Below are 44,605 nucleotides of genomic sequence, written 5' to 3' on the forward strand. Positions count from 1 at the left end.
AACCATTTTTTTGTTTTTTGGTTTGTGTTGTTCAGGGTTGCTTTTCGTTTGTGGTTGTTTGGGGCGGCCGCCTCCGGAAGGCAGGAGGCGGCAGCCCCGGGACTGAGGTCAGCGGACGCTGTTGCGGCGGCGGCGCAGCGCGAAACCGCCACCGGCGAGCGCCAACGCTCCCGCCGCCAGCGGCGCCGCGAACATCGGCACCACCACGGTCGTCACCGTGTTCGAGTTGTCGTTGTCCGGGTTCGGATCCTCCTCGTTGCCCCGCACCTTCGCGGTGTTGAACAGGGTCTCCACGCTGCCGTCGGCCGTGCCGGAGACCGTGATCGTCGTGCTGTCACCCACACCGAGCGAGCCGCCGGTGCAGGTCAGCACCATGTTCGCCACTCCGCAGCCGGGCGAACTCGTCGTCACGTTCGTCAGGCCCGCGGGAATCGAATCCGTCACGGTGTAGCCGGTCGACGTGCCCGGGCCGTTGTTCAGGACCGTGAGCGTGTAGGTGACGGTCTCACCGTTGTTCACCTGCGCCGGACCGTCCTTGATGATCCCCAGGTCCGTCGGCTGCGCGACGCACGAGGTCGCGTCGTTGCCGCCGGAGGCCGGGCCCGCCTGCGTGGAGATGATCTGGAAGGCCGGGCTCGCCGAGGCGGGGTTGGTCACCTGCAGCCGGTAGAGCGTGCCGTTGTTCTCGTACATGCCGAGGTCGCCGTTGCCGTAGGCGAACGCGCCGCCGAAGGTCCCGGCGGGCAGACCGGCGTTGAAGTTCTCGACCGCGCCGGTGTTCGGGTTGACCCGCGTGACGGTGCCGTTGGTCGCGACACCCCACAGGTAGCCGTCGGCGAACACGAAGTCGGCGTACGAGGTGCTGCCGTTGAGGTCGATGCGCTTGACCACGCTGTTCGTCACGGGGTTGACGACCCAGATGTACGGCGCGGTCCCCATCGTGACGTAGAAGTTGCCCTGGTCGTCGAACGTACCGACGTTGTAGCCGGTGATCGTCACCCCGTTGACGACGGTGCCGGGCGCGGGCAGCCCGGCCGGTGGGCCGAAACCGGTCGCGGTGCCGTCGGAGTTGATCCGCCACAGCCCGCCGTTGGTGCCCCGGATGCCGTAGAGGTAGTTGTCGACCGTGTTGTAACCGATCGCGTTGTAGTTGTCGATCGCCGGAGCCCCGATCGGGCTGAAGGTGATGTTGCCTTCGCCGAAGGTGCCGCCGTAGAGCTGTCCCTGCGTGTTGTTGTTCACCGCCTGCGCCAGGAAAACCTGGCCGGTGCAGACGAACGGCGCGGCCGACGCCGTGCCCGCGCCGGTGAACACCAACCCGCCCGCCATCGCGGACGCGGCCAGGGTCAGCATCCCCGCGCGCTTCAACTGTTGAACGACCACTGATCTTCCTTCCGGTGTGCGGAACGGTCATCCGGAAGGACAGGACGTCCTGGCGCGAACATGTCGCGTTCCCCCGCGAAGGGGAGGTCCGCCGGGGTGTCCTTTGTGGCTGTCGCCGCTCCTGCCGCTCGGGGCAAGGGGCGCCCGTTCGTCAGGTTCCCCGCGCGGGCTCCTGTCTGCCGTCGAGTGCGGCCGCGGTCATGGCGACGTGCCGGGCCAGTAGCTCGGCCGCGGTGTCGGCGTCGCGGGCCAGCGCCGCCTCCTCGAGCCGGCGGTGTTCGTCGGTGCCGTCCCGATCGGGATTGCGCTGCGTCGACCAGCGCCGGGCCAGTTCGCTCGCCGTCCACATCCGGTCGAACGTCTCCAGCAGGACCGGGTTGCCGCAACCTTCCAGCAGCGTGCGGTGGAAGACCCGGTGAGCCTCCGACCACTCGCTGCTGTAGTACTCGCCCTCCTCCGGCGCCCACACCGGGGTGCGGGCCAGGCGGTGGTGGGCGGCTCGCACACGGGCCTCCCAGTCGAGGTCTCCGCGTTCGATGGACATGCGCAGCACGGACGGCTCGACGATCTGGCGGGCTTCCGCGATCTGCTGCCAGCGGCGGTCCGAGAAGGTCACGACCGCGAAGCCGCGGTTGGGCAGCCGCTCGGCGAGCCCGTCGCCGACCAATTGCACGAGCGCCTCCCGCACGACCGCCAGGCTTACGCCCTGTTGCTGGGCGAGTTCCTGTGGTTTGAGGGCGGCCCCGGGGCCGTGCTCGCCGCGCATGATCGCGTCCCGAAGGTGGGCGTAGACCTGCTCGGAGAGCATCTGCTTCCCCGGTGCCCGGGATGTGGGTGCCATGCCCTAAGCATAGACGATCTAGCTGATAATCGATTATTCGTGCTATCATCGATCTCGTGCGGCGAAGTGCGCCGCCAACACGGTCTGAGAGGAATGACGCGATGAGCGCCAACGACCCGTTCGCCCGCCTCCCGGAGGTGGCCTCCTTCACGCTCACCAGCACCACCGTCGCCGACGGTGCCGCCTGGTCGCGCGAGCAGTACTCCGGCCTCTTCGGAGTGCCGGACGGGAAGGACGTGTCCCCGCAGTTGTCCTGGCGCGGGGCCCCGGAGGGCACCAAGAGCTACGCCGTCACCGTCTACGACCCCGACGCTCCCACCGGTTCGGGCTTCTGGCACTGGGCGGTCGCCGACATTCCCGCCGCGGTCACCGAGCTGCCCGAGGGTGCCGGCGACGACTCCGGTTCGAGCCTGCCCGCGGGCGCTTTCCAGCTGCGCAACGACGCCGGTCTGGCCCGCTTCATCGGCGCCGCGCCGCCCGCCGGGCACGGGCCGCACCGCTACTTCGTCGTGGTGCACGCCCTCGACGTGGAGTCCGTGGGCGTCGCGGCCGACGCCACGCCCGCCGTCCTCGGCTTCACCATGTCCGGGCACACCCTCGGCCGCGCGGTCCTGATCGCCACCGCCGAAATCCCCGCTTGACGGGCAGCATGTCCGGACGGATCGGCACCACGGAGATGTACCTGCGCGTCATCCTGGAGCTCGAGGAGGAAGGCGTGGTCCCCAGGCGAGCGCGCCTCGCCGAGCGCCTGCACCGGAGTGGCCCCGCCGTGAGCCAGACCGTCGCTCGCATGGAGCGCGACGGCCTGCTCCACGTCGCCGCCGACCGGCGCCTCGAGCTGACGGCGGAGGGCAGGCGGATTGCCACACGTGTGCTGCGCAGGCACCGGCTCGCGGAGTGCCTGCTGGTCGAGGTGATCGGGCTGGAGTGGGAGCACGTCCATGCCGAAGCGGCGCGCTGGGAGCACGTGATGAGCGAGGCCGTCGAACGCCGCTTCCTGGAGCTGCTGCGTCATCCGACGGCGTCGCCCTACGGCAACCCCATCCCGGGCCTGGAGGAACTCGGCGGAACGAGTGGCAATGTCGACGAGACCACGCTCAGCCTCAGCGCGCTGGAGCCAGGACCGAGCGGTGCCAGCGCGCTCGTGCACCGCATCGGGGAGCGGATCCAAGCGGACACCCGGCTCCTGAACAGTTTGCGGCGCGCCGGGGTGCGGCCCGGCGCGGTCGTGAGCGTGAGGTCGTCACCCCACGGGGTGTTCGTCGGCACCGGCGGGGAGACCGCCGAACTCCGCCCGCAGACCGCGTCGCACGTCTACGTGGTCAAGCGGTGACCTGGCTCGTCGGGCCGGCAACGGGGCCGGCTCCGATGAGGTGGCCTGATTGGTTCGGGCCCAGCGCCGCGAACGAAGGGAGGTGGAGACATGAGGTGGCCGGATCATGGCAGGCCGCTTCCCGATGACGAACTCGCGACATCGGCGCGTGGGTCGCGTTCTCCCTCGCCCTCGGCTTCGAGACCCACCTGCACCGGGTCGCACTGCTCGACGCCGGGATACGCGGGATCACGCTCCCGGAGACGATTCCCACCGATCCGGATCGGGCGTGGAAAACCTGGCAGTTCGCGTGCCACACCGTGCCCGATCTGCCCGAGGTGCTGCTCGCCGGCCGCGAACGGGACTACATCGGCTGGTTCCTGACCGCGAAGGCCTTGTCTCCCGAAACGTTCGACGACGCCGAGCTCGACCACGACGCCGCGGCCGTCGCCGCCGACAGTGGCCTGCGCGCTTCGGCCGCCTCCCTCAGCCCTGGGCCGAGGACACCACCGGAATCGTCGTGACCGGCGCCGGGCACTTCATCCCCGACGAGCAACCCGACGCCGTCGCCGACGCGCTGGCCGGCTTCCTCGCCGATGCCCGCTGACGCCCGCCGTGGATTCGTGCGCGAGGGCCGGGCGAGCGCGGCCCTCGCGCACCGGGATCAGCCGACGACGGCCGGTTCCGGGGCCGGCGGCTTCGGGGCGTCGGCCAGGTGCTCGACCAGCGGCTTGGTCGGCGGGGTGCCGTAGGTGAAGTACGTTTCCCACGGCAGCTTCGCGCCGCCGATGGCCAGGCCCGTGTCGATGTCGGACATCAGCCATGTCTTGGTCTCCGAGTCCGGCTCCAGGTGCAGGTAACCGGGCTCGCCGAACAGTTCGATCCGGTTGCCGCCGGGCTCGAACACGTACAGGAACGCGCCCTGGGTGATGCCGTGCCGGTCCGGGCCCGCCTCGATGGTGATGTCGTACTCGCGGAACATCTCCGCGGCGTCGATGTTGTGCTGCTGGATGCCGTAGTAGAAGGCGGCGTGGTGCAGCCGGCCGTGGGCGCCCAGGTTGTCGCGCATGATGGCGACCTCGTGGCCGAGGACGTTGGTGCTCAGCCAGGCGCCGAACTCGACGTCGCCCTCGACCACCCGTTCCCGGGTGCGGAAGCCCAGGTACCGCTCCAGCGACTGCTTGACCGGGGTGACGTCGCTGGCCAGCAGGTTGAGGTGGTCGATCCGCTTGATCGGGATGCCCTTGAGCGGCTTCTTCGACGCGCGGGTGAGGATCTTGCTCCGCAGCTCCGGCGGGGCCTGGTACTTCTCGGCCTCCCACACCACCTGCAGGTCGTGCCCGTCGGGCGAGGTGAACTGCAGCGTCTTGCCGTAGCCGAGGTCGCCGTCGAGCCACCGATGGTCGAGGTTGCCGTCCTTGATCGCCCGGTAGCGGCGCTCCAGCGCCTCCGGTGAGGACGCTCGCAACGCGGCGTGATTCATCCGCGGCTCCGGGCCTTCGGTGACTTTCAGGCTCCACTGGTAGGGGTCCTCGTAGCCGCGCAGGTAGACCGACTGGCCCTCGCGGTGGGTCTCGTACATCCCCAGCAGCTCGGTGAAGAACCACAGCGTCCCGTCGGGGTCCGGGGTCACCAGTTCGACGCGGGCCAGGTGCGCGATCTCGTGCCGGATGTCGTGCTCACTCACTCGAATTCTCCTTCGCCACGGTGCGTTGGGGCCGATGGTGAACCGGTGGCCGGGCCCGCGGCACCACTGGTTCGCCCATCCTGGACGGCTTTCCGGCGCGGCGGCGCGCTGTTCGGATATCCGGGATCGCCGTTGTCGGGGGCCCGCCGCCACGGGAATGTCACCGCCGGACGAAGTTGCACTGGAAGGGCGGAGCGCACATGGCGCCACGAGTGGAAGCGGCGATCGTCGGCTCGGGGAACATCGGTACGGACTTGCTCTACAAGCTCCGCCGGTCCGAGCTGATCGAGCCGCGGTACATGGTCGGCATCGATCCCGGCAGCGAGGGCCTGAAACGGGCACGAGACATGGGGCTGGAGGTGTCCGCCGACGGCGTGGACTGGCTGTTGTCCCGGCCGGAGGCGCCGGCGCTGGTGTTCGAAGCGACGTCGGCGAAGGTGCACGCCGCCGCCGCGCCGCGCTACGCCGAGGCGGGCATCACGGCGATCGACCTGACCCCGGCGTCGGTCGGGCCGTACGTCGTGCCCGCGGTGAACCTGGACGAGCACCTCGGCGCGCCCAACGTCAACATGGTCAGCTGCGCGGGGCAGGCCACCATCCCGATCCTCTACGCCGTCGACCAGGCCGCGGACGTGTCCTACGGCGAGATCGTCGCGGCCATCGCCAGTGCGAGCGCGGGCCCGGGCACGCGGCAGAACCTGAGCGAGTTCAGCGAGAAGACCGGCCGGGCGCTGGCCGCGGTCGCCGGTGCCGACTCGGCCAAGGCGATCTCGGTCATCAACCCGGCCGAACCGCCGATGATCATGCGCGACACCGTTTACGCCCGCGTCCGGGAGCCGGACGCGGCGCGCATCGAGCAGGCGGTGCGGGACATGGTCGCCAAGGTGCAGGAGTACGTGCCCGGCTACCGCCTCCGCCTCGTCGAGGTCGACGGCGACCTGGTGACGGTCATGCTCGACGTCGAAGGCGCGGGCGACTTCCTGCCGACGTATGCGGGAAACCTCGACATCATCACCGCCGCGGCTGTCCAGGTGGGCGAAGCCGTGGCGCGCAAGGCAGCCCGGGAAGGAGCGGCGGCATGACCGGCGGGCAGCGGATCCACCTCGTCGACACGAGCCTGCGGGACGGGATGAGCAGCGTCTCGCACAAGTTCACCACCGACCAGGTGGCGGCGGTGGCCCGTGGCCTGGACGCGGCCGGTGTCCGGACCATCGAGGTGGCGCACGGCATCGGGCTCGGCGCGTCGTCCATCCAGTACGGCTTCGCCGCCGCCAGCGACCCGGACTACGTGCGCGCCGCCGTGGAGGCCGTCGCCGACGCCGACATCGCGGTCCTCTACGTGCCCGGCATCGCCACGCTCACCGAACTGGACCGGGCGCACGAGGCCGGCGCCGGCACCGTGCGCGTGGCGGTCCACTGCACCGAAGCCGACTGCGCCGAGCAGCCGATCGTGCACGCCCGCGAGCGCGGCATGCGGGTCATGAGCTTCCTGATGATGAGCCACAAACTCCCGCCGGCGCAGCTCGCCGAGCAGGCCGCCAAGCTGGACTCCTACGGCGCGCAGGTGGTCTACGTCGTCGACTCCGCCGGTGCGCTCGTGCCGCGCGGGGCGGGGGAGCGGGTCAAGGCGTTGCGTGAGGCGATCTCGGCGGACATCGGCTTCCACGCGCACAACAACCTGGGCGTTGGGATCGGCAACGCGCTCGCCGCGGTCGAGAACGGCGCGCTGTACATCGACGGGTCGCTGCGCGGTCTGGGCGCCAGCGCGGGCAACGCGCAGACCGAGGTGCTGGCCGCGGCGCTCGAACGCGCCGGCTACGACACCGGGGTCGACCTGTTCCCCCTCGTCGACACCGCCGAGCGGGTCATGGCGCCCATGATGACGCAACCGCAGATCATCGACGAGACCGCGCTGATCCTCGGCTACGCCGGGGTGTACTCGACCTTCTTCCACCCCACGAAGCGGGCGGCGAAGAAGTACGGCGTGCCCGAGCGGGACATCCTGATGGAGCTGGGCCGCCGGGGCGTGATCGGCGGCCAGGAGGACATGATCATCGATGTCGCCGCCCAGCTGGCGGGCCGTTCCGAGGTGGTGGGGGCATGACGGCGCACGAGGTCCGCCACCTCATCGGTCCGGAGTGGACCGGCGGCGACGGGGGGACGTTCGAGACCCGGGACCCGCACGACGGCAGCCTGCTGGGCACCGTCGCGCGCGGCTCGGCCAAGGACGGCGTGCGCGCGATCGAAGCCGCGCGGCAGGCGTTCGACACCGGACCCTGGCCGCGGATGTCGCCGAAGGAACGCGCGAAGATCCTGCACGCCGTCGCCGACGCGGTCGAGGCGCACGTCGGTGAGCTGGCCGAGCTCGAATGCCGCGACGCGGGCAAGAACATCGGCCACCTCACCCACGCCGAGATCCCGCGGGTGGCGCACAACTTCCGCTTCTTCGCCGACTACGCGGCGCTGGCGGCCAACGACGCCTACCCCGACGGCGACCTGCTGTCCTACGTGCTCTACCCGCCCGCGGGTGTGGTCACCGCGATCAGCCCGTGGAACGCGCCGCTCATGCTGGCCACCTGGAAGATCGCGCCCGCGCTCGCCTTCGGCAACACCGCGGTCCTCAAGCCCGCGCCGCAGACCCCGCTCACCGCGCACCGCTTCGGCGAGCTGGCGCTGGAGGCCGGGCTGCCCCCGGGGGTGCTCAACATCGTGCACGGTTTCGGCGGGGACGAGGTCGCCGGCCCGCTGACCACCGATCCCCGCGTGGACCGGATCACCTTCACCGGCTCCAGCGCGACCGGGGCGAAGATCCTCGCCGCGGCGGCGCCGAACCTGACCCCGGTGTCCGCTGAACTCGGCGGCAAGTCGGCGAACATCGTCTTCGACGACGCCGACCTGTCCGTCGCGGTGCCCGAGTCGGTCAAGGCGATCTTCGCCGGCAACGGGCAGGTCTGTCTGGCCGGCTCGCGGCTGTTCGTGCAGCGCGGGATCCACGACGAGTTCCTGGCCGCCTTCACCGCGGCCGCGCGGAAACTCACGATCGGCGACCCGAAGAACCCGGCCAACATCATGGGCCCGCTGATCGAACAGCGGCACCTGGACAAGGTGCACGGCTATGTCGAACTCGCCCAGCGCGAAGGCGGATCCGTGGTCACCGGGGGCGAACGGGCGCGCGGCACCGGGCTGGACGACGGCTTCTACTACCGCCCGACGATCATCACCGGCCTGACCAACGACACTCGCACCGCGCAGGAGGAGATCTTCGGCCCGGTGCAGACCGTCATCCCGTTCGACACCGAGGAGGAAGCGCTCACGCTGGCCAACACGAGCCCGTACGGCCTGGCGGGCGTGCTGTTCACCACGAACCTCGACCGCGCGCACCGCATGGTGCGGCGGTGGAAGGCGGGGATGGTGTGGGTCAACTGCTTCTACGAGCGTGACCTGCGGCTGCCGTTCGGGGGCGAGGGGATCAGCGGCCTGGGCCGGGAAGGCGGCCAGTACTCGCGCGAGTTCTTCACCGAGCCGCGCGCGGTGACGTTGCGCATCCGGGGTGGGGCGTGACAACCGGGCAGGCGGTGGTCGTCGGGGCGACGGGGACGCTCGGAGCGGCGATCGTGAACCGGTTCACCGGCCGGGGCGTCCCGGTCGTCGCCGTGGCGCGCGACTCCGCGGCGCTCGGCCAGCTCGCCTCCGGTGCGTCCCTGATCACCGCGTGCGCGGCGGACATCGCCGACGACTCGGCGATCGAGCGGATCGGTGCGGCGCTGACCGGGCCGGTGCGCATCGCGGTGTTCGCCCCGGGCCTCGGCGCGCACGGATCGGTGGACTCGATCCGGCCGCGAGCACTGGCCGAGGCGGCCGAGATCAAGCTCGGTGGGCTCGTCCGGCTGCTCCGCGCGGTGCGCGACCGGCTCACGAGTGGCTCACGGTTCGTGGCGTTCGCCGGTTCGCTGGGCGCGGAACCGAAACCGCACACCGCGGTGCAGGGCGCGGTCAACGCCGGCGTGTTCAACCTGATGCGCCAGATCGCCGACCGCTACGGTCCGCTCGGCGTGACCACGCACGTGATCGCCCCGGGACCGGTGGACAGCCCGCGCCTGCGTGCGCTGGTCACCTCCGCCGCGCGGGAACGGGGCACGTCGTTCGAGGAGGTTTGGCAGCAGTACCAGCGGGAGCCCTCCCGCGGCGCCCTGCCCACGGTCGCCGAGGTCGCGTGGGCGGTCGAGCTGCTGCTCGACCCCGAGGCCGCGGTGCTGCACGGCGGGGTGCTCACGCTCGACGGCGGCGTTCGCCGGGGACTTCTGTAGGAGGGACGCGGCTGATGCCGGTCGTTCAATTCCACCTCGAAGACGGCTCGCTCGACGACGAGCGGGCGGCCGACCTGCTCCGGCGGGCGAGCAGGCTATACGCGGAGGTGCTCGGCTCGCCGGTCGAGCGGGTGCGGGCCTTCGTGGTCCCACACCGTCCACAGTGGTGCGCGGTGGGCGGCGAGGTGCTGTCCGAGGGCGGTTCCGGGCTCGCGTACTTCACCGCGATCGTGCTGACCGGACGGCCCGCGGACCAGCAGGCGCGGTTGCTGGCCGGGTTCACCGACCTGCTGGTCGGTGTGGCCGGAGTACCGCGGGAGCAGGTGCGTGGCCGGATCGAGCAGGTGCGGCCGCAGGACTGGGGCATCGGCGGTGTGCCGGCCGCCCAGGTGCGAGCGGACGAGATCGCCGCACGGGCGCGGTAGGCGGAGCATCGCATGTTGCAGACCATCCAGAAGATCGGGCCGGTGCTCGACCTGTTCACCCCGGAGCGGCCCGAGTGGGGCGTGGCCGAGGTCGCCGAAAAGCTCGGCCTGCCCAGGTCGAGCACCCACGCGATCCTCGCCAGCCTCGCCGGCACCGGACTGCTGGCGCCCACCGCCCGCGGCAGGTACCGGATCGGGTGGCGGATCGCCGAGCTCTCCGAAACGCTGCGCGCCTCGCTCGATGTGCGTGCTCAGGCGGCGCCGGTGTTGCAGGACCTGGTCGGCACCTTCGGCGAAACCGTGCACCTCGCGGTGATGGAACGCGACAAGGTGCTCTACGTCGACAAGATCGTCGGCAACCACATGGTGAACGTGCTCGGCGCCCGCGTCGGCGCCCAGCTGGACGCCCACTGCACCGCCGTGGGCAAGGTACTGCTCGCCCAGCGTGACCCGGCCGACCTCGACCGGTGGCTCGCGCAGGCGGAGCTGCGCCGGCTCACCCCGGCGACCATCACCGATCCCGCCATGCTGCGCAACGAACTCCACCAGGTGCGCGTGGCCGGCTGCGCGTTCGACGTCGGCGAAGCCGTCGCGGAAGTCCACTGCGTGGCCGCGCCGGTCACCGACGACCGCGGAGTCGTGGTGGCCGCGGTGAGCATGACGGTGCCCGCCAGCCGGTTCCTGCCCCGCAAGGCCGAACTCAAGCGCGCGGTCGTGGCCGCCGGGGGCCGGATCTCGGCCCGGATCGCCGCCGCGACCGGCGCCGCGCCCAGACCCGCCCGCCGACGAAAGGGAACACGCTGATGGACGACAACCAGGTCGCCGGGGCCGCGGAGCGGCTGCTGGCGGCCTACGACACCGGGAAACCGGTCCGTCCGGTGATCGAGGACCACCCGGACGCGACGATCCAGGACGCCTACCGGATCCAGCAGCACCAGGTGCGGGTGTGGACCGCGCGCGGCGAGACCGTCCGCGGCCACAAGGTGGGACTGGCCTCCCGGGCGATCCAACGGCAGATGGGCGTGGACCAGCCCGACTTCGGCCACCTGACCGCGGGCATGTTCCACCTGGAGCACGACCCGATCCCGGCCGCGACGTTCCTCCAGCCGCGGATCGAGCCGGAGATCGCCTTCGTCCTGGGCAGGCGGCTGGAGGGGCCGGGCGTCACCGTCGCCGACGCGGTCCGCGCGGTGGACTGCGTGCTGCCCGCGCTGGAGATCGTCGACTCGCGCATCCAGGACTGGCGCATCTCCATCGTCGACACCATCGCCGACAACGCCTCCTCCGGTGGGGTGGTCCTGGGCAGCACCCCCTCGCGCCTGTCCGATGTGGACCTGCGCATGGCAGGCTGCGTGCTGTACCGCAACGGGCAGGTCGCCGCGACCGGCGCGGGCGGAGCGGTGCTCGGCTCGCCGCTGAAGGCGCTGGTGTGGCTGGCCAACACCGTCGGCCCGCTGGGCACCGCGCTCGAACCCGGTCATGTCGTGCTGCCCGGGTCGATGACCAGGGCGATCCCGATGGACGCCGGGGACACGGTGGTGACCAGCATCGCCGGCGTCGGCACTGTCACCGCCGTCCTGTCCACCGAGGAGGAAGCGTGAGCACCAGCATGGACGTGCGGACCGCCGCGGAGGTGCTCCTCGGCGCGGAAAGCGCCGCGACCGCCCGTGGTCCGATCACCGAGCAGTGGCCCGGTCTCGACCTGCGCACCGCCTACGCGATCCAGGACGAGGCGCTGCGGCTGCGGCGGCAGCGCGGCGAAACGCTGATCGGGGTGAAGCTCGGCCTCACCTCCCGCGCGAAGCAGCAGCGGATGGGTATCGACTCGCCGTCGCTGGCCTGGCTCACCGACGCGATGGTGCTGCCCGCGGGCGATCCGGTGCCGCGGGAGAGGATGATCCACCCGCGCGCCGAACCCGAGATCGTGTTCGTCCTGGGGCGCCGGCTCGCCGGGCCGGGCGTGACGGCGGCGACGGCGCTGGCCGCGGTGGAGCGGGTGCACGCCGGGATCGAACTCATCGACAGCCGCTACGCCGACTTCAAGTTCACGATGCCCGACGTCGTCGCGGACAACGGGTCGTCCGGGCTGTTCGTCACCGGCGGTGTCGGCCGTGCTCCGCGGGAGGTGGACCTCATCCACGAAGCCGTGCTGCTCGAAGTCGACGGGGACATCACCGACACGGCTACCGGCGCCGCCGTCCAGGGGCATCCCGCGGAGGCGCTGGCGCTGGCGGCGAACACGCTCGCCGAACGCGGCCTGGCGCTGGAAGCGGGGTGGATCGTGCTGACCGGCGGCATGACCGACGCGGTCCCGGTCCGCGCCGGCGCCCGGGTGGCCGCCCACTTCACCACCCTCGGCTCGATCACCGTGTCGGGAGGCTGACCATGCCGTTCATCGACGTCACCATCGGCGAAGGCCGCAGTCCGGAGACGGTGCGCGCGCTGATCGCCGCGCTGCACGACGCGGCCCACCACGCCCTCGGCGTGCCCGGGGAGAGCATCCGCATCTGCGTGCGGGAAACACCGTTGACCCACTACGCCGCGGGCGGGCGCACCATCGCCGAACGCCGCGCGGCCGAACAACCATCAGGGAACTGAAGTGACGACACTCGAAGACCCGAAGACCGCAACGGCCGGGCCGGAACGGATCGCCGACCGCCTCCACCACGACCTGCTGGCACCGGAGGAAACCCGGGAGGTCCGGCGCCGCGTCAGGGACGTCGCGCAGCGCGTTGTGGCACCCGTCGCGGCGCACATCGCCAACGGGGACGAGCGGACCGACGGGTTCCCCCGTGAGGTGTTCGACGCGCTGGCGGCCGAAGGCCTGTACCGGATCCCGTTCTCCCGCGACGTCGGCGGCGACGGCCTGGCGCACCCGGCGCTGGCGACCGCGGTCGCCGTCGAGGAGCTGGCCTACTACTCCAACAGCGTCGCCGCGATCTTCGACGTGCAGTGCATCCTCGCCGGCAACGCCCTCAACCAGGGCAGCGCCGAGCAGCGGCAGCGGTGGCTGAAACCGTTGGTGGCGGGGGAATTCGTGGGCGCCTTCGCCACCAGCGAGCCGGCCGCATCCAGCGACCTGTCGCCGCAGGCCGTCGCCACCGTGGCGACCCCGGCGGCAGGCGGCTGGGTGCTCAACGGTCGCAAACGCTGGATCACCAACTCCGTCGTGGCCGGGGTGATCGTGGTGCTGGCCCGCACCGGCGAACGGCTCTCGACGTTCGTCGTGCCGGCCTCGGCGGCGGGGGTGTCCATCGGGACGCCCGACCGCAAGCTCGGCAACAAGGGACAGATCACCGCTGACGTGATCCTCGACGACGTGCGCCTGGGTCCGGAACACCTGCTGGGGGAGGAAGGCGGCGGTCTCAAGGTCGCCCTGCAGACCCTCACCTACGGGCGCATCGGCATCGCCGCGGCGGGCGTGGGCATGGCGCAGGCCGCCTTCGACCACACCGCTGCCCACCTGGCCCGGCGGCACGCGTTCGGCGGCCCGCTGGCGGGCAAGCAGCACTGGCAGTTCCTGATGGCCGACCGGCTCACCGCGCTGACCGCGGCCAGGGACCTCTACGTCAAAGCGGCACTGCGGATGGACTCCGGCGTCCCGTTCCCGGAGCCGGAGGCCGCGATGGCGAAGGACTTCGGGACCCGCCTGTCGGTGGACATGGCCCGCGATGCCGTGCAGGCCTTCGGGGGCTTGGGGTTCACCTACCAGCGCGGCGCGGACGACGCCGCCGGGCCGGTCGAGGCGATCTACCGCGACTCCAAGATCGGCGAGATCTACGAAGGCGCCAACGAGGTCCAGAAATGGGTGATCGCACGGCAGATCTTCGGGCGCGACCTCACCGGATAGCGTGACCACACAAGGGCGGAGGCCCGGTCCCCGCACGGGGCCGGGCCTCCGCCGTTGCTGCCCCCGAGTCGTGATGCCCGGACAGCGGGACGATCCGGCGGGCCGTCGTCCGGGATGCCGGGATGTGCGTTGAGTCCCGCCGGGGCGGGCCCGATCCTCGTGACACAGCCCACGCAGACGAGGAGGTCTTGCAGGATGACCAGCACGGAGTCCACTCCCAGCACCACCGGGAAGTGCCCGGTGTCGCACATCGGGGAGTCGTTCGATCCGCTCGCCGCGAACGAGATGTACGAGTTCTACGCGAAGGCCCGCAAGGAGGAGCCGGTCTTCTACAGCCCGCAGCTGGACATGTGGGTGGTCACCCGGTACGACGACATCCTGCAGATCATGCAGGACACCGAGACGTTCTCGGCCGCCAACGTCCTCGAGCTCTACCAGGTCCCGTGCGAGGCGGCGCTGAACATCGTGGGCTCCTCCGGCGTGAAGATCGCCCCCAGCCTCGTCGACGAGGACCCGCCGGTCCACACCCGGCACCGCCAGGCGTTGCGGCGCCCCTTCACCCCGGAGCGGGTCAAAACCCTGGAGCCGATGATCCGCGAGTTCGTCGCCGACAAGATCGACGGTTTCATCAAGCGCGGCGAGGCCGACCTCATCGACGACTTCATGTACGAGGTCCCCGCCCTGGTGCTGTTCCGCATGATGGGCATCCCCGACTCGGACGTGCCCATCACCAAGCAGTTCATCAAGCGGCTGGCCGTGTTCGGGTTCGGGTTCCCCGACGAGGAGGAGCAGGTCGAGCAGGCCCAGAACCTGGCCGACTACTGGGGCTACATCAAGGGGCACATCGAACGGCTCCTCGCCGACCCGGGCGACGACGTGATGAGCCAGTTCATCGCCCAGCTGCAGCTGCCCAAGAACTCCGACCTGTGGGACCAGGACTACGTCCAGACCATCATGATGCAGCTGACCTTCGCCGGTCAGGAGACCACGGTCAACGCCTCCGGCGGCATGTACCGGGCGCTGCTGGAGAACCGCGACCAGTGGGAACTGCTGTGCGCCGACCCCAGCCTGGTGCCCAATGCCGTCGAGGAGAGCCTGCGTTTCTACACACCGGTGCCGCAGTGGAAGCGCATCACCACCAAGGCCACCACGCTGGGCGGCGTCGACCTGCCGGCCGGGCAGCGGCTGCTCATCGCCCTCGGTTCGGGCAACCACGACGACGCCGCGTTCGACGACGGTGACCGCTTCGACATCCGGCGGGACAACGCCAACAAGCACATGGCGTTCGGCTGGGGCCGGCACCGCTGCCTCGGCGAGGGCGTGGCCCGGCTGGAGATGCGCATCGCACTCGAGGAGACCGTGCGGCGCCTGCCCCACATGCAGCTCGTGCCGGGCCAGAGCTGGGAGTTCTCGCCCAACATCGGGCACCGCGGCCCGGAGCACGTGCACGTGACGTGGGACCCGGCCGCCAACCCGGTGCCGGCGGACCGCCCCTGAACCGATCGCCTCTGACCGACCGCCGGCGGGTGCCCCGTCACCCGCCGGCTCCCTCCAGCTGCACCCGAAGGACTCACAGCCATGACCTTTGTGATCACCGAGCGCTGCGTCGGCATCAAGGACACGTCCTGTGTGGAGAGCTGCCCGGTCGACGCCATCAAGCCCACGCTCGACGACGAGGAGTTCGACGACGTCGACCACCTGTTCATCGACCCGGCCACGTGCATCGACTGCGGCGCCTGCGTCCCGGCCTGCCCGAGCGACGCGATCTTCGCCGAAGCGGACGTGCCCGACCAGTGGAAGCACTACATCGCGAAGAACGCCGGCTACTTCGTCAAGGCCGGCTGAGGAGGACGTGGTGAACGCGACCCTGCTCCAGCAGATCGTCGAAGAGCACGCGGCGGCCGTCGTCGCCGGGCACGTGGAGAAGTTCACGCGCGACCTCGATCCGTCGCTGCACGAGCGGATCCCGGCGGTGGCGGCGCTGCTCCCGCAGCCGCTGCGGAGCTTCGAGATCGTCGGGCTGTCCAGCACCGGGGACACCGGAACCAGCCAGACCCGGTACGTGGGCGGCAGCGGTTCGGTGACCATCCGGGCGAGCTGGCAGCGCCGCGGCGACCGGTTCGTCGTCGTCGACGCGGCCCCCGTCGGATGAGGAGTGACATGCGCCCGCTCTACGTCGCCGTCGTCGGCTCGGGCCCGTCCGGGTTCTACGCCGCGGCCGCCCTGCTGAAACAGCGGGAGCCGGCGATCCACGTCGACGTGCTCGAACGGCTGCCCACCCCGTGGGGGCTCGTGCGGTTCGGCGTCGCACCGGACCACCCGAAGATCAAGTCGGTGAGCGCGGTGTTCGACAAGACCGCCGCCCACGAACGATTCCGGTTCTTCGGCAACATCGAACTCGGCCGCGACGTCGAGGCCGCCGAACTCGCGGCGCGCTACGACGCGGTGGTTTACGCGCTCGGGGCGCCCGCCGACAAACGCCTCGGTGTGCCCGGCGAACACCTCGCGGGCAGCGTCGCCGCCGGCGACCTCGTCGGCTGGTACAACGGCCACCCCGACCACACCGGCGTTCCGGTGGCCGAGTACTTGACGGCCCGGCGGGCGGTGGTGATCGGCAACGGCAACGTCGCACTCGACATCGCCCGCATGCTGGCCATGCCTGCACAGGAGCTGCGGGCCACCGACATCGCCGACCACGCCATCCCCGTGCTGGAACGCAGCTCGATCACCGAGGTCGTCGTGGTCGGCAGGCGTGGCCCGCTGCAGGCCGCGTTCACCCCGGCCGAGCTGCGGGAGCTGGGCGCGCTCGACGGGGTGGACGTACGGGTGGATCCCGCCGACCTGGAAGCCGTCAGCGATGCCGACGCCGAGGCCGCCGGGAGCACCGTCGCCCTGAACATCGCGGCGTTGCGCGAATTCGCCCGGCGGGAGCCGGCGCCGTCCGCCCGGCGCACGATCACACTGCGGTTCTGCAGCTCTCCGGTCGAGCTGCGCGGCGACGACCGGGTGCGCTCGATCGTCCTGGAACGCAACGCCCTCCACACCGGCGAGGACGGCCGCGTCCTCGCCGAGCCCACCGGCGACCGGGAGGAGCTCGCCGCCGGGCTCGTGATCCGCGCCGTGGGCTACCGCGGCATTCCCTGCCCGGGGCTGCCGTTCGACGAACGCCGCGGTGTCATCCCCCACGTCGACGGCCGCATCGAAGGCCGCCGCCACGAGTACGTCAGCGGCTGGATCAAGCGCGGTCCCTCCGGGATCATCGGCACGAACAAGAAGTGCGCCGGCGACACGGTGAAAACACTGCTGGCCGACCTCGCCTCAGCCGAGTTGCCCGCGCGGGATCCGGACCACCACCGGCACCTGGCCGAGTGGATCCGATCCCGCCGCCCCGGCCTGGTCACCTACGACCAGTGGCAGGTCGTCGACGCCCACGAGCGCGCCCTCGGCGAACCCGCCGGCCGCCCGCGGGTGAAGTTGTGCTCCATTCCCGAACTGCTCCGCGTCGCCCACAGCCGGGCCGGACAACCCACCACAGGAAGGAAAACCACATGAAGGTCACCGTCGACAAGGGCCGGTGCGAGGCGCACGGACAGTGCGTGATGGCCGCCGAGGGCGTGTTCGCGCTCGGGGACGACGACGAAGTCGTGACGGTCCTCGACGAGACTCCGGGGGAGGACCGCCGAGCCGAGGTCGAGCATGCCGCGGCCCTGTGCCCGGTGGCCGCGATCAAGGCCGGGGACTGACGGTGGACCGGATCGTCGTCGTCGGCGCGGGACTGGCGGGCCTGCGTGCCGCGGAAACGCTGCGGCGCAAGGGCTTCGGCGGCGAACTCACCGTCATCGGCGACGAACCGCACCGCCCGTACAACCGTCCGCCACTGTCCAAAGAGGTCCTCAGCGGTGCGCAGGACCCGGATTCCTGCCTGCTCCCGTCCGACGGGATCGAGGCGACCTGGCTGCTCGGGCACGCCGCCACCGGCCTCGACCTCGACCGCCGCGTGGTCGGGATCGGCGATGACGAGGTCCCCTTCGACGGCCTCGTCATCGCCTCCGGGTGCGCCGCCCGCCCGTGGCCCGGAGCCGAGGGGATCGCCGGGGTGCACACGCTGCGCGGACTCGACGACGTCGCCGCGATCCGGGCCGCGCTCGCGGGCCGGCCCCGCACCGTCATCATCGGCGCCGGCTTCATCGGCTGCGAGGTCGCGGCGTCGCTGACCGGTCTCGGTGCCGACGTGACCGTGGTGGACCAGGCGAGCCGGCCGATGGTGCCGCTGGGACCGGTGCTCGGGGCGCGGGCCGAAGCACTGCACCGGCGGCACGGCGTGGGGTTCCGCCTCGGCGCCGGGGTCGCCTCGGTGAAGGCCGGGTCGGTCACCCTGTCCACCGCGGAAGTCCTCGCGGCCGATCTGGTGCTGGTCGCGATCGGGGCGGTGCCGAACGTGGGCTGGCTGGCCGGGTCCGGGCTGAAGCTTGCCGGCGGTGTCGAGTGCGACCGGTATTGCTTCGCGATCGGCCAGGAGAACATCGTGGCCGCCGGGGACGTCGCCTCCTGGCAGGCCGGCCGGGGCCTGACCCGCATCGAGCACTGGACGAACGCCGCCGAGATGGGCATCGCCGCGGCGGCGAACCTCCTCGCCCCGCCGGAGGAGCGCGTGGCCTACGACCCGGTGCCGACAATGTGGTCCGACCAGTTCGGGCACCGGTTCCAGGTGGCCGGCCACCTGGCCGACGCGGAGGAATTCCACACCGTCGTCGACGAGGGTGACGTGCTGGTCCTCGAAGGCGTCGCCGCCGGAAGGCTGGTCTGCGCGGCGGCGATCAACGGCGGATCCCGCATCGCCAAGTACCGGCGCAAGCTGACGGTCAGGTGACCGCGAGGTCCGCGGTGGACAGGCTTCGCCCGATCTTGCACGCGGCCGCGGACACCGACTTCCGCAATTCGTCGCCGCGCGGGCGGAAGCGGGTGGCCGGCACTGTCACGGAGACGGCGGCCACCACGTCGCCGTGCTCGTCGCGGACGGGCGCGGCGACGCACTGCACCTCCGCGACCGCTTCGCCGTCGTCGAACGCCACCTGCCGCGCGCGGACCTGGTCCAGGCACGCCCGGAGCCCGGCGGGATCGGTGATGGTCGTGGCGGTCAGCCGCTTGAGCCGCGCCTGGGCGAGCACGCGGTCGATCTCCGCGTCGTCCCGGTGCGCCAGCAGCACCTTGCCGATCGCCGTGCAGTGCGCGTCCAGCCGCGAGCCGACCCGGGCGCCGGTGACGGTCACCTGCTGGTGGGCCACCACCTTGTCCAGGTACAGGACCTTGCCGCGCTCCCACACGCCCAGGTGGACGGTCTCGCCCACCTCCCGGGACAACTCCTGGATCGCCGGCTCCGCACACGTCCGCAGGTCCACTCCGGAGCGCATCGCCTCGCTCAGCTCCACCACCCGCCAGCCCAGCCGGTAGCGGCCGCGGCCCCGGCACTGGAGCAGGCCGGTGTCGACCAGGGTCGAGAGCAGGGCGTGCGCGCTGGAGCGCGGCGTGCCCAGGGTCTCGGCGACCTCCGCCACGCCCCATTCCGAGCGTTCCGGGGTGAAGAGGTCGAGGATCGGCCCGATCCTCTGGATGGTCTGCAGCACCGAAGCCTCCGTATCGCCGCTGATACCGATGTCGCGCGGTCCAGAATCGCTGGTCGTGACCGCGGTCACCACGGGATCGGTACGGAGAAACCTACGGAGAGCCGGTCGGCCGCTCGCGCGCCCAGGCAGCGATCTGCGTGCGTGAGTGGTAGCCCAGCTTGTTGAGGATGTTCTCGACGTGGGACTCGGCGGTCCGCTGCGACACCACCAGCGTCTCGGCGATCTCCCGGTTCGTCAGTCCCTCGGCGACCAGGTCGGCCACCTGCCGTTCCCGCCTGGTCAGCGGCGACTTCCCGCGCTCGGGAGGCGCCTCGGGCGTGCCCAGCGCGCACGAGACCGCCTCATCGGCCGCGAGGTGCTGTCCTTGTGCGTGGCTCTGCTCGAAGCGGGCGTCACCGAGCGCCGCGCGCAACTGCGAGGCGCACTTCTCGTGGGCTTCCAGATAGGGGGCGAAACCGAACATCGGCTGCCCGACCGGGAGCCACAACTGGCGGTTCGCGCCGAGCAGCCGGGCGGCGCGCTCGTGCTCGCCGTCCTCCGCCAGAACCCACACCAGGACCTCGACCGCGCACGGGATGCCGAACCAGTCGCCGAGGTCCCGCTTGATCCCGATGCACTCGCGCAGCACCTCGACCGTCGGCCGCGGCTCCCGGCGCGACCACCCGATCAGCCCCAGAACCCACAGCGCCCACGAGGCCGCCCAGCGTTCGCCCAGCTCGGCGCTGAGCCGCCGGCACTCCTGACAGGTGCGTTCCGCCTCCTCCGCCCGGCCGCACACCAGCTGGAGCCAGCCCAGGGCCGCGAGCCCGATGAGCGAGACCGAGTCCCAGGACGCGCCGTCCCGGTAGTGGGACATCGCGCTGCTCAGCAGCGTCTCGGCCGGGGCGAGCCGGTTGCCGAGCAGCAGGTGGATGCCGAGGAACTGCTCGGCGCGGGAGGCCGCCTCGTCGTCGCCGAGCCGCCGGGCGCTGCGCAGGCACTCGTTCAGGGCCGCGGCCGAGGCGCCGGAGTCGCCCTGGATCTGGCGCACCCAGCCTGACACCCACAGCGCACGTGACCGTTCGGGCGTCTCCTTGGTGAGCACCTCGAGCGCCCGGTCGAGCCACCGGCGCCCCTCGCGGCTGGCCCCGCACACCCACAGATAGCCGAGATCGGTCGCCATGCGCGCGCCGGCCGGCTGGTCGTGGTCGAAGGCGTGCTGGAGGGCCGAGCGCAGGTTGTTCTGGTCCCGGCGCAGCTTCGCCGACCAGGTCAGCTGCGCCGGGCCCGACCACTCGCGCCACGCCTGGGCGGCCTGCCGGGCGTAGTGGTCGCGGTGCCGGGTGCGGGTGGCCGGCTCGGCGCCGCTGACGTGGAGCACCTCGCGGCCGAACTGCCGGATCGTTTCAAGCATCCGGTAGCGGGCGGCGGGCGAGCTGCGGGGTTCGCGGATCACGACCGACTTGCCGACCAGCGCGGTCAGGGCGTCGATCACCACCGGCGCGGACAGGTCCGCGTCCGCGCACACGGCGACGGCCGCGTCAAGGTCGAAACCGCCGCTGAACACCGACACCCGGGCCCAGACGGCCTGCTCGGCCGGGGAGCACAGGGTGTAGCTCCAGTCGACGGCCGCCCGCAGGGTCTGGTGCCGTTCCGGCGCGCCGCGCACCACGGTGGGCAGGGCCTGGAAGTGGTTCTCGAGCAGGTCGAGGATCTCGGTGACGCCCAGCGCCTGCAGGCGCACGGCCGCCAGCTCGATGGCCAGCGGCATCCCGTCGACCCGCGCGCACAGCCGGGCCACGCCCTCCCGGTTCTCCGGGGTGAGCTCGAAACCCGGCACCGCGGCCGCCGCGCGCTGGGCGAACAGTTCGACCGCCTCGAACTCCAGCAGCTTGCGGGCCGGCAGGTCGGCCAGGCCCTGCTCGGGCACGCTCAGCGGCGGGACGGCCCACACGTGCTCGCCCGGCGCGTGCAGCGCCTCCCGGCTGGTCGCCAGGATCCGCACGTGCGGCGCCGCGCGCAGGATGGTCGCCGCGAGCTGGGCGCACGCGTCGAGCACGTGCTCGCAGTTGTCGAGGACCAGGAGCAGCTTCTTGCCGCGCAGGTGGTCGGTCAGGACGTCCTCGGAGGAGGTCATCGACTGGTCGACCACGCCGAGCGCGTCGACGACGGCGTGCCCGACCATGTCCGGATCGCGCAGGTCCGCCAGCTCCACCAGCCACACCCCGTCCGGGAAGCTCCGTCGCACGCTCTCGGCCACGTGCACCGCCAGGCGGGTCTTGCCCATGCCGCCCGGCCCGAGCAGCGTGACCAGCCGGGCGGCCCCGAGAAGGGCCCGCACCTCGGCGACGGCGGCGCGCCTGCCGACGAAGCTGCTGACCGACTCGGAGCCGGGGAGGTTGCCGGGAACGCGCGCCAACGGTCGCCAACCTCCTCGTCGTCGAGTTCACCGCGCGTGCGCACGCGCGGCGGGGTTGCCCAAGGTTACCGTCCAGCTCAGCCGACGGTCCTGGGGTGATCGGCGCGCGCTACCCGGCTTGGCCGACGTGCTTGCAGCCGGTGGCGACGGAGGAGGGTTGATCGCGCGGCGCGGGCGGGCGCTGCACCGGAAGGTGTGCCGTCGGCGGGGCTTGGCTGGGCGGTCTCCGGCTCCGAGGCGAGGGCGCGTGCCGGTGGCCACCGCGTTGCCGTAAAGGTTCACCAGGGCCCGGCATTCGGACCTGAACTTATCGATGCCGAAAATCAGCATGACGCCGGCGGCGGGGACGGTGCCGACCCCGAGTGCAGGTTCCCGTCGATGTTCGACCCGGTGTACGGGCCCGCCCCGGACATCGCCGGGCAGGGCCTGGCCAATCCCATCGGCGTCATCGGCAGCGCCGCGTTGATGCTGGACCACTTCGGACTGTCCACAGAGGGCGGACTGCGTGCGTGCGGCGATCGAGGCGGCCACCGCCGCCGGGGTCCTCACGCCCCACGTCGGCGGCACCGCCAAGACCGGCGACGTGGTCGCCGCGGTGATCGACAACCTCGGCCGGCTGATTAGTGCGGGAGGGCATCGTCCGGTGTCGCTCTCGAGGTGAGCTCGATGCGGTCAGCTCGGACCAACCTGCGAGCGCCCGTCACGGTGCCTCGACCGGGTTTAGCATGTGCTGTATACAGCCCGGTGATGAGCCGGCCGCGTCGTTGGCCTAACGGAAGCAGATCGGGCGGAGCCGGAGGTCTCGCGGTTGATCAGGGCTTGTCGCGCCACGAGGTTCGCCCCCATATCGCCGGCTGGGCGGGTTCTGGCCCGGCACCGGAGCGAGGTTCTGGCGCTCGCGCACGCACACAAGGTGAGGAACGTCCGCGTTATCGGCAGCGTCGCACGCGGGGAGGACGAGGAGAGCAGCGACATCGATCTGCTGGTCGATCTCGCCGCGGGTGCCGACCTGGTCGACCTCGCCACCCTGGCTATCGAGCTGGAGCGGTTGCTCGGCTACCCGGTCGACATCGTGCCCGCCCGGATGCTCAAACGCGACATCGCGCTGGCGGTGCTCGCGGAGGCGGTCGAGTTGTGACCAGACATCGTGGCAAGGATCTCACGACGAGATCGCCTACGACGTTTCCTGCGAGCCTCACCGCCACCGTTCTGGACGATCTACAAGCCCTTGACCCGTGCGATCAGCTCGTCCCGGTACTCCGTGGCCGCCGGGAACTCCGGTTCGTCGCCGGTTGCTTTCTTCAGTGCGCCTTCCAGGATCTTCAAGCCCTGACGGTCGTCGCCGTGGGAGTCGGCCATGCGGGCGGCGTTCTCCATGGCCTTGGCCAATCGGGTGGTGGCCTCGGGTTCCGGCTGTGCTCTGGTGATCCGGATCCAGTTGCCGCCCGGGTCGATGACCGCGAAACCGGTGTAGCGGTCGTTGCGCAGCCGGGGCCGGGTCATCCGCGGGATGCCGGTGATGAGCAGCTTCCCGTGCGTTTTGCGCATGGCCGCCGCGAATTGCTCGAACAACGCGTGGATGTCCGGCACGACCACGATGCACGTGCTGTAGGACTGCGCCGGGTCGTAGCCGGCCATGCCGAAAAAGTGCAGGTTGATGTCTTCCCGCCGCACCGCCAGGTACGGGTTCGGCCGCGTCTGCCGGTAGGTCACCTCGAAGCCGAGCATCTCGTAGAACGACTCGATTTCGTCGATGGAAGGACAGGGCAGGGCCGGAATCGTCAGTTCGTTCGCCATCGCTCGAAGCTAAGGCCGGACCGGTCGAAACGACACGGAGGTATTTGCGCAAGCGAACGCGATCGGCCGTACTAGGGTGACCGCATGTCGCTGGTGGGGAGGGGCGTCGAGCAAGCGCGGATTCGGCATCTGCTGACGGATGCGCGCGGCGAACGCAGTGGCGCGCTGGGGTTGCGGGGCGCTGCGGGCATCGGGAAATCGGTTCTTCTCGACGACGCCGTGTCGATCGCCGAGGCCGAGGGGATGCGGGTGGTCCGCGCGGCGGGGGTCGAGTCCGACTCCGAGCTCGCGTACGGCGGTCTGCACCAACTCCTGTTCCCGCACCTGGACCGGTTGGACGCCCTCCCGGCTCCCCAGGCCAGGGCTCTGCGTTGCGCGTTCGGCCTGTCCGAAGGAGACGACGCCAACCGGTTCCTGATCTCCGCCGCCACCCTGTCGTTGCTCGCCGATCTGGCCGAGGACGCCCCGCTGCTGTGCGTGGTCGACGACCTGCAATGGCTCGACCAAGGGTCGGTGGAGGCGTTGTTGTTCGCGGCCCGCCGCTTCGTGGCCGACCCCATCGCGGTGCTGTTCGCGGTGCGCGAGACGTCGGTGCCGTTCGAGATCGCGGGCGTCGAGGTCATCGAGCTGCCCGGCCTCGCCGCGCCCGATGCCGCCCGGCTGCTCGACGACCACGCGCCGCAACTCGCCGAGCGGCTGCGGACCCGGGTGCTCGCGGAATCCCTCGGCAATCCGCTGGCGATCATCGAGCTCGGGTCGTCGCGGCTCGCCGCCCGCGACGCCGACGACTCCGACCCGGCCGGGCAAGTCCGTCCGCTGCCGGTGACCCGCCGCGTGCAGGAGGCGTTCCGCCACCAGATCGTGGCGCTTCCCGAGCCCACCCAGCGTGCGCTTCTGGTGGCGGCGACCGACACCGCGGCGCCCCTCGCGACGATCCTGCACGTGATCGAATCCCTCGGTGACGCCGCCGGCGACCTGGCGCCCGCCGAGCACGACCGGCTGGTCCGCATCGACAGCCGGATCACGTTCCGCCACCCCCTGGTACGGGCCGCCGCCTACCAGGACGCGCCGCTGCACCGCCGGATCGAGGTGCACCGCGCCTACGCCGAGGCGCTGCACGCGGACGCCGATGCCGACCGCCGGGCCTGGCACCTCGCCGCGGCCACCACCAAACCCGACGAGGCGGTGGCCGCCGAACTCGAAGGCGTGGCGGAGCGGGCCTGGCACCGCGGCGGCGCGATGGCGGTGTGCGCTGCCTACGAACGCGCCGGCCGCCTCAGCGCCGACCGGGAGCTGAAAGCCCGCCGCATCGCCCGGGCCAGCCAGGCCGCCTTCGACGCGGGCAAGGCCGACCGCGCCGCCCGGCTGGCGGCCGAAGCGCTCGCGCTCACCGCCGACACCGGCGTGCGGACCGATGCCATCTACACCCGTGGCGCCGTGGAGTACGAACGCACCTCGCCCCGGGCCGACGCGGAGCTGACGCTCGAGGCCGCCGCGCTGGTGCGCGACACCGATCCGGAGCGCGCCGCGCTCACGCTCTACGAGGCCGCGCACGCCGCCCGGCACGGGGCGGCACACGACGTCCTGGAGCGTGCGGCGGATCTGATGCGCGGGTTGACCCCGCCGGAGCATTGGGCACCCGTGATCGCCGCCCTTCTCGGCTGGGCGGAGCTGTTCGCCGGACGCCCGGAGGCGGCCGTCGGCCCGATGCGCGACCTCCACACCGCCACCCCCGGTGGCGGGCACGACCTGATGCAGCGCATCACCGCCGGGTTCGGCGGGCTCATGATCGCCGACGACGACAACGTCGCCGCCGGGACCGCGGACATGCTGGCCGTGGTGCGGGCCAACGGCGCGTTGGGCTGGGTCCCGTACACCCTGAACGTGCTCGCCGTGGCGCGGCTGCTGCGCGGCGAGTTCGCCGACGCCCGCGCGTGTGTGGCGGAAGGCGCGTCGGTGAGCGAGGAACTCGGGAACACGACCGAGCACCTGGCCCACCGGTCGGTGGAGGTGTGGCTGCACGCCGTGTCGGGCGACGAGGCCCGCTGCCGGGCGCTCGCCGAGGAGGTGCTCCCGCGCGCCCGGGACCGGCACCGGGTCAACGCCGAGATCGCGGCCTGGGGCCTGGGAATGCTCGACCTGTCCGCCCGGCGGTTCGGGGACGCGCTCGACCGGCTCGACCAGGTGTGCCGGGGACCCGCGAGCCGCGACCTCCTGGTGCGGGCGGTGCCGGATCTGGTGGAAGCCGCGGTGCGCGCCGGCCTGCCGGAGCGCGCCCACGAACCACTGGCGGCGTTCCGGCACTGGGCCGAGCACGTCGACCGCCCGGTCGCCACCGGGCTCGCCCTGCGGTGCCGGGCCTTGCTGGCCGACGATGACGACGCCGACGCGCTGTACGCCGAGGCGCTGCGACGACACGAGGGGCACGGCGGCCCCTATGAGTGCGCCCGAACCCAGCTGGTCTACGGCGAGTGGCTGCGGCGCCGTCGTCGCCGCATTGAGGCCCGCGCCCACCTCGCGGCGGCGGTGTCCGCGTTCGAGCGCCTCGACGCGCGGCTGTGGGCGGAGCGGGCGCGCGGCGAGCTGGCCGCCTTCGGCGAGCGGGGCGACGAGCCGCGGCGCAGCGGCCCGCTCACCCTGTTGACCCCGCAAGAGCTGCAGGTCGTGCGGCTGGCCGCCACCGGTCACACCAACAAGGAGATCGCCGCGCAGCTGTTCCTCAGCCCGCGGACCGTCGGCCACCACCTGTACAAGGCGTACCCGAAACTCGGCGTCACCGGGCGCGCCGAGCTCGCCGGCTTCGTCGAGTGACCGGTGCCGGTCCCTGGACACCAGTCACGATGACTGATGCCCCGGTGGTGGCCCCCCGCCTAGCGTTTCCGGCATCAGACAGCGGCCGACGGCCCGACGACGAGGAGACGACAATGACGAAGTACTTCCTGAGCCTCCCGCACGACTCCGCCGAGGAGCCGACCATGGAGAACATGGACCCCGCGGAGCTGCAGGAAATCATCGCCGCGGTCGACGCGTTCAACACCGCCGTGCAGGAGGCCGGCGCGTTCGTCACCGCCGGCGGCCTGCAGCCCCCGTCGAGCGCGACCACGGTGGACTACTCCGGGGACAGCCCCGTGGTCACCCCGGGCCCGTTCACCGAGGCCGACGAGTACCTGGGCGGCTTCTGGATCATCGAGGTCGACAACGACGACGTCGCCATCGAATGGACCAAGCAGGCGTCGAAGGCGCTGCGGAGCCGCATCGAGGTCCGCGCCCTCCAGGAAGAACCCGCGGCCTGACGGCGCTGCGGCGGCCCCGGTCCTGGGGCCGGGGTCGCCTCCTACCGCGTCGGCGCGGGATCCGGCGCCATCGAGCGGGCCTGCCGCCGGGCGAGGATGTCGTCCAGGCGTGAGCCGACTTCGGCGCAGTTCGCGCGGACGATGTCCAGGAACGCGGCGAGCACCGGGGAGTCGTCGGCCGCGCGGAAGGACAGTTGCAGGTCCGGCAGGCGCAAGCGCGGGGCGACGTCGCAGAACCACACGTCCTTGCGGGTGACCAGCCGCATCCGGGCCGGGCCGAGGCCGACGCCGACGCCGCAGGCCGCGAGGCCGATGATCGTGTGGACGTCCCGCGACCGGGTGGCGGCATCCAGCGCCGTGGTGTCCGCGCCGAACAGGCTGCGCAGGTGAGCGGCGACCGCGGGCTCCTGTTCGGGCGCCGACATGATCAGCTGTTCGGCCGCCAGCTGTTCGAGCCGGATCTCCGCGCGGCCGGCGAAGGGGTGGGCGACCCCGACCACGGCGACCAGGTGATCGGCGCCGATCGGCACGGTCACCAGCCCGTCGACCCCGGCGCCGCGAGGTGCGCCGCGCCCGACCGCGACGTCGAGGTCGCCCGCGACGAGGGCCGCGGTCCCGTCCGGGCTGTTCATCTCCCGCAGGTCGAGCCGGACGTCCGGCCGCGCTTTGCGGAAGCGGCCCAGCACGCCGGGCAGCGGGTCGAGCAACGCCGAGCCGATGAACCCCATCCGCAGCTGACCGGTTTCGCCGCGCGCCGCGCGGCCGGCCTCGACCGCGGCGGCGGTCATCTCGCTCAGCGCACGCCGCGCCCGGGCGAGGAACGCGGTGCCGGCGGCGGTCGGGAACACGCCGCGGGGCGTGCGGTCGAACAGCCGCTCACCGATCTCGCGTTCAACAGCCGCGATCTGCGTGGACAGCGGCGGCTGCGCGATCCCGAGGGCGGCGGCCGCCCGGCCGAAGTGCTGGTGCTCGGCCAGTGCCAGGGCGTACCGGAGGTGTCGTACTTCCATACGCACAAGATATCGCGCCGGGCTGATCCAGATATGAAAGTGGATGACCGTCACGGCGACGCGGTGGAGTGGACCTCGTTCCCACTTCCGTCGAAAGGACGTCATGAACGAGACCACCACCTGCGTGTTCGTCCACGGTGCCTGGCACTCCTCGCTGCACTGGGCCGCGACCCAGCGCGCACTGGCCGCCTCCGGCGTGCCCAGCGTGGCCGTGGACCTGCCCGGACACGGCATCACCGCGCCGACCCCGTCCGGGTACCTGCAGCCGGGCCAGCCGGGCCTGACCAGCGAACCGTCCGCGCTCACCGGGCTCACCACCGGCGTGCTCGTCGACGCGCTGGTCGCCGACCTCGCCGAGGTGCGCCGCCGGTTCGCGCGGGTGGTCCTCGTCGCGCACAGCGCGGGCGGCGGCCCGGCGTCGGCCGCGATCGAGCGGCACCCGGAGCTGGCTGACCACGTGGTGTACCTGTCGGCGTTCGTGCCCGCGGGCCGGCCACGCTTCTTGGACTACGTCGCCGCGCCGGAGAACGCCGAGGCTGTCCAGGTGCCGCGTGCCGGTGATCCCGAGGTGATCGGCGCGTTCCGGATCAACCCGCTCTCGCCGGATCCGTCCGAAGTGGAGGTGATCCGGCGGGCGTTCCTCAACGACTGGCCCGCGGACCGCCCCGGCTGGCGTCTCACGCTGCACCCCGACGAACCGCTGGTGTCGCTGGCCGGGGAGTTCCCGGTCACCGCCGCACGGTGGGGCCGCGTGCCGCGCAGCTACATCCGGCTGACCGGCGACCTCGCGTTGCCGCCGGTCACGCAGGACCTGATGATCGCCGAAGCCGACCGCGTGACACCCGACAACCCGTTCACGGTGCATTCCTTGCCCGGCGGGCACTCGCCGTTCCTGACTCGGCCCGGCGAGCTCGCCGAACTCCTCGGCCGGATCGTGAAGCAGGCATGAGGCCCGCCGCTCAGGCCGTGCTGCTGTCGGGGACGTTCGTCCAGCTGATGAGCGTCACCGTCATGCAGCTGGCCGTGCCGCGCATCCGCCACGACCTCGCCGCCGGCTCGGGCGCGGGGCAGCTCGCCCTGGCCGGCTACACGCTCACCTACGCGTGCGCGCTGATCACCGCGGCGCGGCTCGGCGACCGGTTCGGCTACCGGCGGCTGTTCGTCGCCGGCACGGCCGTGTTCACGCTGGCGTCGCTGGCCGCGGCCGCCGCGCCGGACGTGGAGTGGCTGGTGGCCGCCAGGCTGGTGCAGGGGGCGGGCAGCGGTCTGGTGGCGCCGCAGATCCTGTCGCTGATCCAGACCGCGGTGCCCGCGGACCGGCGGGCGGCGGTGCTGGGCCGGTACGGAGCGACAATGGCGATCGCCTCGCTCGCCGGGCCGTTGTGCTGCGGCGTCCTGCTGCACTTCGACCCGTTCGGGGCCGGCTGGCGGGTCGCGCTGGCGTTGCCGGTTCCGGTCGGGATCGCCGCGCTGGCCTTGTTCCGGGTGCTGCCCGCGGGGCGCGGGCCGGTGGGCGCGAGCAGGGTGGACTCGGTCGGCGCGGTGTTGTCCCTGGCGGGACTGGTCCTGCTGGTGCTGCCCCTGACCCTCGGCCAGGATGCCGCCTGGCCGGTATGGACGTGGGTCAGCCTGGTGGTGGCGCTGGGCTTGCTCGCCGCCTTCGCCGCGTCACAACGGCGCGTGCGGCACCCGTTGGTGCACCCGGAAGCCCTGGCGGCGCCGACGACCCGCTGGGGCATCGGGGCGGTGCTGCTGTTCAACGCCGGGATCCCGTCGTTCAGCCTGCTGCTCTCCCTGTACCTGCAGGGCGAGCTGCATCGCGACCCGCTGGTGACCGCGTTGACGGTCGCGCCGTACGCGGTCGGCGCGCTGCTGGGCAGCGGGGTCGCCGAAGCCGCCGCACGCCGGTTCGGCGCCGTGGCGCTGGCCGCCGCGTCCGCCGGGCTCGCCGTGGTGTCGCTGCTCGTCATCCCGGCGCTGCCGGCGCCGGCGCCGGTGCTGTGGGTGGTGCTGGGCGCGGGAGGTTTCGCGTTCGGCGTCTTCACCGCCTCGGCGTTTTCCCTGGTGCTGCACCGGGTCCCGGCGGGCGCGGCCAGTTCGGTGTCCGGGTTGCTGCCCACCGCCCAGCAGCTCGGCGGCACGGTCGGGGTGGCGCTGGCGGGAGTCGTCTACACCGCGGGGACGATGGGCTCGGCGATGGTTTACGAGGCCGTCGTGTTCCTGCTCGCGGCCCTGGCCACCGCACGGCTGGGATCACGGCGCCCGGCTGCCACTGAGCGGCAACCGCCGCTTGGTGTGCGCTGAGCGGAGTGTGCACTGTGGTCGGCGGAAACTTCATGGAGAGCAAGGGGAAATCATGCCGTGGGACATCCGCGAGTCGGTGCGCCTGGACGACGTCGAGCTGGCCTACCGCGTGGTCGGTGACGGGCCCGAGCCCGCCGTGCTGGTGCACGGCTGGCCGCAGACGCACGCCTGCTGGCGGCACGTGGTGGAGCCGCTCAGCCGCGGGCGCACCCTCATCGTCCCGGACCTGCGTGGGTACGGGGACTCGGGTCTGGCCCGGTCGGGGGAGTACGACAAGCGCGCCACCGCCGCCGACCTGAGCGGCCTGATCCACCACCTCGGGTTCTCCTCGACGGTGGTGATCGGCCACGATCGCGGCGCCCGCGTCGCGCACCGCTGGGCCCTGGACCACCCGTCGGACATCGACGCCCTGGTGCTGCTGGACATCCTGCCGACCAGGGTCGTCATGGACACCTTCGACCGCGACTCGGCGAGCGCGATGTGGCACTGGTTCTTCCACCGGAACCCGGAGCTGGCGACGACGCTGGTCACCGGGAACGTGGAGGCGTATCTGCGGCATTTCTTCGCCCGGGTCCTCGACTCCGGCGCCGTGGACGCGGAGACGTTCCAGCACTACGTCGCCGCGTTCAGCGACCCGGGCCATCTGCGGGCGTCCTTCGAGGACTACCGCACCGGCTTCTCGACCGATCTCGACCGCGACCAGGCCGATCACGAGCGGGGGTTGCGGGTGCGGGCTCCGCTGCTCCTGCTGTGGGGCGCCGAGGGCGGCCTCGGCGGGACCGACGTGGTGCGCGTCTGGCAGGAACACCACGCCGATCCCGCCGCCGTGCGCGGCCACGCCGTCCCGGGCGGCCACTACGTCCCCGAGGAAGCGCCCGGGGACGTGGTGGCCGCCGTGGAGGCGTTCCTCGCCCGGCGGTGAGTCACACCGCGGTCAGCCCGCCGTCGACCAGGACCTCCACGCCGGTCACGTAGGAGGCCTCGTCGCCGGCGAGGAAGAGGACGACGTCGGCGACCTCCCACACCTCGCCGGCCCGCTTCATCGGCACCCCGTCGAGTTGCCTGGCCCGCCACACCGGGTCGGCCGAGCCGCGGGAGGTCCGCATCGGCGGGAGCATCCCCGGAGCGACCGCGTTGACCCGGATCCCGTCGTCGGCGTAGTGCACGGCGGCGGTCCGGGTCATCGACTTCACGGCGGCCTTGGACGCCCCGTAGCCGAGGTGCACGCCGAGCTGGCCGATCGAGGCCGAGATCGAGGACAGGTTGACGATCGAGCCGCCGCCGGTGCGGGCCATTGCGGCGGCGCCGTGCTTGATGCCGAGGAAGACACCCTTGGCGTTGACGAGCATGAGCTGGTCGAAGAAGGCGGTGCTGGTGAGGTCGGGGTCGAAGGTGCCGCTGATCCCGGCGTTGTTGACCAGCACGTCGAGCCGGCCGAACTCCGCGACGATCTCGTCGATCCCGGTGGTCCACGAATCCTCGTCGGTGACGTCCAGGTGCAGGTAGCGCGCCCGCCCGCCGCCGGCCTCGATCTCCTTGACCACGGCCGCGCCGTCGTCGTCGTTGATGTCGGCGACCACCACGGCGGCGCCCTCCCGGGCGAAGGTCGTGGCGGTGGCGCGGCCCATGCCGCTGGAGGCGCCGGTGATCAGCGCGGTCTTGTCGCGCAGTCGCATGTTCGGGGTCCTTTCGTGAGGCTGCTCAGCTGCGGGCGGAGACGCGCCCGGCGACGGGCTCGCCTGCCGGTGTGCGCGCCCGCCTGCCCTTGACGATGACGGCCAGGATGCACACGGCGCCCGGGATGAGCAGCGAGAGGAACACCTGGTGGTAGTTGAGGCCGGCGGCCACGAGCACCGTGCCGATGGCCGCTCCGCCGATGGCGCCGAACCGGGCGACGCCGGTCGCCCAGCTGGTTCCGGTGGCGCGGATGCTCGTGGGGTAGAAGGCGGCGCCGATGATCGGGAAGGCGGTGCCGCAGGTGTTGGTGAACATGCCCATCACGAACATCAGCGTCCCGAGCACCAGCACGTTCGGCGGCGCGACGGCCACGAGCACGAACATCACCGAAGCGCACCCCATGGCGGCGACGACCGTGCGGTGCATGCCGAAGCGGTCCATCGCCGACCCGATCCCGAGGTTGCCCAGCGTGCCCCCGGCCTGCAGCAGCAGGCCCATCGTGGCGGCCGCGGTCAGGGAGAAACCGATGTCGGTCATCAGAATGGGCATCCAGCTGTTCGTCAGGTAGACGATGAAGAACGCCGCGCTGAAGCCGATCCAGATCATGGCGGTCCCCAGCCGGAACCGGCGGGCCACCAGCCCGGCGACCCGGACCTTCGCGTCGACGGCAGGCTCGTTGAGGGCGAACCGGGTGCCGGGCGGGAAGTTCTCCGGCACGATCCGGTTCACCAGGCCCAGCAGCTCGGCCTCCCGCCCGGCCTGGCGGGCGAGGTACTTCGGCGACTCCGGCAGCGCGAAGTAGACGACCACGGCGTAGGCGATGGGCAGGGCACCGGCGAGGACCAGGGCCCAGTGCCAGCTCGCGACCTCCACGACGAGGCTGGTGAGGAACCCGGCGATCGCGCCGCCGAGGGTGTGGCCGCAGTAGGTGAGCGCCATCATCGTGCCGCGGCGCCGCACGGGAGCGTACTCGGACACCAGCGTCGTCGCGTTGGGCAGTGCGGCGCCGAGACCGAAGCCGGTGAGCAGCCGGAGGATCGAGAACCACACCACGTTCGGCGCCAGCGCGGTCGCCGCGCACATCACCCCGAAGAACACCATCGAGGCGAGGATGATCTTGCGCCGGCCGATGCGGTCCGCGATCGGCCCGGCGACCAGTGACCCCAGCGCCATGCCGAGCAGCCCGCTGGTGATCACCGGTCCGAGCTGGGCCTTCGACAGGCCCCAGTCGGCCAGCAGCGGCGGGCCGATGTAGGCGACGACGGCGAGGTCCAGGCCGTCGAGGACCACCACGCCCAGGCAGAGCAGCAGGACTTTGCGTTGCAGGGGCCCGACTTTGTTGCGGTCGATGACGTGTTGCAGGTCGAGACTGGTCACGTGTCCTCCGTTGGACAGGAGCCGGTGAGTGCGTTGCCGAGCAGGACCCGCAGGTCGTGTTCCGTCACCGGCCGGGGATTGGCGTAGGGCGCGGACAGCGCCTGTGTCACCACGGTGTCCACACCGTCCTCCGGCATCCCGAGCGACTTCAGGGACATGTCGGCGCCGAGGTCGTCGGCGAGGCGGAACAGGTGCGCGGCCGGATCGCCGGCTCCGAACGCGTTCCGCAACGCGGCCCGTGCGCGGGGTGCGGCCGGGAGGTTGAACGCGAGAACGTGCGGGAGTACCGCGGTGTGGGTTTCGGCGTGCGGGAGGTCGAAGGTGCCGCCGAGGATGTGGCACAGCTTGTGGTGCAACGACATCGTGGTCGCGCCCAGCACGCTGCCGGCGAGCCACGCGCCGTAGAGGGCCTCGGACCGGGCGTCGAGATCGTGCGGATCGGCGACGACCCGGGGGAGTGCGGCGGCGAGGGCGCGTGCCGACTCCGCCGCCATCAACGCCGTGATCGGTGAGCCGTCGGGCGCGTAGAGCGCTTCGGCGGCGTGGGCGAGGGCGTTGACGCCGCTGGTGACCGACAGGGACGTCGGCAGGGTGAGGGTCAGCCGCGGGTCGTAGACCACAGTGGACGGCAGGACACGGGGATCACGGCCGGTGGTCTTGCGGCCGCCGTCGGTCAGGCCCCAGATCGGCGTCATCTCCGACCCGGCGTAGGTGGTGGGCACCGCGACGGCGGGCAGGCCGGTGTCTTTCGCGATCGCCTTGCCCAGGCCGATCCCGGAGCCGCCACCGATGGCGAGGCAGCCGTCGGCATCGATCTCCCGGCTTTGTGCGACCGCCGTCGCCGCGACCGCGACCGGCACGTGCGGGGTCGCGTGCGGGTGCAGTGCCGCGACACGGCCGTCGAACGGGGAGGTGAGCTCGGCGGCCAGTTCCGCCTGTTCCGGGGTGCACACCACGATCAGCCGGCGCAGGCCCAGCCGCTCGACCTCTCCGGCCAGCCGGCTCGCCGCACCCACCGCGAAGACGACCCGGCCGGGACGGCTCTCGTGCACGAAGTCGCGGGTCATGACCGCACCCGGTCCAGGATGATGTCGAACTCGATCAGCCGGAACGGGTTCGCGACCCCGTAGCGCCGGGCGCGATCCGGGTCGTCGACGTCGGTGACGGGCCGGATCAGCGACTCCTTGACCCCGAACACCGTGTCGGAGTCCAGGTACGGGCTGCCCTCGACGAACACGTGGGTGGTGAGCGGGGCATGGCCGGGGGCGTCGGCGATGACGTGGATGTGCGCGGGCCGGTTCGGGTGCCGTTTGGTGGCGGCGAGCAGCCGCCCGACCGGCCCGTCGTCCGGGATCGGGTAGTAGCGGGGCACCACCGTGCGCAGCCAGAACCGGCCGTCGTCGTCCGTGACGAACAGCCCGCGCAGGTTCCGGTCGGGCTGCACACCGGGTTGCTGCACGTCGTAGTACCCGGCGCCGTTGGCCTGCCACACGTCGACCCGCGCGCCGGGCAGCGGCGTGCCGTCGGAGGAGCGGACCTGCCCGGCGAACACACACGGCTCACCGTTGCCGTCGAGCGAGATGTTCGCGCCGAGCTCGCGCGGCGGGGAGTCGACCAGGTGGAACGGGCCGAGGACCGTGGTGTCGGTGGCGGCGGCGGATTTCCGGTTGTTGATCGCGTCGACCAGCATCGACACGCCGAGCACGTCGGAGAGCAGGACGAACTCCTGCCGGGTGTCGTCGCACATGTGCCCGGTCGCGGTGAGGAAATCGATCGCCTGCTGCCACTCCGCGTCGGTGAGCTCGACGTCCTTGACGAACGCGTGCAGGTGCTGCACGAGGCTCGTCAGCACCTGCTTCACCCGCGGATCCGGGGTGCCGGCGAAGCTCGCGGCGACGACCTGCGCCGAGGTTTCCTCGGAAAACCCGGTCATCGGCCCTCCTCGAGATTGGTCGTCCAGTCCGGCGCGGCCAGTCCCGCGCGGTCGAGGATCTCGGCGCCCGCGGCGAAGGCGAGCCGGGCCGACTCCTCGGCGGGGCGGGCGTCGAGGTCGTCGGAGAAGACCTCCACCGACACCGGCGCGGTGACGCCACGGTCGCGCAGGGCGCCGAGCACGGCGAGCGTGTCCCCGGCGCCGCGGCCGGGGAGCAGCCGCCGGTGGCGGGCCTCCTCGGTCATGTCGCGATCCGGTTCGGGCCGCACGTCGCACAGCTGCACCGTGATGATCTTGCTGGCGGGAATGCCGTCGAGATCGCCGGGCGTGGCACCGGAACGGAACCAGTGCCACAGGTCTAGCGTGATCCCGCCGTTGCGCCGGTCCGCGGCGGCGACCACCTCCCACACCTGGGCGAGCGTGCGGACGTGGCTGTAGGGCAGGAACTCGAAACCGACCAGCACGCCGTGCTCGGCGGCGCGGTCGCACAGCGCCCCGAACGGCTTCACCAGGTCCGCGAGCGGGTGCGCCTGGAACATCGGCACGTTGAGGTGCCGTATCCCGATCCGGTCGGCGAGCCGGAACATGGCCTCCTCCACCGGATCCGCGCCCAGCGCCCAGTCCCAGTTGTGCTCCACTTCGAGCACCCGCAGACCGTGCTGGTCCAGCAGGTCGCGGATCTGCCCGTCGGACAGGTCCGTGCCGAGGTAGTCGCTCACCCGCAGCCCGATGCCGGTGAACCCGGCCTGGGCGGCGGCGGCCACGCGGGTGGGCAGGTCCGCCGTGCGCAGCGTGCTGGCGCTGCAGTTGAGGTGTTTCATGCTCATCCCTTGCTCACTTCGCCCGCGGTGGCCGAGCCCGCGAGCCATTTGGCGCCCTCGTCGTAGAGGCGGAGCACCGCTTCGCCGGTGAGCCCGGGCAACCCGGTCTTGACCGTGAACCCGGCCTTGGTCTGCAGGTACGCCAGGTGGCGGTACCCGGACGGGAACCGGTTCAACAGTGCGGTGTCGAGCTCCAGGCGCGCGGCCGGGTCGACGGGGTCGAGCCGGTCCTTTTCGTAGATCGGCTGCCTGCGCACGATCTTCCACTCGCCCTCGTGGCGGCAGCAGAAGTCGTAGAACCGGCCGGTGCACACCACGTCGGCCTCGACCCCGTCGACGCTCGCGCGCTGGCTGATGATCATCTTCGTCTGGACGACGGCCCGGTCGCCGTGCACGTCGGCGCTGTGCCCGCCGAGGAAGTGCAGGATGTTCACGCCACGGTCGAACCCTTCGCGGCTGACCGCGATGAACTCCGCGGCCGGGCCCTGGAACCAGGTGGCGGTCATCCACCCCTGCGTCGGGTGCCAGACCGTCGCGAAGCGGTCCCAGTCCCCGGCGTCGCGCCAGACGACCCAGTTGTCGACCAGTTCGCGCAGTTCCAGCCTGTCTTCGAGGCTTGTCGGCACGTCTTCCAACCCCCTTGTCATCGGATCGTCGGCGCCAGCTGAGTGCCGGCGGCGACGTGGATCACTTCGCCCGTGATGGCGCGGGCGCGGTCGGACACCAGAAAGGCGACGGCGTTCGCGACGTCCGCCGGTTCCACGAGCCTGCCCAGCGGGGAGGCGGCGGCGAACCGGCCGGTGTAGTCGTCGAGGAACTCCGGATCGGCCTTCTGGACGTTGAACGCGGTGTGCACGAAACTCGGCGCGACGACGTTGACCGTGACCCCGAGTGGGCCCAGCTCGCGGCAGGCCACCCGGGTCAGCCCGACGAGCCCCGCCTTCGACGCGGAGTACGCCGGGGTCCAGCCGCCGCCGAGCCACACGCGTGAGCCGATCGACACCACCCGGCCGCCGCCCTGCCGCCGCCACAGCGGAACGCAGTGCTTCATCAGCAGCACCGGCCCGGTCAGGTTGACCTGCAAGGTCGCCTGCCAGGTTTCGAGGTCCAGGTCCGCCACGGTGTGCGGCGGTTCGATCCCGGCGTTGTTCACCAGCGCGTCGACCCGGCCCCAGGCGGCGTCGACCTGCTCGACGGCGGCCTGGACGGATCCTTCGTCGGTGACGTCGGCCTCGATGCCCAGGACCTCGCCGGTGTACTGATCCGCGGCTTCCTTCGCGCCGCGGCGGTCCAGCAGCGCGACCCGGAAGCCGTCGGCGAGCAGGGCCGTGGCAATGGCCGTGCCCATGCCACCCGCCCCGCCGGTCACGATCGCGACGGGCGCGGTCACGACGCGTGCTCCGCCGCGACCTTGACGATCGTGTCCGCCACGGCGCCGGGCATCGACAGCATCGGGGAGTGGCTCGATTCGAGCTCGCTCACCGAACCCACCCGGACGGCCATCTTGCGCTGGACCTCCGGCGTGCAGGCCCGGTCGAGCGTGCACACGACGAAGTGGGCGGGGACCGTGCGCCAGGCCGCGCGGGAGACGACCGCGGTCCTGGCGTCGGCGTGCTCGGGGGTGAGGCGTGCGGCCGCGTCTGCCGCGTCGGAGGGCGTGCAGTCGTGGTAGAAGGCGTGCCGCGCGGTGTCCGGGTCGATGACCAGGTAGTCGCCGACCTGGCGGATGTCGTCCTTGCCCGCCTGGGAACCGGGCTCGGCGTCGTTGACGGAGGCGACCGACTCCCCGGGTTCCAGGCAGAACGCGCTCAGGTAGACCAGGGCGCGCACCCCCGCGGCGTCGCCGACCTCGGTGAGCAGCGCGCCGGAGTAGGAGTGGCCGACGAGCACGATGTCGCCGGGAATGCCGGCGAGCACGCGGACGAGGTGGTCGCAGTGCCCGCGGAACGTCGGATCGCCCGGGGCCCGGTCCTTGCCGGGCAGCGTGACAGTGACGCAGGGGTAGCCGTCGGCTTCGAGCAGGGGCGCGACGCGGTCCCAGGCCCAGCCGCCGTGCCACATCCCGTGCACGAGGACGATCGTGGGTCGGTCGGTCATGACGCGGTCCTTCCGGTCAGTTCTTTGTCTGCTGTGGACACCGTGGTATCCCGGGTGCGGAGGGCGTAAGTGAGCGCGATCCCGGCGACGTAGATGCCGGCGATCACCCACAGCGTCCCGGAGACGCCGATCGGCGCCACCAGCCCGGCGACGACGGGTCCCATGAACTGGCTGACCCCCGCGCCGAGGTTGAGGATCGCGACGGCGCCGCCCACGCGGTGCGGCGCCAGCGCGGGCAGGATCGCCGAGAGCGGGACGAACCCGGAGAGCGCGGCACCGTAGACGATCGCGATCACCAGGATGGCCCAGAAGTTCGGGCCCAGCAGCGCCGGCACGTAGTAGAAGGCGGGCACGCTGAGGGCGCACAGGAAACCGCCGAACCACGCCACCGTCCGGACGCGGCCGATCTTGTCCGCGACGTAGCCGAAGAGCACGTTGGCGAGGATGTTGGTCAGCAGCATCGTGCCCCACACCGTCTGCCATTCCGGAGTGGACAGTCCGACGTCGCGGACCATGAACGTGCCCAGGAACACCACGAAGGCGTAGAACCCGAGGGTGTTGATCACCCGGACGATCCCGCCGATGCCGACCTTGGGCCGTTCGACGACGACGGTGACGGCGCCGAGGACGGCGCGCAGGCTGGCCTTGACCCCGGCGGGCTGCTGCGGGCGGGCTTTGACCAGGACCGCGAGCAGGATCCCGCCTGCCCCGATGAACGCGAGCGAGGTGACCAGGGTGGCGAACTCGCCGATCAGCGGGATGACCGCGCCCGCGTAGTAGGAGCTGATCACGCCGAGCCCGAGCACGAAGAAGAACCAGTACCAGCCCACGGCCTTGCCCATCACCGACTCCGGCGTGTCCATCGCCACCCAGACGAGGAAGCCGTAGGAGAACAGCGGGTAGCCCAGGCCCCGGACGCCGAAGCTGACCAGCATGAACGTGAAGTCGCCCTGGGCCAGCGCGACCAGGAAGGCGATCTCGAAGACCACCCAGATCGCGAACCCGGCGAACATCACCCGCCGGGGTCCGAACGCCTCGGCCAGCGCGCCCGACAACCAGGCGGCGACGGCGACGACGAACCCGTAGACGCTCCACAGCAGCGAGGTCTGGCCCGGGCCGAAGCCGTGCTCGGCGAGGTAGGGGGACAGGAATCCGGATTCGATTCCGTCGCCGATCATGAACAACGTGAGCGCCACGAACCCCCAGCGCAGGTGCGGGACGATGCCCTGGCGCGTCCAGAACCCGCTCACCGGTTCGTCCACCCAGTGACACGGCGGGCACACGCCCGGTCGGTGTTCGTCATGCTCAGAACCTCCTCGTTCTGCTCCGGTGTGGCGGGAACGTAGGGATCCTGCGGCCCGGGCGCCGTCCGGCGCCAGACGTGATTGCCGTCCAGTGGCAATCGCCCGTACATTGACGGCATGGCGGGCCGAACGAACACGCCCGGTCAGTCGGTGTCCCGGCGGTTGCTGACCGTGCTCGACTGCTTCGACGTGGCACATCCGGTGCTCACGCTCACCGAGGTGGCCACGCGCAGCGGTCTGCCCATTTCGACCGCGCGCCGGCTCATCGGCGAGCTCCGCGAGTGGGGCGGGCTGGAACGCCTCGACGACGGCCGGTACCGCATCGGGATGCGCTTGTGGACGATCGGGACGCTCGCCCCGCAGCAACGCGGGCTCCGGGAGGCCGCCCTGCCCTACATGCACGACCTCTTCCAGGCGACCCAGGAGAACCTCCAGCTCACGGTGCTGGAGGGCATGCAGGCGTTGTGCATCGAGAAGATCTCCAGCACCAAGGCCGTGCCGACCAGGACCGAGGTCGGTGGCCGCCTGCCGCTGCACGCGACCGGTGTCGGCAAGGTCTTCCTGGCCTTCTCCGGAAACGACCTGCTCCGGTCGGTCGTCGAGGCGGGCCTGGCGCGGATGACCCCGCACACCATCACCCAGCCCGGACGGCTCGCGGCCACGCTGGAGGAGGTCCGCAAGACCGGGGTCGCCTACTCCTATGAGGAGATGACCCTGGGCGCGGTGTCCGTCGCCGCGCCGATCCTCGGCCTGGACGGCCGGGTCCGCGCCGCGCTCGGCATCGTGGCGCACTCCCGGGCGGCCGTCGACCGGCTCGCCCCCGCCGTGCGCACCGCCGCGCTCGGCATCGCCCGCTGGGCCGGCTGAGCCGGGGCCGAACCTCTGTCCAGAGTGGAAGGGTGATCACCGCCGCCGACGGCGGGTCACGATTCCGGCTGCGCCGCGGCGAGCGAGCCGGCGGCGGGACTCGCGAGCGTCGCGGCGCGGAACGCGGCGACGGTGTCTCGGCGGTCGTTTCGCCGGCTGGCGATGGCCACGACGGGGTCGGGTCCTTCGAGTGGCAGGTAACGCACCCCGGGGTGGGGGTAGAAGCGGGTGGCGGGTTCGCCGTGGAACCCGATCCGGCCGGTGGTGGCGACCGCGGCCGCGACGTGGGCGGGGGAGCGGACCTCGACGTCGCGCCGGGTGGGTGCGCCGTTCCAGTCCGCCAGTCCTGGCTGGCCGACCAGCTTCACGCGGGGCAGGTCGGCGATGTCGGCCGCGCTGAGGTGCCCGGCGCCGGCGAGCTCCGATTCGGCCGGCACGACCGCGCAGCGTGCGGTGTTCATCACCGGCTCGACGAGGAGGTCGTCGGCTCCGCCGACGTCGTGCAGGACCGCGACGTCGACCTCCCCGGTGCGCACGGCGTCGTACTGCGTCGTCCAGTCCAGTTCCCGGTAGGACAGTTCGAGTTCCGGGTGGTGCGCGGCCAGCAGGGTGCGCGTGGCGGCCCACCGGTCGGCCAGACCGAACCCGAGCACCCCGACGCGCAGGACGGGCTCCGCGTGATCCCCTTCGGCGGTGCGCATGAGCTCGTCCATCTCCGCCAGCACCCGGCGCGCACGGGGCAGGAACCGTTCCCCCGCCGGGGTGAGTGCGACGCGGCGGCTCGTGCGCTCGAACAGCTTCACGCCGAGCTCGCGCTCCAGCTCCTGGATGCGCCTGCCGAACGGCTGCGCCGCGATGTAGTGCGCACGCGCGGCGCGGCCGAAGTGCAGTTCCTCGGCCAAGGTGAGGGCGTACCGCAACGACCGGACGTCCATGTCCCAGCACCTCTTCCAGATCGACGCGACCCGCTCGCCGGGATCACAACCGATTCGGCACATGTTCCGGCGCGCCGGGCCAGCCATGCTGCTGCCAAGCAACGACGCTCGGAGGACATTATGAGCTCACATCGCACCCTCGTCCGCAACGGTCACATCCTCACGATGGACCCCGCGCTCGGGGATTTCCCGGCGGGCGACGTGCTGATCGAGGACGGCGCGATCGTGGCCGTCGGGCCCTCGCTGCCGGTGACCGACGCCGAGATCCTGGACGCGACCGGGCACCTGGTGCTGCCGGGCCTGATCGACACGCACCGGCACACCTGGCAGTCCCTGGTCCGCGGCATCTGCGGGGACTGGACTCTCGCCGACTACTACTTCGGCATTCGGCTCGGTGTGTCACCCGCCTACACCCCGGACGACGTCCGGCTCGGCAACTTCTACGGCGGGATCGACGCCCTGAACGCCGGGGTCACCACCCTGCTGGACTTCTCGCACTGCAACAACACCCCCGACCACTCCGACGGCGCGGTGCGCGGGCTTCAGGAGGCCGGGATCCGCGCGGCGTTCTGCTACGGGTTCTTCGAGAGTTCGCCGGAGGCGAGCCGGTTCGGCGAGCACGAGGCGCGGGTGGCGGACTTCCACCGCATCGCCGACACCTACTTCGCCTCGGACGGTTTGCTCACCCTGGGCGTGTCGCTGTCGGAAATCTTCGGGTTGCCGTGGGAGCACACCGTCGCCGAGCTGGCCGCGGCCCGTGAGCGCCGGGCGCTGCTGGTCAATCACGCCGGCTGTGTGTTCGGCAGCGTGCTGGCCACCGGGATCACCGAGATGGAGGCACTCGGGCTGCTCGGGCCGGACATGGTCCACGTGCACTGCTGCAGCTTCGGCGACGCCGAGTGGGAGGCGATCGCCCGCACCGGCGGGAAGGTGTCGATCTCGGTGGAGACCGAGCTGAACATGGGCTTCGGCCGTCCCGTCTTCGACCGCTGCCGCCGGCACGGGGTGCGGCCGACCCTGTCCGCCGACGTCGTCTCGCTGAACAGCGGCGACCTGTGGCACGAGCTGCGCTACGGCCTCGGCTTCGCCCGCGCGGAGGCCGACCTGCCGGTCAACACCGCGGGCGCGATGCCCGGCTCCGTCACCTACACGGCGCGGGAGGCGCTGGACTGGAGCACCGTCAACGCCGCGGAGGCCCTCGGACTCGGGGACAAGATCGGCTCGCTGACGCCGGGCAAGCGGGCCGACCTGATGCTGGTCGGTGGCCCCGCGCTCGAGCAGCACCCGCGCGTGGACCCCTACGCGACGCTCGTTTTCCAGACCACGGCCGCCGACGTGCGCACCGTGCTCGTGGACGGCCGGGTCGTCAAGCGCGACGGTGTGCTGGAGGTGGCCGATCTGGCCACGGTCACCGCGCAGGCCGACTCGGCGGCCGACCGGATCCTCGGCAGGCTCCGCGACGCCGGACGCGCTCTTCCCGGCACCCCGGAGGGAGCGTGGGCCGCGGTCGAGCCGGCGGCCCGCGAGTTCCACGAGCAGGCGGTGCGGGAAGCGAAGAACAAGGGAGGACGGCACCTGTGAAATGGGTGACCTACGAGGCAGGCGCCGGTGTGCGCACCGGTGTGCTCGACGGTGATGCGGTTCGCGGGCTTCGCCCCGGCATCGACCTGCTGACGCTCGTCCAGGGTGGCGACGGGGCGCTGGCCGTGGCGGGGGAGACCGCCCGTCGTGCCCCGGAGGAGGTTCGACCGCTCGACGACGTCCGGCTGCTCGCGCCGCTGCCGCGTCCGCCGTCGGTCCGTGACGGGTTGTGCTTCCTGGACCACCTGCGCGGCTGTTATCGCGCGCTCGGGCGCAGTGCGGAACTGCACCCGGCCTGGTCGGAGGCGCCCGCGTTCTACTTCGGCAACGCCGCCTCGGTCGTCGGGCCGCACGACCCGGTCCCGGTCGCGCCCGGCTCCCGCATGTTCGACCTGGAGCTCGAGGTGGGTGTGGTGATTGGGCGCGGCGGGCGGGACCTGCATCCGGCCGGCGCGGAGGACCACATCCTGGGGTACACGCTGTTCAACGACTGGACCGCCCGTGATCACCAGCTCCACGACCTGGCGACCGGCATCGGCATGGGCAAGAGCAAGGACAGCGCCCTCACGCTCGGGCCCGCGCTGGTCACCGTGGACGAGCTGGCGGAGTACCGCGTGGACGGACGGCTCGCCATCGAGCTGCGGGCCACGGTCAACGACCGGGAGATCACCCGCGGTCGTCTCGATCAGATGGACTGGACGTTCGGCGAGCTGCTCGCCTACGTCTCCCGCGGCGTGGATCTCGCGCCGGGGGACGTGATCGGTTCCGGGACCGTGCCCGGCGGCTGCCTGCTCGAGCACGTCGACACCCCGGACCTGGCCGGCTTCACCGGCTGGCTGCGGCCCGGCGACGTCGTGTCCCTGCACGGACAGGGGCTCGGCTCGACCCGGCAGACCGTGGCCGAGGGGACCGGCGTCATTCCATTGCGGCCGTGCCGGCCGGAAGGAGAAGTTTGATGCGCAGATTCGTCGACATTTCCGCGCCCCTGCGGGCCGGAATCGCGTCCGACCCCCCGGGGCTCACACCGGAGATCGAGTACCAGTCGCACGCGCAGACCGCCAAGGACCTCCTGGCATTCTTTCCCGGCGCGACCGTCGACGACCTGCCCGACGGTGAGGGCTGGGCGTCCGAATGGGTGCGGCTGACCACCCACAACGGCACTCATCTCGACGCGCCCTATCACTATTCGGCCACCATGAACGGTGGCGAGCGCGCGATGACCATCGACGAGGTGCCCCTGGAGTGGTGCCTGCAACCGGCGGTGAAGCTCGATTTCCGCCACTTCCCCGACGGTTACGTGGCGACCGCGGCCGATGTCGAGGCCGAGCTCAAGCGCATCGGGCACGAGCTGTCGCCGCTGGAGATCGTCGTGGTCAACACGAGCGCCGGTGAGCGCTACGGCCAGGACGACTACGTGTCCTCCGGCTGCGGCATGGGCCGGGACGCGACGCTGTACCTGCTCGAACGGGGCGTGCGCCTCACCGGAACCGACGCGTGGAGCTGGGACGCCCCCTTCGTCCACACCGCCGCCCGGTACGCCGCCGAGCAGGACGCCTCGATCATCTGGGAGGGACACCGGGCAGGCCGGGAGATCGGCTATTGCCACCTCGAGAAACTGCACGACCTCGAGCAGTTGCCCGCCACGGGGTTCGAGATCTCGTGCTTCCCGGTCAAGGTGCACGCCGCCTCCGCCGGCTGGACCCGCGCGGTGGCCATCTTCGACTCCTGAGCCGCTCACCCGGTTCGCCAGGGGCGTGCGCCCGGCGAAGGACCCGCGACTCC

General features: G+C 71.8%; 47 protein-coding genes and 1 pseudogene. 31 read left to right on the top strand and 17 right to left on the bottom strand.

Annotated features, from left to right (window positions below; genetic code table 11):
* Window positions 1-108: 108 nt before the first annotated feature.
* On the bottom strand, window positions 109-1,383 hold the full coding sequence (locus tag ABZ215_RS29115) for a DUF11 domain-containing protein (protein ID WP_354953106.1): 1,275 nt from the start codon (window positions 1,381-1,383) through the stop codon (window positions 109-111).
* Window positions 1,384-1,534: 151 nt separating this feature from the next.
* A complete protein-coding gene (locus ABZ215_RS29120) occupies window positions 1,535-2,191 on the bottom strand; it encodes a GntR family transcriptional regulator (protein ID WP_354953192.1) in 657 nt (218 codons plus the stop codon).
* 134 nt (window positions 2,192-2,325) lie between these two features.
* Between ABZ215_RS29120 and ABZ215_RS29125 the strand changes: the two genes are divergently transcribed.
* From ABZ215_RS29125 to ABZ215_RS29135, 3 genes are all read left to right on the top strand, one after another.
* Entirely contained in the window at window positions 2,326-2,865 is a 540-nt protein-coding gene (locus ABZ215_RS29125) for a YbhB/YbcL family Raf kinase inhibitor-like protein (RefSeq protein ID WP_354953108.1), read from the top strand.
* Between the two features lie 8 nt (window positions 2,866-2,873).
* Window positions 2,874-3,557: a metal-dependent transcriptional regulator gene (locus tag ABZ215_RS29130; RefSeq protein WP_354953110.1), complete on the top strand. Its 684-nt coding sequence runs from the start codon at window positions 2,874-2,876 to the stop codon at window positions 3,555-3,557.
* Between the two features lie 299 nt (window positions 3,558-3,856).
* Window positions 3,857-4,060, top strand: a complete 204-nt coding sequence (locus ABZ215_RS29135) for a hypothetical protein (RefSeq protein ID WP_354953112.1) — start codon at window positions 3,857-3,859, stop codon at window positions 4,058-4,060.
* A gap of 140 nt (window positions 4,061-4,200) precedes the next feature.
* Here the strand turns inward: ABZ215_RS29135 and ABZ215_RS29140 are convergent, their stop codons facing one another.
* Window positions 4,201-5,223 (bottom strand): VOC family protein, encoded by a 1,023-nt coding sequence (locus ABZ215_RS29140; protein WP_354953114.1) that lies wholly within the window; start codon window positions 5,221-5,223, stop codon window positions 4,201-4,203.
* Between the two features lie 200 nt (window positions 5,224-5,423).
* Between ABZ215_RS29140 and ABZ215_RS29145 the strand changes: the two genes are divergently transcribed.
* The 16 genes from ABZ215_RS29145 to ABZ215_RS29220 all read left to right on the top strand — a co-directional run bounded on the left by ABZ215_RS29145 (window position 5,424) and on the right by ABZ215_RS29220 (window position 18,675).
* Window positions 5,424-6,305: an acetaldehyde dehydrogenase (acetylating) gene (locus ABZ215_RS29145; protein WP_354953116.1), complete on the top strand. Its 882-nt coding sequence runs from the start codon at window positions 5,424-5,426 to the stop codon at window positions 6,303-6,305.
* On the top strand, window positions 6,302-7,327 hold the full coding sequence (dmpG, locus tag ABZ215_RS29150) for a 4-hydroxy-2-oxovalerate aldolase (protein ID WP_354953118.1): 1,026 nt from the start codon (window positions 6,302-6,304) through the stop codon (window positions 7,325-7,327). Before ABZ215_RS29145 ends, dmpG begins: the two co-directional genes overlap by 4 nt.
* Window positions 7,324-8,784, top strand: a complete 1,461-nt coding sequence (locus ABZ215_RS29155) for an aldehyde dehydrogenase (RefSeq protein ID WP_354953119.1) — start codon at window positions 7,324-7,326, stop codon at window positions 8,782-8,784. The genes dmpG and ABZ215_RS29155 overlap by 4 nt, the downstream gene beginning before the upstream one ends.
* Window positions 8,781-9,530: an SDR family oxidoreductase gene (locus tag ABZ215_RS29160; RefSeq protein ID WP_354953121.1), complete on the top strand. Its 750-nt coding sequence runs from the start codon at window positions 8,781-8,783 to the stop codon at window positions 9,528-9,530. Before ABZ215_RS29155 ends, ABZ215_RS29160 begins: the two co-directional genes overlap by 4 nt.
* Before the next feature lie 14 nt (window positions 9,531-9,544).
* On the top strand, window positions 9,545-9,955 hold the full coding sequence (locus tag ABZ215_RS29165; RefSeq protein ID WP_354953123.1) for a tautomerase family protein: 411 nt from the start codon (window positions 9,545-9,547) through the stop codon (window positions 9,953-9,955).
* A gap of 12 nt (window positions 9,956-9,967) precedes the next feature.
* The gene (locus ABZ215_RS29170; RefSeq protein WP_354953125.1) at window positions 9,968-10,759 is read left to right on the top strand and encodes an IclR family transcriptional regulator; all 792 of its coding nucleotides are present in this window, start codon (window positions 9,968-9,970) and stop codon (window positions 10,757-10,759) included.
* Window positions 10,759-11,556 carry a 2-keto-4-pentenoate hydratase gene (locus tag ABZ215_RS29175; RefSeq protein ID WP_354953127.1) on the top strand — a complete coding sequence of 266 codons (798 nt, stop codon included), beginning with the start codon at window positions 10,759-10,761 and terminating at the stop codon, window positions 11,554-11,556. Before ABZ215_RS29170 ends, ABZ215_RS29175 begins: the two co-directional genes overlap by 1 nt.
* An 8-nt stretch (window positions 11,557-11,564) precedes the next feature.
* Complete coding sequence (locus ABZ215_RS29180) at window positions 11,565-12,338, top strand: fumarylacetoacetate hydrolase family protein (protein WP_354953194.1); 774 nt, start codon at window positions 11,565-11,567, stop codon at window positions 12,336-12,338.
* 2 nt (window positions 12,339-12,340) lie between these two features.
* A complete protein-coding gene (locus ABZ215_RS29185) occupies window positions 12,341-12,553 on the top strand; it encodes a tautomerase family protein (RefSeq protein WP_354953129.1) in 213 nt (70 codons plus the stop codon).
* 1 nt (window position 12,554) lies between these two features.
* Entirely contained in the window at window positions 12,555-13,805 is a 1,251-nt protein-coding gene (locus ABZ215_RS29190) for an acyl-CoA dehydrogenase family protein (RefSeq protein ID WP_354953131.1), read from the top strand.
* Between the two features lie 195 nt (window positions 13,806-14,000).
* Complete coding sequence (locus ABZ215_RS29195) at window positions 14,001-15,302, top strand: cytochrome P450 (protein WP_354953133.1); 1,302 nt, start codon at window positions 14,001-14,003, stop codon at window positions 15,300-15,302.
* Window positions 15,303-15,383: 81 nt separating this feature from the next.
* Window positions 15,384-15,650 (top strand): 4Fe-4S binding protein, encoded by a 267-nt coding sequence (locus ABZ215_RS29200; protein ID WP_354953135.1) that lies wholly within the window; start codon window positions 15,384-15,386, stop codon window positions 15,648-15,650.
* A gap of 10 nt (window positions 15,651-15,660) precedes the next feature.
* Window positions 15,661-15,957, top strand: coding sequence for a hypothetical protein (locus tag ABZ215_RS29205; protein ID WP_020415703.1), 297 nt, complete (start codon window positions 15,661-15,663; stop codon window positions 15,955-15,957).
* An 8-nt stretch (window positions 15,958-15,965) separates the two neighbouring features.
* Window positions 15,966-17,357: an FAD-dependent oxidoreductase gene (locus ABZ215_RS29210; RefSeq protein ID WP_354953138.1), complete on the top strand. Its 1,392-nt coding sequence runs from the start codon at window positions 15,966-15,968 to the stop codon at window positions 17,355-17,357.
* Window positions 17,354-17,548 carry a ferredoxin gene (locus ABZ215_RS29215; RefSeq protein WP_354953140.1) on the top strand — a complete coding sequence of 65 codons (195 nt, stop codon included), beginning with the start codon at window positions 17,354-17,356 and terminating at the stop codon, window positions 17,546-17,548. Before ABZ215_RS29210 ends, ABZ215_RS29215 begins: the two co-directional genes overlap by 4 nt.
* A gap of 2 nt (window positions 17,549-17,550) precedes the next feature.
* Window positions 17,551-18,675, top strand: a complete 1,125-nt coding sequence (locus tag ABZ215_RS29220; protein WP_354953142.1) for an FAD-dependent oxidoreductase — start codon at window positions 17,551-17,553, stop codon at window positions 18,673-18,675.
* Here the strand turns inward: ABZ215_RS29220 and ABZ215_RS29225 are convergent.
* Both ABZ215_RS29225 and ABZ215_RS29230 read right to left on the bottom strand, forming a co-directional pair.
* Window positions 18,668-19,429, bottom strand: coding sequence for an IclR family transcriptional regulator (locus ABZ215_RS29225; RefSeq protein WP_354953144.1), 762 nt, complete (start codon window positions 19,427-19,429; stop codon window positions 18,668-18,670). The two genes, ABZ215_RS29220 and ABZ215_RS29225, sit on opposite strands and share 8 nt — an antisense overlap.
* Before the next feature lie 91 nt (window positions 19,430-19,520).
* Window positions 19,521-21,827: a LuxR C-terminal-related transcriptional regulator gene (locus ABZ215_RS29230; protein ID WP_354953146.1), complete on the bottom strand. Its 2,307-nt coding sequence runs from the start codon at window positions 21,825-21,827 to the stop codon at window positions 19,521-19,523.
* A gap of 366 nt (window positions 21,828-22,193) precedes the next feature.
* Here ABZ215_RS29230 and ABZ215_RS29235 point away from each other — a divergent pair.
* From ABZ215_RS29235 to ABZ215_RS29245, 3 genes and pseudogenes are all read left to right on the top strand, one after another.
* Window positions 22,194-22,316, top strand: a pseudogene (locus ABZ215_RS29235) (isocitrate/isopropylmalate family dehydrogenase); the annotation flags it as partial.
* A 16-nt stretch (window positions 22,317-22,332) separates the two neighbouring features.
* The gene (locus tag ABZ215_RS29240; protein ID WP_354953196.1) at window positions 22,333-22,488 is read left to right on the top strand and encodes a hypothetical protein; all 156 of its coding nucleotides are present in this window, start codon (window positions 22,333-22,335) and stop codon (window positions 22,486-22,488) included.
* 147 nt (window positions 22,489-22,635) lie between these two features.
* Entirely contained in the window at window positions 22,636-22,965 is a 330-nt protein-coding gene (locus tag ABZ215_RS29245) for a nucleotidyltransferase domain-containing protein (RefSeq protein WP_354953148.1), read from the top strand.
* Between the two features lie 80 nt (window positions 22,966-23,045).
* Here the strand turns inward: ABZ215_RS29245 and ABZ215_RS29250 are convergent, their stop codons facing one another.
* Entirely contained in the window at window positions 23,046-23,624 is a 579-nt protein-coding gene (locus ABZ215_RS29250) for a VOC family protein (RefSeq protein WP_354953150.1), read from the bottom strand.
* A gap of 84 nt (window positions 23,625-23,708) precedes the next feature.
* On the opposite strand from ABZ215_RS29250, the gene ABZ215_RS29255 reads away from it, so the two are divergent.
* Window positions 23,709-26,435, top strand: a complete 2,727-nt coding sequence (locus tag ABZ215_RS29255) for a LuxR C-terminal-related transcriptional regulator (protein WP_354953152.1) — start codon at window positions 23,709-23,711, stop codon at window positions 26,433-26,435.
* A gap of 113 nt (window positions 26,436-26,548) precedes the next feature.
* Window positions 26,549-26,917, top strand: coding sequence for a YciI family protein (locus tag ABZ215_RS29260; RefSeq protein WP_354953154.1), 369 nt, complete (start codon window positions 26,549-26,551; stop codon window positions 26,915-26,917).
* A 41-nt stretch (window positions 26,918-26,958) separates the two neighbouring features.
* On the opposite strand, the gene ABZ215_RS29265 is transcribed toward ABZ215_RS29260, so the two are convergent.
* Window positions 26,959-27,927, bottom strand: coding sequence for a LysR family transcriptional regulator (locus ABZ215_RS29265; RefSeq protein ID WP_354953156.1), 969 nt, complete (start codon window positions 27,925-27,927; stop codon window positions 26,959-26,961).
* Window positions 27,928-28,030: 103 nt separating this feature from the next.
* Between ABZ215_RS29265 and ABZ215_RS29270 the strand changes: the two genes are divergently transcribed.
* From ABZ215_RS29270 to ABZ215_RS29280, 3 genes are read left to right on the top strand one after another with little or no spacing between them, the layout of a single operon-like run.
* Entirely contained in the window at window positions 28,031-28,876 is an 846-nt protein-coding gene (locus ABZ215_RS29270; protein WP_354953158.1) for an alpha/beta fold hydrolase, read from the top strand.
* Window positions 28,873-30,231: an MFS transporter gene (locus ABZ215_RS29275; RefSeq protein ID WP_354953160.1), complete on the top strand. Its 1,359-nt coding sequence runs from the start codon at window positions 28,873-28,875 to the stop codon at window positions 30,229-30,231. Before ABZ215_RS29270 ends, ABZ215_RS29275 begins: the two co-directional genes overlap by 4 nt.
* 52 nt (window positions 30,232-30,283) lie before the next feature.
* Window positions 30,284-31,153 (top strand): alpha/beta hydrolase, encoded by an 870-nt coding sequence (locus ABZ215_RS29280; RefSeq protein WP_354953162.1) that lies wholly within the window; start codon window positions 30,284-30,286, stop codon window positions 31,151-31,153.
* Window position 31,154: 1 nt separating this feature from the next.
* On the opposite strand, the gene ABZ215_RS29285 is transcribed toward ABZ215_RS29280, so the two are convergent.
* The 9 genes from ABZ215_RS29285 to ABZ215_RS29325 are packed head-to-tail and all read right to left on the bottom strand — an operon-like array spanning window position 31,155 to window position 39,398.
* Complete coding sequence (locus tag ABZ215_RS29285; protein WP_354953164.1) at window positions 31,155-31,907, bottom strand: glucose 1-dehydrogenase; 753 nt, start codon at window positions 31,905-31,907, stop codon at window positions 31,155-31,157.
* Between the two features lie 25 nt (window positions 31,908-31,932).
* On the bottom strand, window positions 31,933-33,285 hold the full coding sequence (locus tag ABZ215_RS29290) for an aromatic acid/H+ symport family MFS transporter (RefSeq protein WP_354953166.1): 1,353 nt from the start codon (window positions 33,283-33,285) through the stop codon (window positions 31,933-31,935).
* Window positions 33,282-34,352 (bottom strand): maleylacetate reductase, encoded by a 1,071-nt coding sequence (locus ABZ215_RS29295; protein WP_354953168.1) that lies wholly within the window; start codon window positions 34,350-34,352, stop codon window positions 33,282-33,284. The genes ABZ215_RS29290 and ABZ215_RS29295 overlap by 4 nt, the downstream gene beginning before the upstream one ends.
* Window positions 34,349-35,218 carry an intradiol ring-cleavage dioxygenase gene (locus tag ABZ215_RS29300; protein WP_354953170.1) on the bottom strand — a complete coding sequence of 290 codons (870 nt, stop codon included), beginning with the start codon at window positions 35,216-35,218 and terminating at the stop codon, window positions 34,349-34,351. Before ABZ215_RS29300 ends, ABZ215_RS29295 begins: the two co-directional genes overlap by 4 nt.
* Window positions 35,215-36,045 carry a sugar phosphate isomerase/epimerase gene (locus ABZ215_RS29305; RefSeq protein WP_354953172.1) on the bottom strand — a complete coding sequence of 277 codons (831 nt, stop codon included), beginning with the start codon at window positions 36,043-36,045 and terminating at the stop codon, window positions 35,215-35,217. The genes ABZ215_RS29300 and ABZ215_RS29305 overlap by 4 nt, the downstream gene beginning before the upstream one ends.
* Entirely contained in the window at window positions 36,042-36,665 is a 624-nt protein-coding gene (locus ABZ215_RS29310) for a nuclear transport factor 2 family protein (RefSeq protein ID WP_354953174.1), read from the bottom strand. Before ABZ215_RS29310 ends, ABZ215_RS29305 begins: the two co-directional genes overlap by 4 nt.
* Window positions 36,666-36,682: 17 nt before the next feature.
* Window positions 36,683-37,429, bottom strand: a complete 747-nt coding sequence (locus tag ABZ215_RS29315) for an SDR family NAD(P)-dependent oxidoreductase (RefSeq protein ID WP_354953176.1) — start codon at window positions 37,427-37,429, stop codon at window positions 36,683-36,685.
* Window positions 37,426-38,136 carry an alpha/beta fold hydrolase gene (locus tag ABZ215_RS29320; protein ID WP_354953178.1) on the bottom strand — a complete coding sequence of 237 codons (711 nt, stop codon included), beginning with the start codon at window positions 38,134-38,136 and terminating at the stop codon, window positions 37,426-37,428. Before ABZ215_RS29320 ends, ABZ215_RS29315 begins: the two co-directional genes overlap by 4 nt.
* Window positions 38,133-39,398: an MFS transporter gene (locus tag ABZ215_RS29325; RefSeq protein ID WP_354953180.1), complete on the bottom strand. Its 1,266-nt coding sequence runs from the start codon at window positions 39,396-39,398 to the stop codon at window positions 38,133-38,135. Before ABZ215_RS29325 ends, ABZ215_RS29320 begins: the two co-directional genes overlap by 4 nt.
* A gap of 159 nt (window positions 39,399-39,557) precedes the next feature.
* Between ABZ215_RS29325 and ABZ215_RS29330 the strand changes: the two genes are divergently transcribed.
* Entirely contained in the window at window positions 39,558-40,307 is a 750-nt protein-coding gene (locus tag ABZ215_RS29330) for an IclR family transcriptional regulator (protein WP_354953182.1), read from the top strand.
* A gap of 56 nt (window positions 40,308-40,363) precedes the next feature.
* Here ABZ215_RS29330 and ABZ215_RS29335 read toward each other — a convergent pair whose 3' ends face one another.
* On the bottom strand, window positions 40,364-41,242 hold the full coding sequence (locus ABZ215_RS29335; protein ID WP_354953184.1) for a LysR family transcriptional regulator: 879 nt from the start codon (window positions 41,240-41,242) through the stop codon (window positions 40,364-40,366).
* A 120-nt stretch (window positions 41,243-41,362) separates the two neighbouring features.
* On the opposite strand from ABZ215_RS29335, the gene ABZ215_RS29340 reads away from it, so the two are divergent.
* From ABZ215_RS29340 to ABZ215_RS29350, 3 genes are read left to right on the top strand one after another with little or no spacing between them, the layout of a single operon-like run.
* Window positions 41,363-42,823 carry an amidohydrolase family protein gene (locus tag ABZ215_RS29340; RefSeq protein ID WP_354953186.1) on the top strand — a complete coding sequence of 487 codons (1,461 nt, stop codon included), beginning with the start codon at window positions 41,363-41,365 and terminating at the stop codon, window positions 42,821-42,823.
* Window positions 42,820-43,779: a fumarylacetoacetate hydrolase family protein gene (locus tag ABZ215_RS29345; RefSeq protein ID WP_354953188.1), complete on the top strand. Its 960-nt coding sequence runs from the start codon at window positions 42,820-42,822 to the stop codon at window positions 43,777-43,779. The genes ABZ215_RS29340 and ABZ215_RS29345 overlap by 4 nt, the downstream gene beginning before the upstream one ends.
* Window positions 43,779-44,552, top strand: a complete 774-nt coding sequence (locus ABZ215_RS29350) for a cyclase family protein (RefSeq protein ID WP_354953190.1) — start codon at window positions 43,779-43,781, stop codon at window positions 44,550-44,552. The genes ABZ215_RS29345 and ABZ215_RS29350 overlap by 1 nt, the downstream gene beginning before the upstream one ends.
* Window positions 44,553-44,605: the final 53 nt, after the last annotated feature.

It is taken from the genome of Amycolatopsis sp. NPDC006131, assembly GCF_040614175.1.
Classification (GTDB): domain Bacteria; phylum Actinomycetota; class Actinomycetes; order Mycobacteriales; family Pseudonocardiaceae; genus Amycolatopsis_E; species Amycolatopsis_E tucumanensis.

Coding starts and splice junctions, on each gene's coding strand:
- ABZ215_RS29300 (WP_354953170.1), bottom strand. CDS start 35,218: ATGACCGGGTTTTCCGAGGAAACCTCGGCGCAGGTCGTCGCCGCGAGC.
- ABZ215_RS29330 (WP_354953182.1), top strand. CDS start 39,558: ATGGCGGGCCGAACGAACACGCCCGGTCAGTCGGTGTCCCGGCGGTTG.
- ABZ215_RS29260 (WP_354953154.1), top strand. CDS start 26,549: ATGACGAAGTACTTCCTGAGCCTCCCGCACGACTCCGCCGAGGAGCCG.
- ABZ215_RS29170 (WP_354953125.1), top strand. CDS start 9,968: ATGTTGCAGACCATCCAGAAGATCGGGCCGGTGCTCGACCTGTTCACC.
- ABZ215_RS29180 (WP_354953194.1), top strand. CDS start 11,565: ATGGACGTGCGGACCGCCGCGGAGGTGCTCCTCGGCGCGGAAAGCGCC.
- ABZ215_RS29200 (WP_354953135.1), top strand. CDS start 15,384: ATGACCTTTGTGATCACCGAGCGCTGCGTCGGCATCAAGGACACGTCC.
- ABZ215_RS29270 (WP_354953158.1), top strand. CDS start 28,031: ATGAACGAGACCACCACCTGCGTGTTCGTCCACGGTGCCTGGCACTCC.
- ABZ215_RS29320 (WP_354953178.1), bottom strand. CDS start 38,136: ATGACCGACCGACCCACGATCGTCCTCGTGCACGGGATGTGGCACGGC.
- ABZ215_RS29145 (WP_354953116.1), top strand. CDS start 5,424: ATGGCGCCACGAGTGGAAGCGGCGATCGTCGGCTCGGGGAACATCGGT.
- ABZ215_RS29275 (WP_354953160.1), top strand. CDS start 28,873: ATGAGGCCCGCCGCTCAGGCCGTGCTGCTGTCGGGGACGTTCGTCCAG.
- ABZ215_RS29195 (WP_354953133.1), top strand. CDS start 14,001: ATGACCAGCACGGAGTCCACTCCCAGCACCACCGGGAAGTGCCCGGTG.
- ABZ215_RS29250 (WP_354953150.1), bottom strand. CDS start 23,624: ATGGCGAACGAACTGACGATTCCGGCCCTGCCCTGTCCTTCCATCGAC.
- ABZ215_RS29125 (WP_354953108.1), top strand. CDS start 2,326: ATGAGCGCCAACGACCCGTTCGCCCGCCTCCCGGAGGTGGCCTCCTTC.
- ABZ215_RS29295 (WP_354953168.1), bottom strand. CDS start 34,352: ATGACCCGCGACTTCGTGCACGAGAGCCGTCCCGGCCGGGTCGTCTTC.
- dmpG (WP_354953118.1), top strand. CDS start 6,302: ATGACCGGCGGGCAGCGGATCCACCTCGTCGACACGAGCCTGCGGGAC.
- ABZ215_RS29175 (WP_354953127.1), top strand. CDS start 10,759: ATGGACGACAACCAGGTCGCCGGGGCCGCGGAGCGGCTGCTGGCGGCC.
- ABZ215_RS29280 (WP_354953162.1), top strand. CDS start 30,284: ATGCCGTGGGACATCCGCGAGTCGGTGCGCCTGGACGACGTCGAGCTG.
- ABZ215_RS29210 (WP_354953138.1), top strand. CDS start 15,966: ATGCGCCCGCTCTACGTCGCCGTCGTCGGCTCGGGCCCGTCCGGGTTC.
- ABZ215_RS29215 (WP_354953140.1), top strand. CDS start 17,354: ATGAAGGTCACCGTCGACAAGGGCCGGTGCGAGGCGCACGGACAGTGC.
- ABZ215_RS29350 (WP_354953190.1), top strand. CDS start 43,779: ATGCGCAGATTCGTCGACATTTCCGCGCCCCTGCGGGCCGGAATCGCG.
- ABZ215_RS29165 (WP_354953123.1), top strand. CDS start 9,545: ATGCCGGTCGTTCAATTCCACCTCGAAGACGGCTCGCTCGACGACGAG.
- ABZ215_RS29185 (WP_354953129.1), top strand. CDS start 12,341: ATGCCGTTCATCGACGTCACCATCGGCGAAGGCCGCAGTCCGGAGACG.
- ABZ215_RS29120 (WP_354953192.1), bottom strand. CDS start 2,191: ATGCTCTCCGAGCAGGTCTACGCCCACCTTCGGGACGCGATCATGCGC.
- ABZ215_RS29285 (WP_354953164.1), bottom strand. CDS start 31,907: ATGCGACTGCGCGACAAGACCGCGCTGATCACCGGCGCCTCCAGCGGC.
- ABZ215_RS29340 (WP_354953186.1), top strand. CDS start 41,363: ATGAGCTCACATCGCACCCTCGTCCGCAACGGTCACATCCTCACGATG.
- ABZ215_RS29265 (WP_354953156.1), bottom strand. CDS start 27,927: ATGGAAGTACGACACCTCCGGTACGCCCTGGCACTGGCCGAGCACCAG.
- ABZ215_RS29155 (WP_354953119.1), top strand. CDS start 7,324: ATGACGGCGCACGAGGTCCGCCACCTCATCGGTCCGGAGTGGACCGGC.
- ABZ215_RS29255 (WP_354953152.1), top strand. CDS start 23,709: ATGTCGCTGGTGGGGAGGGGCGTCGAGCAAGCGCGGATTCGGCATCTG.
- ABZ215_RS29305 (WP_354953172.1), bottom strand. CDS start 36,045: ATGAGCATGAAACACCTCAACTGCAGCGCCAGCACGCTGCGCACGGCG.
- ABZ215_RS29335 (WP_354953184.1), bottom strand. CDS start 41,242: ATGGACGTCCGGTCGTTGCGGTACGCCCTCACCTTGGCCGAGGAACTG.
- ABZ215_RS29130 (WP_354953110.1), top strand. CDS start 2,874: ATGTCCGGACGGATCGGCACCACGGAGATGTACCTGCGCGTCATCCTG.